Annotated in this window: 47 protein-coding genes and 2 pseudogenes (1 of these 49 cut by a window edge); 17 read left to right on the top strand and 32 right to left on the bottom strand. The window is 64.2% G+C overall.

Annotated features, from left to right (window positions below; genetic code table 11):
* The 8 genes and pseudogenes from addB to LWE61_RS10825 form a co-directional block, all read right to left on the bottom strand.
* A protein-coding gene (gene addB, locus LWE61_RS10790) for a double-strand break repair protein AddB (RefSeq protein WP_234150068.1) crosses the window boundary here: on the bottom strand, positions 1-977 show its start. Its footprint begins 2,047 nt before the window's first position; the window shows 977 of its 3,024 coding nt (coding positions 1-977); its start codon is at positions 975-977; its stop codon lies beyond the left edge, outside the window.
* Positions 970-1,695: a nucleotidyltransferase family protein gene (locus tag LWE61_RS10795; RefSeq protein ID WP_234150069.1), complete on the bottom strand. Its 726-nt coding sequence runs from the start codon at positions 1,693-1,695 to the stop codon at positions 970-972. Before LWE61_RS10795 ends, addB begins: the two co-directional genes overlap by 8 nt.
* Positions 1,692-2,717 (bottom strand): aminoglycoside phosphotransferase family protein, encoded by a 1,026-nt coding sequence (locus LWE61_RS10800; protein WP_234150070.1) that lies wholly within the window; start codon positions 2,715-2,717, stop codon positions 1,692-1,694. The genes LWE61_RS10795 and LWE61_RS10800 overlap by 4 nt, the downstream gene beginning before the upstream one ends.
* The gene (gene tsaE, locus LWE61_RS10805; RefSeq protein WP_234150071.1) at positions 2,714-3,157 is read right to left on the bottom strand and encodes a tRNA (adenosine(37)-N6)-threonylcarbamoyltransferase complex ATPase subunit type 1 TsaE; all 444 of its coding nucleotides are present in this window, start codon (positions 3,155-3,157) and stop codon (positions 2,714-2,716) included. Before tsaE ends, LWE61_RS10800 begins: the two co-directional genes overlap by 4 nt.
* A 10-nt stretch (positions 3,158-3,167) precedes the next feature.
* Positions 3,168-5,516, bottom strand: coding sequence for a sensor histidine kinase (locus tag LWE61_RS10810; protein ID WP_234150072.1), 2,349 nt, complete (start codon positions 5,514-5,516; stop codon positions 3,168-3,170).
* Positions 5,517-5,694: 178 nt separating this feature from the next.
* Positions 5,695-6,117 (bottom strand): annotated as a pseudogene (locus LWE61_RS10815) (TlpA disulfide reductase family protein); the annotation flags it as partial.
* Between the two features lie 193 nt (positions 6,118-6,310).
* Positions 6,311-7,762 carry an adenosylhomocysteinase gene (ahcY, locus tag LWE61_RS10820; RefSeq protein ID WP_267961681.1) on the bottom strand — a complete coding sequence of 484 codons (1,452 nt, stop codon included), beginning with the start codon at positions 7,760-7,762 and terminating at the stop codon, positions 6,311-6,313.
* A gap of 257 nt (positions 7,763-8,019) precedes the next feature.
* Entirely contained in the window at positions 8,020-8,601 is a 582-nt protein-coding gene (locus LWE61_RS10825) for a YqgE/AlgH family protein (protein WP_234150074.1), read from the bottom strand.
* Between the two features lie 160 nt (positions 8,602-8,761).
* On the opposite strand from LWE61_RS10825, the gene LWE61_RS10830 reads away from it, so the two are divergent.
* The gene (locus LWE61_RS10830) at positions 8,762-9,244 is read left to right on the top strand and encodes a peroxiredoxin (RefSeq protein WP_234150075.1); all 483 of its coding nucleotides are present in this window, start codon (positions 8,762-8,764) and stop codon (positions 9,242-9,244) included.
* A 104-nt stretch (positions 9,245-9,348) separates the two neighbouring features.
* Here LWE61_RS10830 and LWE61_RS10835 read toward each other — a convergent pair whose 3' ends face one another.
* The 7 genes and pseudogenes from LWE61_RS10835 to LWE61_RS10865 all read right to left on the bottom strand — a co-directional run bounded on the left by LWE61_RS10835 (position 9,349) and on the right by LWE61_RS10865 (position 15,583).
* Positions 9,349-11,181, bottom strand: a complete 1,833-nt coding sequence (locus tag LWE61_RS10835; protein WP_234150076.1) for a M2 family metallopeptidase — start codon at positions 11,179-11,181, stop codon at positions 9,349-9,351.
* Positions 11,182-11,563: 382 nt separating this feature from the next.
* Positions 11,564-12,349, bottom strand: coding sequence for an alpha/beta fold hydrolase (locus tag LWE61_RS10840; RefSeq protein WP_234150174.1), 786 nt, complete (start codon positions 12,347-12,349; stop codon positions 11,564-11,566).
* Positions 12,350-12,364: 15 nt separating this feature from the next.
* Positions 12,365-12,979: pseudogene (locus LWE61_RS10845) on the bottom strand (DUF2238 domain-containing protein); the annotation flags it as partial.
* Entirely contained in the window at positions 12,979-14,004 is a 1,026-nt protein-coding gene (locus LWE61_RS10850) for an aspartate-semialdehyde dehydrogenase (protein WP_234150077.1), read from the bottom strand. The gene LWE61_RS10850 and the pseudogene LWE61_RS10845, both read right to left, overlap by 1 nt.
* A gap of 135 nt (positions 14,005-14,139) precedes the next feature.
* A complete protein-coding gene (gene rplS, locus LWE61_RS10855; protein WP_234150078.1) occupies positions 14,140-14,514 on the bottom strand; it encodes a 50S ribosomal protein L19 in 375 nt (124 codons plus the stop codon).
* Positions 14,511-15,257, bottom strand: a complete 747-nt coding sequence (gene trmD, locus LWE61_RS10860) for a tRNA (guanosine(37)-N1)-methyltransferase TrmD (protein WP_234150079.1) — start codon at positions 15,255-15,257, stop codon at positions 14,511-14,513. Before trmD ends, rplS begins: the two co-directional genes overlap by 4 nt.
* Complete coding sequence (locus LWE61_RS10865) at positions 15,254-15,583, bottom strand: hypothetical protein (protein WP_234150080.1); 330 nt, start codon at positions 15,581-15,583, stop codon at positions 15,254-15,256. The genes trmD and LWE61_RS10865 overlap by 4 nt, the downstream gene beginning before the upstream one ends.
* A gap of 241 nt (positions 15,584-15,824) precedes the next feature.
* On the opposite strand from LWE61_RS10865, the gene LWE61_RS10870 reads away from it, so the two are divergent.
* Positions 15,825-16,505, top strand: coding sequence for a peptidylprolyl isomerase (locus LWE61_RS10870; protein WP_234150081.1), 681 nt, complete (start codon positions 15,825-15,827; stop codon positions 16,503-16,505).
* A 151-nt stretch (positions 16,506-16,656) separates the two neighbouring features.
* Here LWE61_RS10870 and rimM read toward each other — a convergent pair whose 3' ends face one another.
* The 5 genes from rimM to LWE61_RS10895 form a co-directional block, all read right to left on the bottom strand.
* On the bottom strand, positions 16,657-17,136 hold the full coding sequence (gene rimM / locus LWE61_RS10875; RefSeq protein ID WP_234150082.1) for a ribosome maturation factor RimM: 480 nt from the start codon (positions 17,134-17,136) through the stop codon (positions 16,657-16,659).
* A gap of 2 nt (positions 17,137-17,138) precedes the next feature.
* Positions 17,139-17,594: a 30S ribosomal protein S16 gene (gene rpsP, locus LWE61_RS10880; protein WP_234150083.1), complete on the bottom strand. Its 456-nt coding sequence runs from the start codon at positions 17,592-17,594 to the stop codon at positions 17,139-17,141.
* Positions 17,595-17,638: 44 nt separating this feature from the next.
* Entirely contained in the window at positions 17,639-19,150 is a 1,512-nt protein-coding gene (gene ffh, locus LWE61_RS10885) for a signal recognition particle protein (protein WP_234150084.1), read from the bottom strand.
* A 355-nt stretch (positions 19,151-19,505) separates the two neighbouring features.
* Positions 19,506-20,732 carry a cytochrome P450 gene (locus LWE61_RS10890; protein WP_234150085.1) on the bottom strand — a complete coding sequence of 409 codons (1,227 nt, stop codon included), beginning with the start codon at positions 20,730-20,732 and terminating at the stop codon, positions 19,506-19,508.
* A gap of 31 nt (positions 20,733-20,763) precedes the next feature.
* Positions 20,764-21,087, bottom strand: a complete 324-nt coding sequence (locus LWE61_RS10895; RefSeq protein WP_234150086.1) for a 2Fe-2S iron-sulfur cluster-binding protein — start codon at positions 21,085-21,087, stop codon at positions 20,764-20,766.
* A 115-nt stretch (positions 21,088-21,202) separates the two neighbouring features.
* On the opposite strand from LWE61_RS10895, the gene LWE61_RS10900 reads away from it, so the two are divergent.
* Positions 21,203-21,913: a TetR/AcrR family transcriptional regulator gene (locus LWE61_RS10900; RefSeq protein ID WP_234150087.1), complete on the top strand. Its 711-nt coding sequence runs from the start codon at positions 21,203-21,205 to the stop codon at positions 21,911-21,913.
* Positions 21,914-21,944: 31 nt separating this feature from the next.
* Here LWE61_RS10900 and LWE61_RS10905 read toward each other — a convergent pair whose 3' ends face one another.
* The 5 genes from LWE61_RS10905 to LWE61_RS10925 form a co-directional block, all read right to left on the bottom strand.
* Positions 21,945-22,289: a DUF1153 domain-containing protein gene (locus LWE61_RS10905; RefSeq protein WP_234150088.1), complete on the bottom strand. Its 345-nt coding sequence runs from the start codon at positions 22,287-22,289 to the stop codon at positions 21,945-21,947.
* A 139-nt stretch (positions 22,290-22,428) separates the two neighbouring features.
* Positions 22,429-24,924: a glycoside hydrolase family 2 protein gene (locus LWE61_RS10910; RefSeq protein ID WP_234150089.1), complete on the bottom strand. Its 2,496-nt coding sequence runs from the start codon at positions 24,922-24,924 to the stop codon at positions 22,429-22,431.
* The gene (locus LWE61_RS10915; protein WP_234150090.1) at positions 24,921-25,256 is read right to left on the bottom strand and encodes a hypothetical protein; all 336 of its coding nucleotides are present in this window, start codon (positions 25,254-25,256) and stop codon (positions 24,921-24,923) included. Before LWE61_RS10915 ends, LWE61_RS10910 begins: the two co-directional genes overlap by 4 nt.
* Positions 25,256-26,212 (bottom strand): alpha/beta hydrolase, encoded by a 957-nt coding sequence (locus tag LWE61_RS10920; protein ID WP_234150091.1) that lies wholly within the window; start codon positions 26,210-26,212, stop codon positions 25,256-25,258. Before LWE61_RS10920 ends, LWE61_RS10915 begins: the two co-directional genes overlap by 1 nt.
* Positions 26,213-26,249: 37 nt before the next feature.
* Complete coding sequence (locus tag LWE61_RS10925; RefSeq protein WP_234150092.1) at positions 26,250-28,085, bottom strand: tannase/feruloyl esterase family alpha/beta hydrolase; 1,836 nt, start codon at positions 28,083-28,085, stop codon at positions 26,250-26,252.
* Positions 28,086-28,286: 201 nt separating this feature from the next.
* Here LWE61_RS10925 and LWE61_RS10930 point away from each other — a divergent pair, with 201 nt between their 5' ends.
* From LWE61_RS10930 to LWE61_RS10945, 4 genes are all read left to right on the top strand, one after another.
* A complete protein-coding gene (locus LWE61_RS10930) occupies positions 28,287-29,030 on the top strand; it encodes an SDR family NAD(P)-dependent oxidoreductase (RefSeq protein ID WP_234150093.1) in 744 nt (247 codons plus the stop codon).
* A 17-nt stretch (positions 29,031-29,047) separates the two neighbouring features.
* Positions 29,048-29,926 (top strand): fumarylacetoacetate hydrolase family protein, encoded by an 879-nt coding sequence (locus LWE61_RS10935; RefSeq protein WP_234150094.1) that lies wholly within the window; start codon positions 29,048-29,050, stop codon positions 29,924-29,926.
* Positions 29,904-31,682 carry a D-lactate dehydrogenase gene (dld, locus tag LWE61_RS10940; RefSeq protein ID WP_234150095.1) on the top strand — a complete coding sequence of 593 codons (1,779 nt, stop codon included), beginning with the start codon at positions 29,904-29,906 and terminating at the stop codon, positions 31,680-31,682. Before LWE61_RS10935 ends, dld begins: the two co-directional genes overlap by 23 nt.
* A gap of 145 nt (positions 31,683-31,827) precedes the next feature.
* The gene (locus LWE61_RS10945; RefSeq protein WP_234150096.1) at positions 31,828-32,571 is read left to right on the top strand and encodes a FadR/GntR family transcriptional regulator; all 744 of its coding nucleotides are present in this window, start codon (positions 31,828-31,830) and stop codon (positions 32,569-32,571) included.
* Here the strand turns inward: LWE61_RS10945 and LWE61_RS10950 are convergent.
* The 3 genes from LWE61_RS10950 to LWE61_RS10960 all read right to left on the bottom strand — a co-directional run bounded on the left by LWE61_RS10950 (position 32,568) and on the right by LWE61_RS10960 (position 37,124).
* The gene (locus tag LWE61_RS10950; protein ID WP_234150175.1) at positions 32,568-34,190 is read right to left on the bottom strand and encodes a GH35 family beta-galactosidase; all 1,623 of its coding nucleotides are present in this window, start codon (positions 34,188-34,190) and stop codon (positions 32,568-32,570) included. The genes LWE61_RS10945 and LWE61_RS10950 overlap by 4 nt on opposite strands.
* 166 nt (positions 34,191-34,356) lie before the next feature.
* Complete coding sequence (locus LWE61_RS10955) at positions 34,357-36,669, bottom strand: xanthine dehydrogenase family protein molybdopterin-binding subunit (protein WP_234150097.1); 2,313 nt, start codon at positions 36,667-36,669, stop codon at positions 34,357-34,359.
* Positions 36,666-37,124, bottom strand: a complete 459-nt coding sequence (locus LWE61_RS10960) for a (2Fe-2S)-binding protein (protein ID WP_234150098.1) — start codon at positions 37,122-37,124, stop codon at positions 36,666-36,668. The genes LWE61_RS10955 and LWE61_RS10960 overlap by 4 nt, the downstream gene beginning before the upstream one ends.
* Positions 37,125-37,403: 279 nt before the next feature.
* Here LWE61_RS10960 and LWE61_RS10965 point away from each other — a divergent pair, with 279 nt between their 5' ends.
* Complete coding sequence (locus LWE61_RS10965) at positions 37,404-38,090, top strand: GntR family transcriptional regulator (protein ID WP_234150099.1); 687 nt, start codon at positions 37,404-37,406, stop codon at positions 38,088-38,090.
* A gap of 73 nt (positions 38,091-38,163) precedes the next feature.
* Here LWE61_RS10965 and LWE61_RS10970 read toward each other — a convergent pair whose 3' ends face one another.
* Entirely contained in the window at positions 38,164-39,372 is a 1,209-nt protein-coding gene (locus LWE61_RS10970; protein WP_234150100.1) for an MFS transporter, read from the bottom strand.
* Between the two features lie 505 nt (positions 39,373-39,877).
* Here LWE61_RS10970 and LWE61_RS10975 point away from each other — a divergent pair.
* From LWE61_RS10975 to LWE61_RS10990, 4 genes are all read left to right on the top strand, one after another.
* Complete coding sequence (locus LWE61_RS10975) at positions 39,878-40,741, top strand: SDR family NAD(P)-dependent oxidoreductase (protein ID WP_234150101.1); 864 nt, start codon at positions 39,878-39,880, stop codon at positions 40,739-40,741.
* A gap of 8 nt (positions 40,742-40,749) precedes the next feature.
* A complete protein-coding gene (locus tag LWE61_RS10980) occupies positions 40,750-41,412 on the top strand; it encodes a carboxymuconolactone decarboxylase family protein (protein WP_234150102.1) in 663 nt (220 codons plus the stop codon).
* A 15-nt stretch (positions 41,413-41,427) separates the two neighbouring features.
* A complete protein-coding gene (locus LWE61_RS10985; protein ID WP_234150103.1) occupies positions 41,428-43,599 on the top strand; it encodes an alpha/beta hydrolase domain-containing protein in 2,172 nt (723 codons plus the stop codon).
* Between the two features lie 172 nt (positions 43,600-43,771).
* Entirely contained in the window at positions 43,772-45,616 is a 1,845-nt protein-coding gene (locus LWE61_RS10990; protein ID WP_234150104.1) for a tannase/feruloyl esterase family alpha/beta hydrolase, read from the top strand.
* A gap of 49 nt (positions 45,617-45,665) precedes the next feature.
* On the opposite strand, the gene LWE61_RS10995 is transcribed toward LWE61_RS10990, so the two are convergent.
* Positions 45,666-47,081, bottom strand: coding sequence for an LVIVD repeat-containing protein (locus LWE61_RS10995; protein ID WP_234150105.1), 1,416 nt, complete (start codon positions 47,079-47,081; stop codon positions 45,666-45,668).
* Between the two features lie 392 nt (positions 47,082-47,473).
* On the opposite strand from LWE61_RS10995, the gene LWE61_RS11000 reads away from it, so the two are divergent.
* Both LWE61_RS11000 and LWE61_RS11005 read left to right on the top strand, forming a co-directional pair.
* A complete protein-coding gene (locus tag LWE61_RS11000) occupies positions 47,474-50,884 on the top strand; it encodes a glycosyl hydrolase (protein ID WP_234150106.1) in 3,411 nt (1,136 codons plus the stop codon).
* Positions 50,885-50,970: 86 nt separating this feature from the next.
* A complete protein-coding gene (locus LWE61_RS11005; protein ID WP_234150107.1) occupies positions 50,971-52,347 on the top strand; it encodes a glycoside hydrolase family 1 protein in 1,377 nt (458 codons plus the stop codon).
* Between the two features lie 162 nt (positions 52,348-52,509).
* Here LWE61_RS11005 and LWE61_RS11010 read toward each other — a convergent pair whose 3' ends face one another.
* Positions 52,510-54,444, bottom strand: a complete 1,935-nt coding sequence (locus LWE61_RS11010) for a TonB-dependent receptor (RefSeq protein WP_234150108.1) — start codon at positions 54,442-54,444, stop codon at positions 52,510-52,512.
* A 191-nt stretch (positions 54,445-54,635) separates the two neighbouring features.
* On the opposite strand from LWE61_RS11010, the gene LWE61_RS11015 reads away from it, so the two are divergent.
* The 3 genes from LWE61_RS11015 to LWE61_RS11025 all read left to right on the top strand — a co-directional run bounded on the left by LWE61_RS11015 (position 54,636) and on the right by LWE61_RS11025 (position 56,721).
* The gene (locus LWE61_RS11015; protein WP_234150109.1) at positions 54,636-55,145 is read left to right on the top strand and encodes a hypothetical protein; all 510 of its coding nucleotides are present in this window, start codon (positions 54,636-54,638) and stop codon (positions 55,143-55,145) included.
* 210 nt (positions 55,146-55,355) lie between these two features.
* Positions 55,356-55,763 (top strand): hypothetical protein, encoded by a 408-nt coding sequence (locus tag LWE61_RS11020; RefSeq protein ID WP_234150110.1) that lies wholly within the window; start codon positions 55,356-55,358, stop codon positions 55,761-55,763.
* Between the two features lie 334 nt (positions 55,764-56,097).
* Positions 56,098-56,721, top strand: a complete 624-nt coding sequence (locus LWE61_RS11025) for a recombinase family protein (protein WP_234150111.1) — start codon at positions 56,098-56,100, stop codon at positions 56,719-56,721.
* 92 nt (positions 56,722-56,813) lie between these two features.
* Here the strand turns inward: LWE61_RS11025 and LWE61_RS11030 are convergent, their stop codons facing one another.
* Positions 56,814-57,221 (bottom strand): hypothetical protein, encoded by a 408-nt coding sequence (locus tag LWE61_RS11030; RefSeq protein WP_234150112.1) that lies wholly within the window; start codon positions 57,219-57,221, stop codon positions 56,814-56,816.
* Positions 57,222-57,671: the final 450 nt, after the last annotated feature.

Below are 57,671 nucleotides of genomic sequence, written 5' to 3' on the forward strand. Positions count from 1 at the left end.
CCCCGCGCCGCCCGCGCATCATGCGCGCTGCCCCATCGCCACAGCGCGACCTCGTCCCGATGCACGCCCATCCGGTCGAGCAGCAGTTTCAGCGCGAATTGCGGATGGCTCTCGGCGGCGCGTTCGCGCGGGCCGCCCCCCTGAACCGACTGTCCCGCCTGCACCGGCTCCAGCGGCGCGATGGCGTCCCATTGTTCCTCGGTCAGGTTGAGGTCGAGGTCGGGAAACACCACCTGCCCGCTCGGCAATTGCGACACCACGCGCAGCAGCGCGGCAATGGCGGGCGCGCTTGTCGTGATGCCCGCCGCGATCAGATAGCCGGGCGGCGGCGCGATGCGCCAGCGCCGGGCCAGCGCATCGAACAGCCGGTTGCGCCGGTCCGCGCTGTCGATGCAGCCACGGGCCGCCAATTCGCGCGGCCATGCCTCCAGCAACAGGTTCAGCGTCGCGAGCGCGGTCTGCCAATGCCCCTGCAACGCCTCCGCGACCGGCAGACTCGCGACGTCATGCGGCGTCTTGCGCTCCACCAGCAACTGATCGAGCGTGGTGCCCAGCGCCAGCCCCAGCCGCATCGCCTCGCCGGTGTCCACCGGCTTGCCCTCCGCCGCGCGCGCAGTCTGCACCAGCCGGGCGAGGATCATCGTGCGCCGCATCGGATCGATGGCGGGCGGAATCTCCGCCCCCTCCGCCCCAAAATTCTCCTCCATCGCGTCGAGCGCCAGCCCGACCCGCTCGGACAGGTCCGCATCGCCGATGGGCACCAGCCGGGGCAGCAGCAGACCGCCGCCCGACGCACGGACGAAGGCGTCGCGCACCGCCCGCACAGCGCGATTGTTGGGCAGCAGGATCAGGCCCTGCGCGATGGCGTCGGGTCGCCCCGCCTTGCCATGGCTCGCCAGCACCCCCGCGACCAGCGCGTCGGCAAAGGCCCGGTGCGCCGGTATGGTGAAGATGGCGGGACGCCCGGCATCAGCCACCGGCGATCACCGCCTCCGTTACCGGGATCGCCTCCGGGGTTCCGACATCGAACCACAGGCCGGGATGGGCGAGGCCATAGGCGCGACCCGCCGCAATCGCCCGGTCCCAGAAAATATTGGTGGAAAACACCTCGCCCGGCGGATCGACCAGCAGGCGCGGCGAGAGGATCTGCACCCCCGTATAGACGAAGGGCGCGACCCGCCCCGGCGTGCGCCGCGACAACAGGCCGTTGGCGTCCATATGGAAATCGCCCGGCCCGCCATGGCAATGGGCGCGCGCATGGCTGACCAGCAGCAGCAGCGCATCCATCCGCTCATCGTCCCAGCGGTCGGCCAGCAGGCGGATGCTGTCCATCGGCCCGTCCACCCAGATATTGTCGCTGTTCGCGCACAGGAACGGCCGCTGGCCCAGCAGCGGCGCGGCCTTGATGAGGCCCCCGCCCGTCTCCAGCAACAAGGCCCGCTCGTCCGATGTCACATAGTCGGCACCGGTCTTCTCCGCACGGGCGGCCAGATGCGCCTCCACCGTATCCGCCAGATAATGGACGTTGACGACGGTGCGCCGGATGCCCGCCGCCTCGATCCGGTCCAGCGCATGGTCGATCAGCGGCTGGCCCGCCACCTTGACCAGCGGCTTGGGCCGGGTCGCGGTCAGCGGGCGCATCCGCTTGCCCAGCCCCGCCGCCATCAGCATGGCGGTGTCCAGCGTCGTGCTCATGCGCCCGTCCCCTCCGACGCCTCATGCGCCAGCGCGTGATGGCGGCGGTCGGCGGGGATATGGGCGTCGAACCATGCCTTCACCGGGGCCAGCGCGGGATGGGCCAGGTCACGCTCCAGCAAACCCCACATGCGCGGCAGGAGGGAGAGGTAGCGCGGCTTGCCGTCCCGCTTCCACAGCCGGGTGAAGATGCCGATAATCTTGGCGTTACGCTGCGCGCCCAGTATCGCATAGGCCGCGTCGAAATCCGCCGAGACGGGAGCGGATGCGCGATAGCGGGCCAGCATCGCATGCTCCAGCGCCGGGTCCACGTCGCGCCGCGCATCCTGCAACAGCGATACGAGGTCATAGGCCGGATGCCCCGCCAGCGCGTCCTGAAAGTCCAGCAGGCCAAGGCCGAAGGTCCGATCCCCGCCGGCACCGCCACCCTCACCGGCATCCGGCAGGATCATGATATTCTCGGCATGATAATCGCGCAGGACCGTGACCGGCGGGGTCGCATCCGCCTCCACCAGGGGCAGCACCGCATCCCACGCCGCCGCATAGCCGGCCTCATCCGCGTCCAGCCCGATGGCCGGGCAATACCATTCGGTCAGCAGCGCCGCCTCGCGCTGATACACCGCCCGGTCATAGGCGGGCACGTCGGCGGCGGGCAGGCGGTGCAGCGCGGCCAGCAGGTCGATGGCGCGGGCATAAATGCCCTCCTCCGCCGCCGGATCGACCTCCACCCGCTCGCGCACCAGCGCGTCGCCGAAATCCTCCAGCAGCAACAGGCCCTGCTCCACGTCCCGGCCCCAAATGGCGGGCGCGGCAAAGCCATGGCCGCACAGCCACTCGGCTACCGCGATAAAGGGCAGAACATCCTCCTGCGGCGGCGGTGCATCCATCAGCACCGCCCGGCGCGCACCGTCCAGCACGCGGAAATAGCGGCGGAAGGACGCATCCCCCGCCAGCGGCTCGATCCGCGCGCCGCCCCAGCCACAGCTTTCCAGAAAGGCGGGGGCGGAGGCGGGTGGTATCATTGAAACGGCCATCTTTTCCCCCAAGCGTCCGGCACCGTCACTGTCAAGACGCGCGCGCCATCATCCCCCACCGTAATATCGACGGCCAGCGCATGGGCCAGCATCGCCGCACCCAGCCGCGCGGGCCATTCGACCACCAGCGCGCCATCGTGCAGCCACTCGTCCAGCCCCAGCTCCGCGACCTCCGCATCATCCTCCAGCCGATAGAGATCGACATGGGCGAGCGGCAGGCGGACCGCAGGGGGTTCATAGGGCTGAACGATGGCAAAGCTGGGACTCGGCACCTCGCCCGCATGGCCCAGCCCGCGCAGCAGGCCGCGCGCCAGCGTCGTCTTGCCCGCGCCCAGATCGCCGGTCAGCGCCACGATGTCGCCCGCGCGCAACCGCTCGCCCAGCGTCAGGCCAAACGCCTCCATCGCCTCCGCGCTGCTCAACCGCATGTTGCGCCCTTCACGAACGGGGCATGTCCAGCGTGACGATGGTGCCCTGCCCCGGTTCGGACAGCAGCGACACCGTGCCGCCATGCGACTCGACCAGCCGCTTGACCAGCAACAGGCCCACACCGTCCGTCTCCACCTGCCGGTCCTGGCTGAACCGGGCGAAGACGTCGAACAGGCGGCCTTGCGTCTTCTCGTCCATGCCCGGCCCGTCGTCCGACACGATGATCCGCACGCCCTGCTCGTCACCATCGGCATGGAGCAGGATGCGCCCGCCGGTGCCCGTATAGCGCACCGCATTGTCGAGCAGATGGTCGATGGCCTGGCAGATGCGGCGGCTGTCCGCCTCCATCACGCCCGCGCCGGGCCGGATGTCATAGACCAGGGTGATGCTGGCGCTGCGCGCCGCCTCCTCATGATGCCCGCCCGCCTCGCGCGCGATCTCCTCGACATTCATCGATTTGCGCTCGATGGGCAGCGCGCCCGCCGCGCCCTGCGTCAGGTCCAGCACATTGTCGATCAGATGGGTCAGCCGCTCCGTGCTGGCCATGATCGCCTCGATATATTCGCGCGACATGTCGCTCAGCGTCCCCGCATAGCCCGCGATCATCATCTCGGAGAAACCGGCGATGCTGGTCAGCGGGGTGCGCAGTTCATAGCTCATGTTGGAGACAAAGGCGGTCTTGACCCGGTCGGCCTCCTCCAGCGCCTCGTTCCGGTCGCGCAGGGCGCGCTCGATGCGGCGGCTGTCGGTGATGTCCAGCATCGCGAACAGCGCATTGCCGTCGGGCAGCGGGATGGCGGCAAACTCGAAATAGCGCCCGTCGGCAAAGGCGATGCGCCCCACCCGCTGGCGCCGCTCGTTCGTCGCCGCACGGATGAGCTGGCGGACAAGGCTCGCCTGCTGCGGCTTGGCCAACCGGTCGGCCACCGTCGCCATCAGCTCGTCAATGCGCGGATGTTCGGCGAGGGTCTTTTCCTCCACCCCCCACAGGCTGCGGAAGCGGCTGTTCCACAGGTGCAGGCGGCCGTCCGCCGCGAACACGCCGATCGCCTCGAACAGATTGTCGAACGTCGCGGTGCGGACGCGCAGCAACGTGTCGCGCGCGCTGGACAGCTGCACCTGCTCCGTCCGGTCCTCGAACACCAGCAACAGGCCGCCGTCCGGCAGCGGCTGCGCCACGACGCGAATATGGATGCCGTCGCGCAGCAGCCAGTTATCCTCCTGCGGCGTCTGGCTCTGGAACCATTGGCGCCGTTCGGAACGCCATGCCGGGAAGTCGCGCATTTCGGGCAAATTGCCACTGTCGCGCATCGCGTCCAGCACCCGGTCGAAATCGCTGTCATGCGCCACCTGGTCGGGCGTCAGGGCAAAGATGCTGGTGAAGGGCTGGTTGCAGAATTTCAACCGCTGGTCGGACCCGAACTGCGCCATGCCCGCCGACATGCGGTCGAACATGTCGCGCTGCGCCTGCGCCAGGTGCCGCAGCTCCAGCCGCGCATCCTCCAACTCATGCATGTCGAGCGCATAGGTGGCCACGCCCTGCGCGCCCAGCGGCACGTCGACCACGCGCATCATCCGTCGGCTGGTGCCGATGGTGACGGGCAGCATCCGCTCCACCGCCTTGCCATGGATCGCCGCCGCCGCCGCCGCATCCGCCGCCGACTGGCCATCGAACGGTTCGACCAGTTCGATATTCTGGCCGATCACCTGCTCCGCCCCGTCCGCGTTGACCGCGCGGACATAATGGGTGTTGACCAGTTGCAGGCGGCGGTCGAGGCCCCGGAACCAGATCGGCATCGGCGCCGCCTCGATCACGCCGGACAAGGCCTCCAGCGCGTCGCGATAGCGACCCACTTCCCCGCGCAGCGAGTCGATCTGCGACTGGCTCTCCGTCGCGTCGAATATCCACAACACCGTCGCGCCCGGCGCGCTGTTGCCCGGCGCAAACGGCACCGCGCGGACCAGCAGCGACCGGTCCGACCCCAGCGCCTTGACCGGCAGCGCGAACGACCGGCTGCCTTTCTGCGACGCGGCCAGTTCCTCGCCCAGCAGCGCGGCATGTTCCGGCTCCAGCCCGCCGTCCGCCGCCGTCAGTTCGGAGATGAAGGCGGGCACGCTGTCCCGGCCCAGCCAGGCCGCCAGCCGGTCCGGCGCCTCGATCCGGCCATCGGCGCGGACGATCACGGCGATGGCGGGGGCGGACTGCAACAGGTCGGCCATCGCCTCCACCTGTTTGTCGGTGGAGCGGGCCTGCATCCGCATGACCAGCCCGGACCGCACGGCCCACACCGACACGATAAGCCACAGGGCAAGCAGCGCACCGGCGAGGGCCAGCGCGATGGGCGTCAGGACGATCATCACGCCGTCCTAGGGGGCGCTTGGCGATGAAACAAGCGGCAGTAACGCCTGACGCGGCTCTATCCGCAAAATCGGGCCGACCTGCGGGGCATTCCGCCGCCGATTCCCGCAGCAACGGAACCAGCAGGCCGTTCAGCGCGTCGAGGTCGAACACCGCCGCCTTCGCGTATCGGACCACACCCCTCCGGTCGACGACATAGTTGGTCGGCACCGCGCCCAGCGCCTTGTACGGCCCGCTGATCCGCCGCGCCGACGGCATGGCGAACGGCGCCAATATGGGCTTGAGCTTGTACAGCGGCACCGATCCCTCGCCCTGATTCTCCGCCGCGAACACCCGCAGGCCGCCCCGTTTTCGCGCGCGATAACCGGCGTCGAGCCGCTGCATCTCCTGTCGGCAGGGCGCGCACCATGTCGCCCAGACATTCAGGACCACCACCTGCCCCTTCAGGTCGGCCAGGGACACCGTGCTCCCGTCGGTCAGCGTCAGGGTGAAATCGGGCGCAATCGCCCCGACCGGTGGAGTGCGCGCCTGTGCGATCGGGATGGTGAGGAGGCCGACCGCGGCCCATGTGCCCCAGATAAGCCCTCGCATCCCGTCCATTTCGCCTCTGGAGCATGTTCGAAGCAGAGGGCATCATCGGCCAGCTCGGAAAATGCTCTGACACCGCCTCTTCCTTGCCCCGGATCGCCGCCAAAGGCCATTCCCTCCCCGCCGGGCAAAGAAAAAGGCGCCCGATTCCGAAGAAACGGGCGCCCTTGTTCTCAACAGCCTGCGCCATCAGGCGCGGCGGCGATCAATAGCGATAATGATCCGGCTTGAACGGGCCTTCGGTGGAAACACCGATATAGGCGGCCTGCTTCTCGCTCAGCTTCGACAGCTTCACGCCCAGCTTTTCGAGGTGCAGCGCGGCAACCTTCTCGTCCAGATGCTTGGGGAGAACATAGACCTTGTTCTCATACTTCTCCGGGTTGGTGAACAGTTCGATCTGCGCCAGCGTCTGGTTGGTGAAGCTGGCGGACATCACGAAGCTGGGGTGGCCCGTCGCGCAGCCCAGGTTCACCAGACGGCCCTTGGCCAGCACGATGATCTGCTTGCCATCGGGGAAGGTTACCAGGTCGGTGCCCGGCTTCACTTCGTCCCAGCCATAGTTGGACAGGGCGGCGATCTGGATCTCGCTGTCGAAATGGCCGATGTTGCAGACGATCGACATGGGCTTCATCGCCTTCATATGATCGGCGGTGATGACGTCGGCGTTGCCGGTCGCGGTCACGAAGATGTCGGCGCGCTTGACCGCCTCGTCCATCGTCACGACCTCAAAACCCTCCATCGCGGCCTGCAGCGCGCAGATCGGATCGATCTCCGTCACCAGGACGCGCGCGCCGCCGTTGCGGAGCGACTGGGCGCTGCCCTTGCCCACGTCACCGAAACCGGCGACCGCGGCGACCTTGCCGGCCAGCATCACGTCGGTGGCGCGGCGGATGGCGTCGACCAGCGACTCCTTGCAGCCATAGAGGTTGTCGAACTTCGACTTGGTGACGCTGTCGTTCACGTTGATCGCGGGGAAAGGCAGCTCGCCCTTCTTGGCGATCTCGTACAGGCGGTGGACGCCGGTCGTCGTCTCTTCGGAAACGCCCTTCAAATTCTTGACCGTCTCGGTCAGATAGCCGGGGTACTTGGCAACGAACGCCTTGAGAGCGCGCTGGAACTCGACTTCCTCGTCATTCTCCGGCTCGCCCAGCGTCGCGCCCGCTTCCAGCTTGGCACCCCACAGCGCGAACATGGTGGCGTCGCCGCCATCGTCCAGGATGATGTTGGCGGTGGTGGCGCCCCCATTCTCCTTGGCGTTGTCGGCACCCCAGTTGAAGATGTCGCCGACATAATCCCAATAGTCGGCCAGGCTCTCGCCCTTCACCGCGAACACGGGCACGCCCGACGCGGCGATGGCTGCGGCGGCATGGTCCTGCGTGGAGAAGATGTTGCACGTCGCCCAGCGCACGTCCGCACCCAGGGCCGTCAGCGTCTCGATCAGCACGGCAGTCTGGATCGTCATGTGCAGCGACCCGGTGATGCGCGCGCCCTTCAGCGGCTGGCTCGCGCCGAATTCGGCGCGCAGCGCCATCAGGCCGGGCATTTCGGTTTCCGCGATCGCGATTTCCTTGCGACCGAAATCGGCGAGGGAAATGTCGGCAATCACATAGTCGGTCTTCGCGACGGCAGGTGCGGTGGCCACGGGGATGCACTCCATAGGTACGCGCCATCAGGCGCGGGACAAGCGGCACGGGAGGCCGCGAATGACCCCGCCTTTAGCAATCCCGCCTTTCGGAAGCAAATATAAAGATTTCTTTATATCATTGCTGCGATAGCGGATGCGGAGCCTTATGCGCCCGGCCGAGCGCCTGCCCTCATACCGGGCCGCTCGACCGAGCCGAGCTAGGCCGCACGCCCGCCCCCCCCCAAGCCCAACCCCGTATAGAGCCGCGCGCGGGGTCGCACACCCTCTGGTCAGGCATGGCCGCTCTGCGCGATGATATGGTGCGGGTCGACGCCGTTGAACGCAAAACCCCGCGCCCAGCGATCCTCCGGCTCCGTCGCGAACAATATATCCTCGTCCATCGCGCCAACGAACCATCCGGGCCGCGCCAGTTCGCCGTCCAGCTGCCCCGCGCCCCAGCCCGCATAGCCCAGCGCCGCGACATAGCGGCTGGGGCCGCGACCCCGTGCAATATCCTTCAATATCTCCAGCGATCCCGAAATGCCCCAGCGGTCGCCGATCGGCATCATATGCTCGTTGCGCCAGTCCAGGCTGTGCAGGATGAAGCCGCGCTGCGGCTCCACCGGCCCGCCGCGCATCACCGGCGCATCGGGGATGCCGCTGGCGTCGATGTCGAAACTGGCCATCAGCCCGCGCAGCCCCAGCCCCTCCACCACGGAGCCGAGGTCGATGCCCATCGCCCCTTCCCCGTCATGGACGCACAGGGCGATGGCGCTGTGGTGGAAGCTGCGATCCGGCATGTCCGGCATCGCCAGCAGCAACTGCCCGGCGTAGGAGCGGAATCCGTTTTCTGCCTCTGCGGATATGACCATGGCGCCAGCCTAGCCCCTTGCCCCCCGCTCCGCAATGCGGCCCGCGCTCCCTTCGCCCCTTGACAGCCGCGGCCCGACCTACGACCTCCTGCCCGCCCGCAGGGGCGCCGGTCGCCGGGGTGGCGGCAAGACGGATTCTTACCGGAACAGGAGTATCGACATGGCGATCAGCATTGGTGACAGGCTGCCCTCCACCACCTTCATGATCCTGGGCGAAAACGGCCCGGAGGCGATCGAGAGCGACGGCTATTTCGCCGGACGCCGCATCGCCCTCTTCTCCGTACCCGGCGCCTTCACGCCGACCTGCTCCGCCAAGCACCTGCCCGGCTTCATCGACAAGGCGGCGGAGATAAAGGCGAAGGGCGTGGACGAGATCGCCTGCACCGCGGTCAACGACCCGTTCGTCATGGGCGCATGGGGCCGCTCCGCCGACGCCATCGGCACGGTCACGATGCTGGCCGACGGCAATGGCGATTTCGTCAGGGCGATCGGGCTGGAGATGGACGGCAGCAAGTTCAACCTGGGCACGCGCGGCCAGCGTTTTTCCATGCTGGTCAGGGACGGCGTGGTGGAGCAACTGAACGTGGAGGCCCCCGGCGACTTCAAACTGTCATCCGCCGATCATATGCTGGCGACGCTCTGATAGGGCACCCTGCACGACTGAAATGGGGGATCGGCGAAGGCTGGTCCCCCTTTTTTGTGGGCGACATGCTGGAGGTGAGCCGGAACGCCCGCCGTCCAGCCCCTTCACCAGCCGCAAACCTTCCCCTTATTCTCCGTGTCCAGCCATGCCTTCAACGGCGCGAAATAGCGGATCAGCGCCTTCCCCGACATCGCCCGGCTGCCGGTGAACTGCTCCAGCGCATCCGGCCAGGGCTTCGACGCACCCAGCATCAGCATCGCGTTCAGCTTCGCGCCCACCGCCTTGTTGCCATAAAAGGAACAGCGGTGCAGCGGCCCCTTCCACCCGGACAATTTGCACGCCGCCTCATAGAATTGGAACTGCAACACCCGCGCCAGGAAGTACCGCATATAGGGCACATTGCCGGGGATATGATATTTCGCGCCGGGGTCGAACGCCTCTGCGCCCCGTTCCACCGGCGGCACGATCCCCTGATAGTCGCGGCGCATCTTCGTCCACGCCGTCGTATAATCGGCGGGTTTGATCGACCCGTCGAACACGCCCCAGCGCCAGCGGTCGATCAGCAGGCCGAACGGCAGGAACGCCACCTTGTCCATCGCCTGTCGCAGCAACAGGCCCATGTCCTTGTCCGCGCTCGGCACCCGCCCCTTGTCCAGCAGGCCGATGTCGACCAGATATTGCGGCGTGATCGACAGGGCGACGAAGTCCCCGATCGCCTCGTGGAAACCGTCATTGGCCCCGTTCAGGTGCAGCGGCGACTGGCCCTGATAGGCGCGCTGGTAATAATTATGGCCCAGCTCATGATGGATGGTGACGAAATCGTCGCCATTGACCTTGGTGCACATCTTGATGCGCACATCGTCCTTATTGTCCACGTCCCAGGCGGAGGCGTGGCAGATCACCTCCCGGTCGGCGGGCTTCACGAACATCGACCGTTCCCAGAATGTCTGCGGCAACGGCGCGAGGCCGAGCGAACTGTAAAAGCCCTCCCCCGCCTTCACCATCTTCACCGGGTCATACCCCTTCGCCGTCAGCAGCGCGGTCAGGTCATACCCCACGTCGCCCGCCCCCCTGGGCGCGACCACGTCATAGATATTGCCCCATTCCTGCGCCCACATATTGCCCAGCAGGTCGGCCCGGATCGGACCCTTCGCGGGCTGCACCGCCTCGCCATATTTCTGGTTCAGCTTGCCACGGGTATAGCAATGCAGGCTGTCGTAGAGCGGCTTGACCTCCTGCCAGATTGTCTCGGTCAGGGCCGCGAACTGGTCCGACGGCATGTCATAGGCCGACCGCCACATCGCGCCGACATCGGCAAAGCCCAGTTCCTTCGCCCCCTCATTGGCGATGGCGACCTCGCGTACATAGTCCGCCTTCATCGGCGCGCCGACCCGGTCGTGCCAGCTTGCCCACATCTCCTGATATTCGGCCGGAGTATGGGGCTTGCCCATCTCCTCCTCTATATCGCTGCCGTTGATCGCCTTGCCGCCCAACGTCCCCCGGCCCTTGCCATAGGCGGACTGGAGCCGGGTCGCGATGGCGTTCAGTTCCGTCGCCGCGCCCGCCGTGGTGGGCGCGGGCAGCGTGATGCCGGTGCGCAATATGGTCAGCTTGCGGCTGACCTCCGGGGACAGGCCCGGCACCGCCTGATATTTCGCCGCCTCCAGCGCCAGCCGGACGGACAATTGCGTGCCCTTCGCGCCCGATTGTGCGGCCAGCGCGTCGGTATCCTCGGTGATATAGGTCGCGTTGACCCACTGCGCCCGGCTCGCCTCGACGCTATAGTCGAACAATTCCGTCTCGGCATCGGCCACGAACCGCGCAACGTCCGCCGCGGTCGCCGCTTTGCCTGTCGCCGGTGCGCTGGCTGCTGCGCCTGTTTGGACCGCTGCCTGTGCCCCGGTTCCTGTACCGGTCTGCGGGCTCGTCCGGGCCATGCCTGCCTCCGGTGCGAACGCTATCGTCCAGGCCGCTCCGATCATCAGCGACAAATGCCTTTTCTTCACACGCGGTTCCCATGGCCGTTGGACAGGACGCCAAGGGTGACGCCCGCCCGCCGCGGCGTCAAGCGGCGAGCCGTCCGGCAAGAGAGGCAGATGGAGACCTTCCGCTTGGCCGGGCCTTCAGAAGGCAATGGCGTTAGAGCGCCCCACCTCGTCCTTGCAAGCGCAGCGAAGCAGGGACGATATAAGGAAAAGTCATCATGCTCCAGACGGGAGCCGTCAGGCATCAGGCGACCATCAAACGCCAAGGATCAAGCGCCAAATGTAACGCTCAGGCTCAGGCTCTGGCTCTGGCTCTGGCATCACCTGCCCACCGTCAGCCCATGATCGCCGCCTCCTGAGCGGACCCCAGATACGCCAGTATCGCCCGGCCGAAATCGGGCTTGGTGACGCAACTCATATGATTGCCCGGTATCTCCCCCACGCTGCCCTGCGGCAGGGCGGCGGCCAGCGTGTCGGGCGCGCCATTGTCCCGGTCCTCCGTGCCGGTCAGGACCAGCGTCGGCATGGCGATCGCCGCCAGCCGCGCGGGGTCGAGGTCGCCGAAACTCTCCACCACATGCCGCGCCGCTGCGCGGTTGATGCCGGTCGTCCGCATGAACTGCGCCGCCATATAGCCGGGGTCGCCGCGCTTCAGCGTATCGGCATTATCTATTACGCCTGTGAAATAATCGCGCCGCCGGCCCCAGTCGACCAGCCCGTCCAGCCCCATGCCGGACAGGATCAGGCGGCGCGGGGCCGCCCCGTCGAGGACCAGCTTGACCGACGTCCGCGCTCCCAGCGAAAAACCGCACAGATCATAGTCGCTCAGGCCCAGCGTGGCGATGATCCCGGCATTGTCGCGCACCAATATGTCGGCGGGATAGGATGCGGCGTCCTCCGGCGCGGCGCTGTCGCCATGCCCGCGCAGGTCGGGCATGATGCACCGATAGCCGGCGTCCGCCAGCCGCTGTGCGGTGCCATATTTGATCCAGTTCACCTGCGCGCTGGACATCAGCCCATGGATCAGGACCAGCGGCCGCCCGTCCTGCGCCCCGATCTCATGCACCGCGATCCGCGCCCCATCGGCGGCGGCGACATTATAGTCTCTTTGGTTGGTCATGTTGAAAAATCCTGCCCACACTACCGCCGCCGCGCTCCCCGCCTGCGCCAGCGCCATGTCCTTCTGCGCGTCCCACAGGTCACCCTGCTGGCCATTATAATAATCCGCCGTATCGCCCGCTGCGAGGATGGTCAGCAGCCATTCGAAACATTCGTACAGCGCACTGCACAGCCCGACGACCGCAAAGGCGATGAACAGGCCGAGCCCACCGCCGACACCATGCCGCCGCACCAGCCCCTGCCGAATCGGCAAGGTCCACAGCAAGCCGAACGCGAAATGGATCAACCGGTCATAATGGTTGCGCGACCAGCCCAGCGCCTCCGACACCGTGCCCCCGGTCAACGCCCGCGCCCATTCGTCATAGGGCACATAGCTGTAGATATAGCGCCCGCCCAATGTGTGCAGCAGCCAGAAGATCCAGAGCGCCGCGACATTCGCAGTCGACAGCGGCCAGCGCCGAAGCAGCAAGGGCGCAGCCAGCACCAGCAGGACCGTGGGAATATGCTGGAGCGGCGCCAGATCCGGATAGGGCTGCGCGATATTCGCGCACCCGACCGCCAGCAGCAACACTGCCAGCATCATCCGCTGGCCCGGGGGCAGCGCGTTAACGCTGCCCGCATAGTACATCATCAGCCCTTCTTGAGGTGACGGCGACCCAGCAACTCCGCGATCTGCACCGCGTTCAGCGCCGCGCCCTTGCGCAGGTTGTCGGAGACGCACCACAGCACCAGGCCATTGTCGACGGTCGGGTCTTCGCGGACACGGCTAACATAGGTCGCACTGTCGCCCACGCACTCGATGGGCGTGACGTATCCGCCGTCCTCACGCTTATCGACCAGCATTATGCCCGGCGCCTCGCGCAATATATCCTGCGCTTCCTTGGCCGAAATCTCATTCTCGAACTCGATGTTGATCGCTTCCGAATGGCCCACGAACACCGGCACCCGCACGCAGGTCGCCGTGACCTTGATCTTGGGATCGAGGATCTTCTTGGTCTCCACGACCATCTTCCACTCTTCCTTGGTGTAGCCATCGTCCAGGAAGACGTCGATGTGAGGGATCACGTTGAAGGCGATCTGCTTGGTGAACTTCTTCGCCTCGGCGCTGTCACCCACGAAGATGTTACGCGACTGCTCAAACAGTTCGTCCATGCCGACCTTGCCCGCGCCGGACACCGATTGATAGGTGGACACGACGACGCGCGTGATCTTGGCCGCGTCATGCAAAGGCTTCAGCACCACCACCATCTGCGCCGTGGAGCAATTGGGGTTCGCGATGATATTGCGCTTCTTGTATCCGTCGATGGCCTCCGGGTTCACTTCTGGCACGATCAGCGGAATGTCCGGGTCCATGCGATAGAGCGACGAGTTGTCGATCACCACACAGCCTGCAGCGGCCGCCTTGGGGGCATAGACCTTCGTCGGCTCGGAACCGACCGCGAACAGGGCGATGTCCCATCCGGTGAAGTCAAAATGCTCCAGCGCCTTGACCTTCAGCATCCTGCCTGTTTCGCCAAACTCGACCTCGGTGCCATTCGAACGACCGCTGGCCACCGCCGCAATCTCGTCGATGGGGAATTCACGCTCGGCAAGGATGTTGAGCATTTCCCGGCCCACATTGCCGGTGGCTCCTACGACGACGACCCGATAACCCATGATGCTAAACTCCGTGCGCTCGATCGTCGGGATGATGACGAAAGACGATCTGACCCAAAGACGACGGGATGAACCCCAAAGAAAAAAGGGCGCCGGTCAAACCGACGCCCTTCCCTGTTCCTCGAAACCCTTAGCTTATGCCTCGGTGTTCGGGCGCGGGTCGCGACGTTCCGCGATGCGCGCGCGCTTGCCAGTACGGCCACGCAGATAATAGAGCTTCGCACGACGCACGACGCCGCGGCGAACCACGGTGATGCTGTCGAGGTTCGGCGAGTACAGCGGGAATACGCGCTCCACGCCTTCGCCAAAGCTGATTTTGCGAACGGTGAAGTTGGAACCCATGCCCTTGTTCGAACGCGCGATGCACACGCCTTCATAGTTCTGGACACGGCTACGCTCGCCTTCGACGACCTTCACGCCGACGCGCAGTGTGTCGCCGGGGCGGAAGTCGGGCAGTTCCTTAGCGAGAGCGGCAATGTTTTCCGCCTCGATCTGTTGCAGCAGGTTCATGACCTGTTACCTTTCGTTTCGCGTCGCGCGCCAGAGGGCGACTGGTCCCGAACGCCGATATGACGTTCCCAAAGGTCCGGCCGCCGTAACCGTGTATCATCCTCCGCCCTTTGTTTCCGCCAGGCGGCGATCTTCGCATGATCCCCCGATCGCAACACTTCGGGGATCACACGACCCTCCCATTCCACCGGGCGGGTATAATGCGGATATTCGAGGAGGCCGCTTTCGAAGCTTTCCTCGACTCCGCTGGAAGCCGCGCCCATTACACCGGGAAGCAGCCGAACGCAAGCATCCAGCAGGGTCAGCGCGGCCATCTCTCCACCCGACAGAATGATGTCCCCCATGGAGATTTCCTCGACGGGCCGACCCTCGAAAATGCGCTCGTCGAACCCCTCGAACCGGCCACATAGCAGCGTAACCCCGGGGCCACCTGCAATCTCCCGCACCCGCGCCTGAGTGACGGGCGTACCGCGCGGCGTCATCGCGATGACCGGCAGGCCGGGCCGACGCTCCAGCGCATGATCGACGGCAGCGGCGACGATGTCCGCGCGCAGCACCATCCCCGCGCCCCCACCCGCCGGCGTATCGTCCACAGTACGATGTTTATCAGTCGCGAAGTCCCGGATCTGGATGGGGTCGCAGGACCAGCGGCCTTCACCCAGCGCCCGCCCCGCCAGACTATGGCTCAACGGTCCCGGAAACATGTCCGGGTACAGTGTCAGGATTTGCGCGGCAAAGCTCATGCGTCGTCCTGCCCTGCCCGGCGCTTGCGTACCACCAGCACCGCCGTCCCCAGCCCGATGCCATAGCCGATCACCGCCCAGAACAGGCCAATCACCGCGAAATCCATTGCCATGCCGCACATATTCGCACCGCACCTCTCCGGCGGAGCCAGATAGGCACGCCCGAACACGAACAGGCATAGCACGGTGAAGACCACCGGCACCGGCAACGCCGCCAGCAGCGCAGTCTTGCGCGTAGGCCACAGACGTTTGCCGCCACCCAGCAACGATGCGCCAACGGCAGCCATGATACCGCACAGCGCCAGAAAACCCAGTATCTCGTTCATGCCTGCTTCCGTCCCGATATAACCAACGTCCTACCCCGCCCCTTCCCTGTGCTCTGTCGACGGGCGATGCAAGGGGACGAGTGGCAAACACCCGCACCGCCCATACCGGCACCCTCACCTTCACCCCTGTTTTTTCTACAGCATTCTTAACGGGCCGTTTGGCGGACAAAGGCTCGGAAAATGCACAGTCCAACGACAAGACTGTTTCCGCTCCATCGAGAAACACTCTAGGCGGAGCGACATGAAGTCGCTCCTTCCCGCTTTGTTCACTCTTCTCGCCACGACCAGCGCTCCCGCGCAGCCTTCCACCAGAACCGCTGTCGAGCCTCCCGTCGTGCGGGTCCACCTCGAAACTAGCGCTGGCTCCGTCACCCTCGCGCTCGACTACCGGCGAGCGCCGCAAACCGTGGCCGCCTTCCTGCGTTATGTCGATGACGGGCGCCTCGACGGCACCGAATTCTATCGCGCTTCCCGCAGCAAGCTCAACACCGATCAAGGCTTCATCCAGGGTGGCATTGGCACGAACCCCCGGCGCAAACTGCCCGCTACCCCCTTCGAGGGCACGGACCGTACGGGTCTCACCCATGTCCATGGGGCCGTGTCGATGGCGCGCGGCGACAGCGTGGACATCGCAACCTGCAATTTCACCCTGCTGGTCGGACCTCTACCCTGGCTTGATGCGCGACCCGGCAGTCCGGGCTATGCGGTGTTCGGGAAAGTCGCGGATGGCATGCCCGTCGTGAAGCGCATCCTCGCCCAGCCCACTGGTGGCGGGGTCGGCGCGATGCGCGGGCAGATGTTGTACCAGCCGGTCAAGATCATCCGCGCTGTCCGGTTAAACGGCACCGCGAAGCCGACAGGGCGGCCCAAGGCATGGCTGATCGCACTGCCGCAGAGAAAAGTGCTACCATTACAGCGGTAAAGGCTCAGAGATGACATCAGCCAAAATCTGTCTGTTCCTTCGGGCGAACATTACTTTCCTTGAGACGGTGTCAGGAAGACGGCAACGGACCCACGACAGGGTCAGGACGAACGGATTTATATGTCCGTAATCATAGGCGAAAATCGCCTGATTATTCCACGAAATCCGTATCAATCATCGCCCGATCCTCGCCGATCTCCGCAGCATGGATGGGCACCATGAAACGCTTGCCGTCAGGCTTCAGGATTTCCAATATATCACCTGCGCCGAAATTCTCGACGGCCACGACGACACCCAGTTGCGACCCATCGGCAGATATGCAGGGCAAGTCCATTAAATCACAGTGATAAAACTCGCCATCCTCCAAGGGAGGAAGCGAAGAGCGTGGCACGGTGAGCGGAACTCCGCGCAGAGCTTCCGCCCCGTTGCGGTCGACGATCTCCACGAAACGCGCTACTGCGCCGTTCGGACCCGGACGGATCGTCTTCAGGGTCAACGATCGACCTTTGGCGTCAAAACTCTTGAAACGACGAAAGCTGTCCGGCCCTTCGCCGAACAGCTTCAATCGAACCTCGCCCGTCACGCCATGAGCGCCAATGATAGCCGCAAGCGTGACGGTACGGTCGGTCAAGATCAGCCCTCAGCCTGCTCTTCGGTCGCTTCGGCGGCGGGCGCTTCTTCAGCGGCCACTTCCTCGACGGGAGCAGGAGCCTTGGCGGCTTCTTCAGCTGCCTTGCGGGCTTCCTCGGCCTCCTCGATCTTCTTGGCGCGGTCTTCCGCACGATCCTTGGCCTTCTGACCCGGCTCAGCCTTGTTCGGGTTGCTGCGCGCGGGGCGCTCCTTCACGCCTGCAACGTCCAAGAAGCGGGCGACACGGTCGGTCGGCTGCGCGCCCACCGAAACCCAGTGCTTTGCACGCTCGACATCGATCACGACGCGCTTCTCGTCACCCTTAGCGAGCAGCGGGTTGTAGCTGCCGATACGCTCAATGAAGCGGCCGTCGCGGGGCGAGCGGCTGTCGGTCACGACGATCTTGTAATAGGGACGCTTCTTGGAGCCGCCACGCGACAGACGAATGCTGGTTGCCATGTTCAATTCACCTTTCTTAAATATAGAAAATCAAAGAGTTGCTATTATTTCTTGAGGAAATTCTGAAAACCGGGGGGCAGTTTCGGCGCATCGCCTCCCGGCATGCCGGGCAATCCGCCGCCACCCGCACCACCCAGTAGACCGCCAAGGTCGGCGCCACCGGTTAGGCCGCCCGCTCCGCCTGCGCCAAGCAGGCCACCTAGCCCGCCACCACCGCCGCCTGCGAACATTTTGGCCAACCCCTTCAGGCCACCCATTTTTTTGATCTTTTTCATTGCTATCGACATTTCCTGATGCATCTTCAGGAGCTTGTTGACCTCTTGAACTGTCCGTCCCGCACCCTTGGCGACACGGATTTTACGCTTGGCGTTCAGCAGTTCAGGCCGCGCGCGTTCCTTGAGCGTCATCGAACCGATCAGCGCGTCGAGATGGACCAGAGTCTTGTCGTCAACACCGCTCTGCGCCATCGCAGCCTGCGCCTTCTTCATGCCGGGTATCATGCCTGCCAGCATACCAAGGCCACCCATGCGCTGCATCTGCTGAAGCTGCGAGCGCAAGTCGTTCATGTCGAACTTACCCTCCGCCATGCGCTTGGCCAATTTGTCGGCATCCTCCGCCTGGATGCTTTCCGCCGCCCGCTCGACCAGCGAGACAACGTCGCCCATGCCAAGGATACGGCCCGCGACACGGCCGGGGTGGAAGGGTTCGATGGCGTCCAGCTTTTCGCCGGTGCCCGCAAACTTGATCGGACGGCCCGTGACCGCGCGCATCGACAGCGCCGCACCACCGCGCGCATCGCCGTCCATACGGGTCAGCACCACGCCGGTCAGGGGCACCTGCTCGGTAAAGCTGCGCGCCACATTGACTGCGTCCTGACCCGTCAGCGAGTCAACGACGAGCAAAATCTCAGCTGGACTGGAGACTTCTGCGACAGACTTCATCTCGTCCATCAAGGCCTGATCGACGTGCAGTCGACCGGCGGTATCCAGCATCAGCACGTCAAAGCCCTGCAACTTCGCTGCCTGCATCGCCCGCTGGGCGATCTCCACCGGCTGCTGGCCCGCCACGATGGGCAGGGTCGCCACGTCGATCTGCGTGCCCAGCACAGCAAGCTGTTCCTGCGCCGCTGGGCGATTGACGTCGAGCGACGCCATCAGCACCTTCTTGCGCTCTTTTTCCTTCAGCCGCTTGGCCAGCTTGGCCGTGGTGGTCGTCTTACCCGACCCCTGTAAACCGACCATCATCACGATCGCGGGCGGCACCACGTCAAGGATCAGTTCGGCCGTCTCCGCCCCCAGCATGCGCGTCAGGCCGTCATTGACGATCTTGACGACCTGCTGCCCCGGCGTGACCGAACGCAGGACGTTATGGCCCACCGCTTCTTCGGTGATACCATCGATGAAATCGCGCACGACCGGCAGGGCGACATCGGCTTCGAGCAGCGCGATTCGCACCTCGCGCATCGCTGCGCGGACGTCTGCCTCCGTCAGGGCGCCACGACCGCGTAGACGGTCGAACACACCGCCCAGACGATCGCTCAGAGACTCGAACATCATCACCTCATCTGGGGCACAAAACCCCTGAAAACCAATACCTTCGGCGGCACATAGCATGCACGCCACCCGGCACAACGCAAAAGCGCCGGTGGGCGAAACCTCGCCGACCAGCGGTGATCCATGGACCATAGGGGCACCATTGGATTTTGCAGTTCCCAACACGGACAAGCCGCAAAAGGAAGCTACCCTCTAAGGAAATCCAGCGAAAAAGGCAAGACCAGCAGATTCGCATAAAGGCTCATGGTACGCGGAACAAAATGAAACACAGACTCTCCAAGAGACACCGCTAGCACCTTGCACGAAAAAGGGGAGAGCAATCGCCCTCCCCTCCGCATCCGCTACAAACCACCGGACCTTACCAGCTCAGCGGCACACTCTTCGGACCAACGACGCCGCCCGGATAATATTCAATCTTCGTTCCCGGCGTCAGCGTGAAGTCGGGAATGCGCTTCAGCCATTCCTGAAGGCAGATTTTGATCTCCAACCGGGCCAGATGCGCACCCATGCAGCTATGCACGCCACCCGCGAACGCCAGAATCGGCTTGCGCGGACGGTTGAAGTTCACTTCCCGCGCATTGGGGAAGATTTCCTCGTCATAGTTACAGGCCGGCAGCACACTCGTGACCTTGTCGCCCTTCTTCATCTGCACGCCGCGGATCTCGCAATCCTGGGTCAACGTGCGGCCGGAGAAGGTCACTGTGAAGACGCGCAACAATTCCTCGACGACATTGTTGATATTGTCGGGATTGTCGATGATCTCCTGCCGCCGGTCGGGATTTTCCGCCAGCCAGACCCACATGTTGTTCAGCGTCGCAAACACCGTGTCGAGGCCCGCGATAAACACGAAGAAGACGAAGCCGAACGTCTCCCGATCGCTCATCGGTTCGCCGCCCGGCTTACCATTAACGATCGCGCTGACTAGAAACTCGTCAGGATTTGCCCGCTTTTCAGCGATCACCTTGTTCAGATAGACCGTCACCTCGCCCATCACCTGAATGGCAATCTGCTTGTCCTGCGCATGCAGCAGGCCCATCGCCCAGCGGACGAACTCGTCCATCATGTTGCGGGGCAGGCCCATCAGGTCCAGGAACACGCCGACCGGCAACTGCCGACCGAAATCCTTGGCGAACTCGCACTCCCCCTTGTCGACGATATTGTCGAGTAGGTCGTTGGCTAGTACCCGAATGCGGCCTTCCATCGCCATAATCGCCTTGGGCGTCACCAGCGGATCGACCAGCGCGCGATATTTGCGATGGTCTGGCGGATCGACTTCGAGCGGCAGGATGCGCCAATAGTCGTTGGGATCGCGTGGGAACGGGCCGGTGCCGAACGTCGTAAAATATTCCGGGCGGCGCAACGCAAAATAAGCGTCTTCATATTTCAACAACTGCCAAGCGCCGGGGCGATGTTCACTGCCCGGGTCATAATATATGGGCGGCGCCTTATCGTGCAGTTCCGCCATATATTTGTGGGGTGCGAGCAGAAACTCTGCACCATCGGTGACCTGTGCGTCATAGACTAGCTCTGGCGGGACATGGTCGGGGATGGGCTTGCGTTCCGTGGCGGTCTGTGGGCCTGCCATATCGTCTCTCCTGTTGGATTCCGCTCAGGGTTTAATATTGCGATTCCGGCAGCCGCACGACCAGTCCGTCCAGCGCGTCGCTGACAAACAACTGGCAGCTCAGGCGGCTGTTCGCCTTGATCTCGGCGGACGCGGCTTCCAGCATCTCGGTCTCTTCCTGCGATGGCGTGCCGGTCCGGTCGATCCACGACTCATCGACATAACAATGACAGGTCGCACAGGCGAGGCCGCCGCCACATTCGCCGACGATGCCCTCTACACCATTGTTCAATGCGCCCTGCATGACGGAGTCGCCATCGGCCACGTCCACCTTATGCTCCGCGCCATCATGCTCGATATAGGTCACCACGGCCATCTCAGTCTCCCGGACTCTCTCATCCATTTTTGTTGAGAACATCGTTCTCTAATATGCATATAGCATCTGCGGCGTTACGGAGGAAGACCTTAGTTCCCATCTGGTTGACAATCTCTTGAACGCACCGGCTCGCCCCCCTGTTGCCTCCCTCTCCGATACGGGCACGCGCAAGCGTGGCCGACCGGCCACCATGCTCGATGCGGCGGCAGACTTGGCTGGGGATCGCAGCCTGCGTATGATCGACGCGGCTTATGACCTGCTGGAGGAAGCGGGGCTGGAAGGGTTGACCATCCGCGCGGTACTGACCCGTACGGGCCTGTCCCGCCGCGCCTTTTATGAGCGGTTCGTGGGGAAGGACGATCTGGTCCTCGCCGTATTCGAACATACGATCCGCATGGCTGCTGCCCATTATGCGGCGCAACTGACCAGCGTGGCCGACCCGTTCGAGCGACTACAGCTGGTCGTCCACTCCATCGCTCTCGCACGTGGGTCGGTCCATGGAAGCGAAGCCCCGGATGGCAGCCATCCGCGCGGCGCGGCGCTCAGCCGTGAACATATCCGTCTCGCCGAATCGCGACCGCAGGAACTACAGGCCGCGCTTCAACCACTCCTATCCCTCCTTACCCAATTGCTGGAGGATGGGATGGCCAGTGGCCAGATTCGCCGTTCCCGCCCCGATCGGCTGGCGACACTGATCTACAATCTTGTCGCGACGACGGTCCATGCCCAATTGCTGGCTGAAGAGACGGATGGCCCAGACAAGGCGATGCGGGAGGATCTGGCTGCGGACATATGGGAATTTTGCCGCCGGGCCGTTGCGGCCTGATCCGAAGTCGATCCGGCAGATGCGGAAAGGTTCAGGCTTCGCCTAGAGGCTGGGTCCATTGCGTGGCGCGGGTGATCCGCTTCCGATAGTGGACGGCGTGAGTTGCACGCAGGCCCTTGACCCCGAAATGCTGGGCGCACCGCAGCCAGCCGGAAAACTCCTCAATGGTCAAATTGTATCTAGCGAGTGCATCGGATTGGGTGAGCAAATTGCCCTCCACCGCCGCTACGACCTGCGCCTTGCGAAACGCGTTCCATCGTTCGCCCGGTGCGGGCAAATCCTCCAGAATGAGACGCTCCCCCTTGGGTCCGACAGCCCAAGGCAAGATTCGACGATCAGCGTCAGCGACGCCGGCAACTGCGACCTTTTTTTGCATGACCAGAGGATTAGCAGAACAAGGTTAATAAGCTTTCTTTGCAATAAGTTATGTGCGTAACAAAGCCTCACCGTCTATCGTCGAAATAGCTCGCTTCATCGGAGAACTTCTCCTCCTTGGCTCGAAGGAAATGGACCGACTATGCCTTTAACGCATTGAGTCGCATCGTACCGGCTATCACCCCCTTGCCGCCCACTCGGATCGACGCACTCCCCGTCTGCTGATCCAATCGAACCACCGCCAAAGCGCGCCCATGCCAGGCCTGCGCCTTGCCCGACTGATAGCTGCCAATAGCAAGCGGATTGGCGCTGCCCAACGCTATCAGCCTTCCCGCTCCCGCGACCGACACTTCCACTTGTTGCGCCCAGTCCGGGACGAGGCGACCCTTGGCATCCACCGCCTCGATGGACAGGAAACGCAAGTCGCGCCGCGCTCCGCTCTCCCCGGTCAAATCCTCTCTCACACGCAAAGCCAGCGCGGGTCCCACAGTCTCCAACGCCCGACGGCCGATCTCCCGCCCTTGACGATAAGCGACGCTTTCAAGATTGCCCGGAGCGTAAGCGACCTTGAACTCGATGGTCTTGCCGTCTTCCGGGTGCACGGTCTTCTGGTCGATCAACTGACCTTTCAGGCGCAGTTCGACACGATCCCCGGCCGTGTAGACACGCACAGTGAGCGGTTTGCCCTCCGCGCCCGGCCAGCTCCAGCTTTGCAGTTCGTCCGACCATCCCCAGAAACGCAACAACTCCACCTTGCCCTCATCGAGCGGGCGTTGCACCGCCATCTCCAGCGGGCTGACGCCCCACGCCACATCACGCGCGAGCGACGCGGGCCGCTGTTGCCCGATCAGGTCGATATCGCCACAATAGGCATTGATCCACGGCCATGCCGGGGAGTCCGCCCGCGCATTCGGGTCCGAGGCGGCTGCCAACGAACTGCCGCCGATTCCGGCCTCACCCAGATAGTCCATGGCGGTCCAGACAAAATCCCCGATCAGCCAGGGCGACCGTTCCGTAAGATCCCAGATTTTGAACACATCCTTGGGAAAGCTCTCCGAACCCAGAAAGACGCGGTCGGGAAACCGCCGATGATCCGCCTCATAGTCCGCCAACTTATAGTTGTAGCCGACCACATCAAGGAACGCGGTGCCCGCCCGATCCTTGACCATTTCCACCCCCGGCCGCAGGCTCCCGGCGGCGGGCTTCACCTCATGACCCGCGAAGCCGTTGATGGCGGCCGTAACCGGGCGCGTCGGGTCCAGACGATGCACTTCGTTCGAGAGTTGCCACTGAAGCTCGATACCCCGCGCGCTGTTACGGGCAGGTATCTCGTTGCCGATGCTCCACAGGACGATACTTGGATGATTGCGCGCGCTGAGCACGACCGACGCGAGGTCGGTTTTCCAGCCAGATTCAAAGATGGTCGAGGAATCGAGATCGGAAAATTTCTTATCATGCCAGACGTCGAACGCTTCGCAGATCACCATCATCCCCTGACGATCGCACGCACGCAAAAAGCCCGGCGAGAAGAGATTATGCGAACCGCGCACGGCGTTGAAACCGCGCGCCCGGAGGAGGCCTATCTTGCGATCCTCGGCATCTTCGAACGCTGCGGCACCCAATATGCCATGGTCATGATGGACGCAGCCACCGCGCAGCTTTGTGGCGACGCCATTAACCCGCATACCCTGCTGCGCATCGAAACTGATGATGCGAACGCCGAATGGCGTCTCCAGCCGATCCAGCAATTTCGTGCCGCGGCGCAGTTCCGTAACCAAGCTGTACAGATAGGGGCTATCGGTCGACCAAAGCCGGGGGTTGGGAAGCGAACAGAACAAATGGCCTGTCGCTTGGGCTTGTTCAGTTCCTTCCCACACAGTCTTGCCGGCAGCATCCAGAATGCGCCGGACTAGCGCCAATTCACTGGCTAACCCCTCTACCTGCGTGCTGATCTCCAGTTCTGCGGCACCGTCCGACAGTTTTCGCGTGATCACGCCTATGCCCCAACGCGCAATGCGGGCGGGGTCCGGCAGAACATCCAGCCAGACATGGCGATATAGCCCCGCGCCCGAATACCAACGAGCGTTGAAGCCCTCGCTGCGCACACGGACGGCCAGCACATTATGGCCGTCCGCGGCCAGATAGGGCGTCAGGTCAAAGGCAAAGGGTGTATAGCCATTGGCATGCGATCCCAATGCATGGCCATTGAGCCAGACATCGCTGTGCAGATAGGCTCCGTCGAAATAGATTTCGACATGGCCGGGTCGGGGGTTGGCGAGACGAAAAGACTTGCGATACCAGCCTTCGCCGCCAGCCGCGAAGCCGGACATGGTGCCACCCGGCGCATTCTTGTTGAACGGTCCGATGCTGTCCGGTGACGGGGGCAGATCCTCGATATTCCAGTCATGGGGAAGGTCGAGCGCACGCCAGCCACTATCATCGAACGATGGGACCTCGAAACCCGCGCCCGATCCGCGATGGAATTTCCAGCCCTGCGACAGAGGCTGTGCACGGCCATTGCTCATGTTCGGCGCAGCGTCGGCCGCAAGCGCACCGGATGCCATCATCAGGGTTGCCGCCCCGGCGGACGTGACGAGCAGTTGGCGACGATCCATCTGGAAATCGAAATCGTTCATCGTGCACGCCCTTTATTGGGGAAAAGACGGGCAAGGTCGTCGTCGATAGCGTCAAGCGTGGCACTATTGTCCTGCGCGCTGAACACGGCAAGATCGGCGAGGGTCATATTATCGAGCTGCTTCTCAAAACCAGGCGCCTGCACGATATACTGAACCGCCGGCATATGCTTCAGAACGATCGGCCACGCCGCCGCAAGGCCCTTCAACTCGCCAATGGTGCAGGTGCGCGTGCCGATTTGATAGGGCAAAATGGTGGGCACCGCATAGGCTGCGGCGGGGTGATATAGGGGTGCGTCCATAGCGTCTTCCTTCCCTGCGAGGGCAGCGATCATTATTTTTGCGTCGATTGTCCCGCCGACTGCGCCGCCGTCTTTGCCGCGCCCAGCCAACCACCGGCCTTCAGCCAAGCCTCAAAAGCGACGGACCATCCATCGACCGGCAATTTATGAGGCACCATGCCGAAACCGTGCCCGCCCTGTTGATAAACATGGAGTTCCGCGGGGAGGTTGGCAGCCGTCCAGCGCGAATAGATATTGACGCTCTCCGCAGCCGGGACGGCATTGTCATCCTGCGTCGCCGCGATAAACAGCGGCGGCCCACCCACCGGAGGCTCCTTCCCCTCCAGCGCGCCATAGATAGGCACGGCAAAGTTCGGACGATCCACCGCCGGCGCATTGGTCGTGACATCCATCGTCAGGATCGCGCCCGCCGAAAAGCCAATCATCCCCACCCGGTTGGGCACGATTCCATAGCGGTCGGCATTGGCACGGATGAAACGCATCGCCTGCAAGCCGTCGGCCAAGGCGATCGGTCGGTTCGGTTCCGTGCTGCGGAGCAGTTCGGCGAACCGTTCGGGATGGCGACGAATGTCGGCGGGCACGCGGAACAAGCCGGTCTTGCGGACGCGATATTTCAGGACGAACGCGGTGATGCCACGCTCTGCCAGCCATTTAGCGACGAGTTCCCCCTCATGCGTCACGGCGAGATCCTGGAAACCGCCGCCGGGGCAGACCAGCATCGCCGTTCTATTGGCCGTGCCCGGCGCGGGACGAACCACCGTCAGGGTTGGCGTCGTGACATTGCTCACCATATGATAGATGGGCAGGCCCGGCAGTTGCAGCGGCGTATCCGTTTCCGGGCCCGTCCAGTCCTCGGTGCCCGGCGCCGCTCCCGGCCATATCCGCACGATTTCGGCTTGTCGCTCGGCGACCTTGGCAAAAGCAGGCCCGACAAAAAGGCCGATGTGCACGATGGCGGAGCAGAACAGGATCGACGGTTTCAGCTTCATATATGGCCCCAGAGATTCAATGGAAATTGCCGCGCGCCTATTGGCTGCGGGACGGCCTTGCCTGCGCTGGCTGGCAATCATAGCTCGTCGCCTTGTCCGGGTCGGCTCCGGCACGCAGCACCTCTTTGGCAGGATAGGCGCATAGACGGCGCTGCTGTTCCGGCTTGGAAATCGGCATGCCCATCACGCCGCCGAAGCCGCGGCGGGCCACCAGCGTTTCCGGTGCGGGGCCGCCCTCGACCCATGACTGGAGCGCCGCGACCATGCTGTTCTCGGCATTCTCGCCATTTTGCGGAGCATTTAGTTGCCCGAAAGACGCGGGACCAGTGCCACCCATGCAATGTTGCACACCGGAGACCATGAACAAACGGGACGATTTCTTTGCCTGCGCACCGCCATTCCGTTTCAAGGCTTCGAAATAGTCGATGGTCGCCTCAGGTGGGATCGCTGCATCGGCCCAGCCGTGCCATAGGATCAGCTTACCGCCTCGCTTGAAAAATCGACCGAGATCGGGTTGCGCATCCAGATCCTGTGCGAGTGCCCCTTTCAGTTGAGCGGGATGCTTGGAAAAATCAAAGCTGGCGGTCGTTGCAAACGGCTCCTGCACCAGATCACCGAGCAGTCCTCCCGCCAGGCTTTCATTCCGCGGCTCACGTCCCGGCGGGGTGAGGAGATAACCTTCCCAACCCAGTTGGGGCGTGGGGCTGCCCACCTCCGAGCCGGATGGCAGGAAACCGCGCGCTACGACATGACCCGATGCATCTCTGGGTCCGGCATAGATACGCTTCAGCGCTGAAAGCTGAACCGGACTGAAACATTGGTCGGATTTGGACGTGCCGCACGCCAACTTTGACGTGTCGAAGTGGCAGAGGCGAGGATCGGCGACCAGTCCATCAGCCTGACCGTCGATTGTATCGCACTGGCGGACGACTTCGTCCTGAAGCAAGCGCGCCTGGCTCGTCCGAATGGCTGCGCCGGCGGGCAATTGCGCCTGGATGGCATTGGTCATGGACATGGCCAGATTGGTGAAGTTCGCTGCGGGCGCACCCGCCAATATGCCGTCATAGTCGTCGGGGAAGCGCGACGCCTCCATCAGGCCCTGCCGTCCACCACCGGAACAGCCGACAAAATAGGAATGGCTAGGGCCACGGGCATAATAGGCCGCGACCAGCTTCTTCGCGGCAACCGTGGTCAGGTGGACCGCCCGCCAGCCATAGTCACGCACACGCTCCGGATGGCCTTTCGCCCATGCGCTATCCATCGGACTGCCTCGATGCCCCGTGTCCGTCGCCGCACTCGCCTGCCCAGCCTTCAGCGCCAGACCGAGCGTGATATAATCAATGGAGCCTGCAAAACCGCCAAGGCCAACGCCATAGAAGCGACCATCCCACTTGTCCGCCGGTAACCAAACCTCAAACCCTATATCCGATCCGAATTCCGGCGCGATGCTGCCTACGACGCGGCAAAAGGCTGGCAGCCCCGCCACAGGTGCGCCAGACCCGACACTTCCATTCGGATTAGGGAGCCGAGCGCCCTCGAGGCGAGCACCTGCCATCTGGTGAGTTGCACTGACGATATGGACCGCCTCGATCCTCATGCGCGACAGGGCCGAACAAGCGTCAACGGGTTGACCAGCAAGCGTGGCGGGGGGACCAGGCTGGGCCAGCGCAGACCCGTATCCGTCCACAAGTGCCATGCTGAAAACGGCGCTTCCCAACAGGGCTGTGAGATTCCAGCCAGACCATGACCTTTGAAACAATCTCCGCGCCACCGCACCCTCTCCCTTATCGCTATAGGCCGCCATCGACGTGCCCAACACATCTGACACATTCGTCGGCCAGTAAGGCACACCCAAATGGGGGGTAAATGCCATAACCTTGCCTTATATCAGGCACCGCCGCCATCCGCGAATTTAAATCATACAATATCGTTTTCCAATTCATTTTATATCTTGATTTCTTCCAAAATACCGAATGATTCCTGATATATTATAAGCAAATCGACATATCGTGAATATGTATTATAATACAAATAGAATCACTACCTTCCCGGAGTGAAGTCTCTAGGAGACGATATGTTCGAAGGACGCTTTCGCGGCAGGACCGCCGTGATAACCGGCGGCGCGTCCGGCGCAGGACTCGCCATCGCACGCAGGCTGATTGACGAGGGTGCACAGGTAGCGCTGTGGGACATGGATTCTCTGGCCCTTCAGCAGGCCGAACAGGCCACGGGTGCGGCTCTGACCATAGAGGTGGACGTGACCCAGCCGCAGGCGGTATTGGATGCCGCTACCCAGACATATGCCGCGCTTGGTCGCATCGACCTGCTGTTAAATTCCGCCGGTATGACCGGACCAACCCTCCCCGCCTTGGAATATCCGCAGGATGCGTGGCGAAAAGTGGTCGACATCCATCTCAACGGCACATTCTACTGCTGCCAGGCGGTCGTCCCTCATATGCTGGTCAACAATTATGGTCGCATCGTCAACATGGCATCCGTGGCAGGCAAGGAGGGCAATCCCAACCTGTCCGCCTATTCTGCGGCAAAGGCCGGAGTCATCGGCTTCACCAAGTCCTTCGGCAAGGAACTGGCGACGACTGGCGTGCTGGTGAACGCGGTTACGCCCGCCGTTTTCCGAACCCCCATGCTGGACCAGATGCCCCAGAGCCAGATCGACTATATGGTCGGCAAGATCCCGATGGGACGGCTGGGCGAGGTGGAAGACGTGACGGCTTTGGTCTGCTGGCTGCTGAGCGAGGAATGCAGTTTCTCCACGGCGGCGACATTCGATATTTCCGGTGGTCGCACCACCTACTGAGCAAGGAGTTTTCCCCTATGAAATTGGTTCGCTTCGGCTCCGTGGGCGCCGAAAAGCCCGGCCTGATCGACGGTGACGGCCATATCCGCGACCTGAGCGCGGTGGTGCCTGATATTACCGGCGCGCACATTGGCCCGGAGAGCCTTGCGCGGCTCGCCGCCCTCGATCCCACCACGCTGCCGCTGGTCGAAAGCCCGGTGCGCTTTGGTCCGGCCGTGGCAGGGACTAGGCATTTTATCGCGGTGGGGCTCAACTATTCCGATCATGCGGCGGAATCGAACCTGCCCGTCCCTGCGGAACCGATCCTCTTCACCAAGGCGGTATCCTGCATCCAGGGGCCGAATGACATCGTCCGCAAGCCGCGCGAGTCCATCAAGATGGACTGGGAAGTCGAATTGGGCATCGTGATCGGCAAGCGGCTGCGCTATGTCGACAAGGCGGACGCGCTCGACCATGTAGCGGGCTATATCGTTTGCGACGATCTGTCCGAACGCCATTTCCAGAATGAGCGCAGCGGCACATGGGACAAGGGCAAGGGGTGCGAGACCTTCGGCCCGGTCGGCCCCTGGCTGGTGACGAAGGATGAGGTCGGCGATGTCCAGTCGCTCGACATGTGGCTGTCGGTCAATGGCGAGCGGATGCAGACGGGCAACACCCGCACCATGATCTTCGATTGCGCGACGCTGGTCAGCTATATCAGCCAGTTCATGGTGCTGGAGCCGGGCGACATCATCACCACGGGCACGCCGCCCGGCGTGGGCATGGGGATGAACCCGCCGCGTTTTCTGAATGTCGGCGATGTCATCGAATTGGGCATTGAAAAGCTGGGGAGCCAGCGTCATTCGGTTGTGGCATGGGATGCGCCGTTACAAGATGACCAACCAAACATGTGTTGAGGACGGGGCGTCGCCGTTGCTGTTGGATCGGCTGCGCGCCGTCGTCGGGCGGCGGCATGTGTTGACGGCACGCGCGGACACCGCCGTCTATATCACCGGATACAGGGGCGGTCCGGGCGTCGCGGTGGCGGTCGTCCGGCCCGGCACGCTGGTCGAGCAATGGCGGGTATTCAAGGCCTGCGTGGCGGCGGACCATGTGGTCATCGTGCAGGCCGCCAACACCGGCCTGACCGGCGGATCGACGCCGCATGGCGACTATGACCGGCCCGTGGTGGTCATCAACACGCTGCGGATCAGGGGCATCTTTCCGGTGCGCAACGGCGCGCAGGTCATCTGCCTCGCCGGGGCCACCCTGCATGACCTGGAGGGCAGCCTCGCCCCGCTCGACCGCGAGCCGCACAGCGTCATCGGATCGTCCTGCCTCGGCGCGTCGGTGGTCGGCGGGATATGCAATAATTCCGGCGGCGCGCTGATTTCACGCGGACCGGCCTTCACCCATTATGCCCTGTTCGCGCGGGTGGACGAGGCGGGCGAGGTGCGGCTGCACAATCATCTGGGCCTCGACCTCGGCGGCGGTTCTGACGGCGGCCTCGCCCTCGGCCTCGACCCCGAAAACGACCCCGACGGCAGCCCCCACGACGACCCCGAAACCCTGCTGGCGGCGCTGGAGGCAGGCCGCTTTCGCGACGACCGGCCGCTGCCCGACGACCGGCTGGCCTCCGCGCAGGACTATGACGCGATCGTCCGCGCGGTCGATGCCCCCTCACCCGCCCGCTACAACAATGATCCCGCCCGCCTTCACGAGGCATCGGGCAGCGCGGGCAAGCTGATGGTCTTTGCCGTGCGGCTGGACAGTTTCCCGCGGCAGGCGCGCACCACCACCTTCTACATCGGCACGAACGACACCGCCGAACTGACGGCGTTGCGCCGAACGATGCTGACCGGGTGCGAGACCCTGCCCATCTCCGCCGAATATATCCACCGCGACGCCTTCGACATCACCGCCACCTATGGCAAGGACAGCGTGCTGCTGATCCACGGGTTCGGCACTCAGCGCCTGCCGCGCCTGTTTGCGCTGAAGGCACGGATGGAGGCGATCGCGCGCCGCATCCCCTTCCTGCCCCCCGCCGTCATCGACCGCCTGCTGCAAGCCGGATCGCGCCTGTTCCCGCAGCATCTGCCCCCACGGATGCGCGATTTTCGCGATCGGTACGAGCATCACCTGATCCTGAAAGTCGCGCAACCCGGCGTGGCGGAGGCGCGCGCCATGCTGGCCAGCCTGTGGCCATCGCCCAGCGGCGCGATGTTCGAATGCGACGATCATGAGGCGAAACGGGCCTTCCTCCACCGCTTCGCCGTCGCGGGCGCCGCCGTGCGATACCGGGCGATCCATGGCGACCGCGTGGAGGATATGGTGGCGCTCGACATCGCGCTGCGCCGCAACGACGACGAATGGTTCGAGACGCTGCCACCCGAAATCGACAGGCAGGTCGCCGCCAGGCTCTATTATGGCCATTTCTTCTGCCATGTGCTGCATCAGGATTATCTGCTGCACAAAGGGACCGATCCCGCCCTGTTCAAGGCGCAGATGCTGGCCCTGCTGGACCGGCGCGGCGCGGAATATCCGGCGGAGCATAATGTCGGCCATCTCTATGCCGCCCGGCCCGCGCTGGCCGCCCATTATCGGGCGCTCGACCCGTGCAACCAGATGAACCCCGGCATCGGCAAGACCAGTCGCAAACGGCATTGGCATTGAAAGACTGGGGCATTGAAAGGCTGGGGCATTGAAAGGCTGGCTTTGACGAAATGGCGCGATGGCGGGATTTCCGGCAAAATCCGGTGGCATGGCGCCCGCCCCCCTGATAGCCGCGCAATTTGACAGACAAGGGGTGAGACAGGCCATGGTTCCTCCGCCAAAGGCAAAGGCAGGCGACGGATTGCGATCCGGCAAGCTGCACGACCGCGTGGCCACGTCCATCGGCGTGGAGATTGCGACGGGCGTGATCCCGGCCGGCAGCCTGTTGCCGACGGAGATGGAGGCGGCAGAACGCTTCAAGGTATCGCGCACCGCCTATCGCGAGGCGATCCGCGCGCTGGCGGGCAAGGGGCTTGTCTCCAGCCGGCCCAAGACCGGGACGCGGGTGAATCCACGCCGCGACTGGGCCTTGCTCGACCCCGAACTGCTGGGATGGATGTTCGCCAAAACGCCCACCCCTGCGTCGATCCGCAGCCTGTTCGAACTGCGCCGGATCGTCGAGCCGTCGGCCGCCGCGCTGGCGGCGGAGAAGCGCACCGCCGAACAGCTTTCCGCCATGGGTCATGCGCTGGAGGAAATGGCGGAGCATGGGCTGGACAAGGCGGAGGGCCAGCAGGCCGATGGCCGGTTCCACGCCCTGATACTGGAGGCGACCGGCAATGAGTTCCTGCTGGCGCTGACCGATTCCATCTCGACCGCGATCCGGTGGACCACCATCCTGAAGTTCGCGGCGTCGAAAGCGCCGCGTAACCCGATGATGCTCCACCGCGACCTATTCTCCGCCATCGCGGACCGCGACCCGGACCGCGCCCGTACCGTCACGCTGACCCTGCTGGCGCAGGCGCAGGAGGATACGGAAACGTCGATACAGCCTGACGGCGAGGCCTAGCGTTTGAGGAGGGTCAGGCGGATGATGCGCAGATCGTCCTTGGGAAAGAGGAAGAAGCGTTCGTCGCCATTCATGGTGCGGCCCGGCACCCACTGATCCTTGCGGAACAGGCCCTCCTGCGCGCTGTCGACCTCCACCTTCACGCCCGGCGCGGCAAAGGTGGCGCTGATACCGCGACCCACGATCAGGAACTGGTCCGGCGCGCTGTTGATGACGAGGCCATAGCCCTCCGTCTTGCCCTTCTCCTCCGTGCCCGTGCCCGCACCGAAGGCGCCCAGCGTGGACATCGGCCCCGTCAGGTTGATGTCATAGCCGCCAAGCTGGATCTGCTGCTGCTTGCCGCCCGCGATCTTGAAACCGCCGATCCGGCCTTCGGCCTGAGCGGAGGCGATGGTGCCGGTCATCTCGTTGAGCAGGCCATAGGCGCGGTAGAGGTCGCCGCCCTCCGGCACGTCCTCGATCCCGAAGGGGGAGAAGGCGATGGCGTCATAGCTGCCCAGCGCGACGAACAGATTGCCGGTGTCGGGCTTTGCCTCCGGGATGAAGATGGGATTGTCGGGCCGCTTGAATTCGGCCAGCGTGCCCGCGAAATCATTGATATAGATGTCGGGCGCCAGCAGGGCGAGGGAGGGAGCCGCCGCCTTCCACACATCCATCATGCGCGCCACCGGGCCACCACTGGGATAGTCGCCCGGCTCCGGCGAACCGGGCTGCGGGCCGAGCCAGGCGTTGGTGAACATGGGCAGCGCATGTTTCGCCGCGCCCGCCTTCGTCACGCGGTCGACATAGGTGCCAAAGCCCCAGGCCATGAAGATTTCATTGGCGATATTGTCCGTGCCGAACACCTCCGCCCATGTGCCGCTGTCCCGATAGCCGTTGCGGCCCCATGCCTGCTCGACCGCGGGGCGCAACGTGGCGCGATGGCCGCGCAGATAGGCGATCAGCGCGGACGGCACCGGCTGGCCCCATGCGGCGGCGGCGGGAGCAGACCGGTCGCGGCTGTCGCCGATCAGGCCGACCTCATTCTCCACCTGCATCATGATGACGGTCTGGTTGCGATCGACCTGGCGGATATGGTCCATGAGCGCGGCAAAGGCGCGCGCGTCGGCCTGAACCAGCGCCTCACTGAACACGCTGAGCGTGGGGTTGTGGCCCAGATAGGCCCCGATGCCGCGCGGCTTTGCCGCCGGGTCGAAGGCGACGCGGGGGAAGCGGGCCTCGTCACGGCGGACCCAGGACGGCGCATAGGTGGACTGGGCGTTCTTGTACGCGCCGAACCAGATGAGGACGAGGCGGATGCCCTTGGCCCGCGCCTGCCGGATCTGGTCGTCCACGGCGGTGAAGTCGAAACGCCCCTCCTGCGGCTCGACCAGTTCCCAGCTGGCCGCGCCGATGACGGTGCGGACATTGTTGCGCGCCAGCCTGTCCCAGATGGGCGCCATATAGGCGGGGCTGGACGGGCTGCTGTTATGCAGTTCGCCGCCCAGCACCAGATAGGGCGCGCCATCCACGATCAACTGGGTGGCCCGGCCGTTCTGCTGCAAATGCGGGAGCGGGCCGGCCAGCAGCGCCGTATGGCCCAGCAGGGTTCCCGCCAGCAATCCGGCAAGCCTTGGCATCAGTCCCACGTCATTCTCCTACAAAGATGAATTGTATGAGTAATGCCATAAGACATTGGGATCGAAATGCAACGCTATCGGCGCGCCGCCGCCCCCATGGCGACAACAGCGCGCGCAGGGACCGCAGGCGCGGCGACGGGAGAGAGGAGCGCAGGAAACCTCCCCATCATGACCAGCTGAGATCCTGCGTGCGGAACGGGGTGCGGCGCAGGCGCTTGCCCGTCGCGGCAAAGATGGCGTTGCCCACCGCAGGCTGGATCGGGCCGGTGGGCGCCTCCCCGATGATCGCCATGCGTTCATGGCCGGACAGCGCCTCGAAATGGACGTTCAGGACGGGCGCGTCGGCCATGTGCATCATGGGATATTCGTCGAAATTCCCCTCCACCATCGCGCCATCCTTCACGGTCATTTCCTCGTTCAGGCAGGCGTTGAGACCGTACATGGTGCCACCCTCCACCTGCGCGCGGACGGCATCCGCGTTGGCGACGCTGCCGCAGTCGAAGGCGACGTCGACCTGCCTGACGCGCAATTCGCCCTGCTGGCTGACGGATACGCGCGCGACGGTGGCGATCACCGATCCATTATTGTGCATGTTGGCGACCGGCCAGCAGGAGATGGCGATGCCCAGCCCCTCCCCCTTCGGCAGCTTTGCGCCCCAGCCCGCCTTTTCGGCGGCGACGCGCAGCGTGTCGCTCCACGCCTTGTCCCATTTGGCCAGCAGCTTCAGCCGATAGTCCAGCGGGTCGATCCCCGCCGCCACCGCGCATTCGTCGATGAAGGTTTCCAGGTTGAAGGCATGGCTGTTGTAGCAGGGCGCGCGCCATGCGCCGTTGAGGATGGTGATGGGCAGGTTGGCGCTGGTCAGCCGGACGTTGGGGATGATGCCGCTGTTGAAATAGGGCTGGTCCGAAAAACCGAGCGGCAGCATGAAGGACGGCCGCGTGCCGACATAGGCGACATCGCCCATGATCATCTGCGGCAGGCCGGTGGCGTCGTCCAGCACCGCCTTATATTGGGTGGTGATGGGCGTGCGATAACGCCCCTGCCGGAATGTCTCCTCCCGCGTCCAGATGGTCTTGACCGGCTTGCCGGGAAATTCCTTGGCGATCGCGACGGCCATGCGCACATCGTCCGCCTGCGTCCGCCGCCCGAAACCGCCACCGACGAAGGTCTGGTGCACCTTCACCTTTTCCGGCGACAGACCGGTCTCGTCAATGACGGTCCAGTAAGCCTGCTGCTGGTCCTGCGTCGGCACCCATGCCTCCGCCCCGTCCGCCGTGACGAGGACAGTGGCGTTGAGCGGCTCCATCATCGCATTTTCGCAATAGGGCGTGCCATAGTCGCCTTCCACCACGCGCTTGCCGGTCGCGGTCGCCACATCGCCCGCCTTCTTGACGGTGCGCGCGCCATCCTTGCCGCGCAGCTCGCTGGCGGCGGCATAGATTTTCGCGGAATCGGTCCATTGCGCACCACTGCCCGCATCCCATTCGACCGGCAACGCCTCCAGCGCGGTGCGCGCCTGCCAATAATGGTCGGCGATGACCGCGACGGCGCTCTGCACCTGGCAATCGCCAAAGCCGAAGGTGGCGGCCTGTTTGGTCCCGGCGGGCACGCCGCGCGTCTTGGCCGGGTCGAGGACGATGACGGCGCGAACGCCCGGCATCTTCAGCACCGCCTCCGGCTTGTGACTTTTGAGTTTGCCGCCCTGCACCGGGCTTTGCATCAGCGCGGCATGGACCATGCCCGGAAGCTTCACGTCGATGCCATAGGTCGCGCGGCCATGGGCGATGTCCGGAATGTTGAGCTTGGACGGGGATGACTTGCCGATCAGCCGCCATTCGCTGCGCGGCTTGCGGGCCGGTTCGGCGGGCAGCACGATCCTGGCCGCCTCCGTCGCGACCTCGCCATAGCGCAGGGTGCGGCCGGAGCCGGCATGGGTCAGGACGCTGTTCTTCACGCTGATGTCCGCGACCGGCACGGACCAGCGCGCCGCCGCCGCCGCCTTCAGCCGCTCACGCGCGCTCGCGCCCAGTTGCAGCACATGCGCCATCCGGTCCGGCTCGGTGCTGTGGCCGCCGAAAAAGCCCTGAAAACCGACGTTATAAACGCCCTTTTCGATATGGTTGCGCTGGATGGAGGCAAAGGCGACGCGCACCTTGGCCCAATCACATTCCAGTTCCTCGGTCACGGTCATCGCGGCCTGCGTCATCGCGCCGTTGCCAATTTCCGGCTGGGGCACGCGGATGGTCACGATGTCGTCAGGGGCGATCTCGATCCAGGGCGAAAATTCGCTGCCCTGCGCCGCGTCCGGTCCCCATGGACCGGTGACGGGCTTGCCCCCCGCGCCGGTCGCCGCCCCGCCCCGGCCGATGCCCAGCGCCATGCCGCCGCCGACCACCGCCGCGGAAACGAGGAAACGGCGACGGTCCAGCGGCAGGTCGCCGGCGGCACCGTCCTGCTGCATCAGAAGCCCCTTCATGCCGCCTTCTCCGCCGCGCGGTGAATGGCGGCGCGGACGCGCGGATAGGTGCCGCAGCGGCAAATGTTGGTCATCGCCCCGTCAATATCCTCGTCGGTCGGCTTGGGCGTCTTTTTGAGGAGATCGGCGGCGGCCATCAACATGCCTGCCTGGCAATAGCCGCATTGCGGCACGTTCAATTCCGCCCAGAGCTGCTGGAGATGCGCGCCGCCATTAGTGGCCAGCGCCTCGATCGTCGTCACGCTGGCGTCCGCGATACTCTCGAGCGGAACCTGGCAGGACCGCACCGCATCGCCATTCAGATGCACCGTGCAGGCCCCGCACTGGGCGATGCCGCAACCGAATTTCGTACCGGTCATGCCCAGATGATCGCGCAACACCCACAGCAGGGGCGTCGACGGGTCGGCATCCACCGACAGAGGTTTGCCGTTCACGCGAAAGCGCACGGGTGCCATCGTCCATCTCTCCATCATCTTATCGCCATGTCCGGCCCGCCGGTTGGCGGCGCACCGAAATCCCGTTCACCCTGCCCTGTTGACGGCAGGCTGCATGGACGCAGAACTACCCTGAACATGTGTAAAGTTCAATGACGATGTATATTTTATACTCGCCATCGGGCTGGGTCAGATACATATATCTCATGATTTACGGCTATAGTCACGCCATGGACGTCCCGATTTTTTCGATGGGGTCGCGCCATTTGGTACACAAAACAATGTCTTCAGGGCGACAGGATGAAACAAGGCGAACAATCGGGCGTGGTCAGCGAGCGGGTGGCGGACCTGCTGGCGGAACGGATATTGTCCGGCGCGCTGAAACCGGGCACGCGGATCAAGCAGGATGAACTGGCCGCCGAACTGAACATCAGCCGCATCCCGGTCCGCGACGCCCTGCGCATCCTCGACACGCGCGGCCTCATCACCCTGCGCGCGAAGTTCGGCGCGCGGGTCAGCGCGGTCACGGTGCGCGACATGGAAATGTCCTATCGCATCCGCGAGCAACTGGAACCGATGCTGCTGGCGGAGAGCATCCCCAACCTCACCGACACCGACATAGAGGAAATGCGCGAGATGCTGAACGCGCTGGCGGAAGTGACCGATGTGGAGGCGTTCCTGCCGCTGGACCGGCAATTCCACTGGATCGCCTATCGCCGGCACGAGGTGCCGCAACTCGCCCAGATCGTGGAGCGACTGTGGGACACCACCCAAAGCTATCGCCGCGCCTATGCCAAATTGTCGCTCAAGAATGGCGGCAAGGTGATGCGGGCGGAGCAGGCCATGATCTTCAGCGCCGTCGAGCGGCGGGAGGTCGAGATGGCGCAGGCCGCGCTGGTCCTGCATATCCGCCGCACCCGCGTGGGCCTCGCCAACTATGGCTATCTGATCGGGGCCGACCCGGTGATACGGACCAGCGAATTCTGAATAAGGGCGGCGGCGGAGAGAGGATGCGCGCACCTTCCCCTCCCCGCCCCATCGCCGGGACAGCCCTGCCGGATCAGGCCGCCGCCGGAACCAGCGGCGTGCGCCTGCGGACCAGCAGGAACAACAGGCTGCCCAGCAGGACGCCGACACCCCCGACCAGCAGGAAGGCATTATAATCGCCGGTGAGGCGCAGGCTCTGGCTCAGCGCGACCGCGCCAAAGGTCGCCGCCCCACCGATCGCCGCAAAGGTCAGGCCGATCACCGTGCCATAGATGCGGACCCCGAAATGCTTGACGATGATATAGGCGATCACGTCCCCCTCCGCCCCGAAGGCCAGTCCGATCAGCAGCACCGCCAGACCCAGCGCCATCGGCTGGTCCAGCGAGGAGGCGATGAGGAACATGCCGAAGCCCGGTAGGCTGAGACCGATCAGGCCGACGATTTCCGCCTCATACCGGTCCAGCGCCAGCCCGGCGGCGATGCGCCCGACGACGACGCCCATCGCGAACAGCGCGACCATGCGGCCCGCGCCCTCCGCACTCGCACCCTTGTCCATGAGGACGAGCGCGAGCTGCGAATTGGTCAATATCTGCGGGAGGCTGACGAGGAAGGCGGCCAGAAAGATATACCAGAAGGTCGGGTTGCGGAGAATCTCGCCATAATCCCCTGTCGGGCGATCCCGCGCCGGTTCGCGCCCGGCCGCCGGGCCGTCCCGCGGGATGAGGGCGAGGGCCAGCACGCCCGCCGCCGCCGACCAGCCCGCGATGACGAGGAAACCCGCGCGCCAGCCATGATCCTGATTAACCATGGCGATCAGCGGACTGCCCAGCGCGCCGACGATGGCGGGCGCGGACACCGTCACCGCCAGCGCGCCACCACGGGACCGCTCGAAATATTGCACGATGAGGCGGGTATAGACCGTGGCGGTGCTGGTCGCGCAGAGCGTCATCTGGACGGCCAATATGGCAAGATACTGGTAGATCGACCCGGATTGCAGGCTGAGCGCGACATAGGTGAGCGGCGTCACCGCCACGCCGACGGCCGCGACCTTCCAGACGCCGAACAGGTCCGTCATCCGCCCGACCAGCGGGATGGAGAAGAGCACCAGCACGGACGCCACACCGACCATGGCGAAATCCGCCTTCGGCCAGCCGAACTCCGCCAGCAGATGCGGCGCGAACACGGGCAGGATGAACGATGTCATCGCCATGCCCGACCCCAGCCCCAGCGCCGCGCCCAGCAAGGGTCGCCAATTCTGCCGGAAGTCCTCCAGATAATGCACGAACACCTCTCCCTTCGATGATTTAATCGTTAGACATCTGCGTATACATTAATGACAGGGCGGGCAAGCGACAGCCCCATGACGGCAATGCCCGGAAGGACCGGGCCTGACGAGACTTCCAGATTGCGGGGCGCAAGGGGATGGGGTGATAGGCGCAACGGTTTCGACAGGGATTCCCGATGCGTCGGGCGGGGCGCCTTTCCTATCGAAGACTGCGCGATTTGCACTTGTCATCCGCCTGATGCGAAACAGCCCATGGACGCTCCGCCGCCTGAACCGATGAGGCGGACGGCAGGGCTGGACAGACCCGGCAGGGCGGTGCGCCGAACAGCGTGGGCAGGGCGTCACAGAAACCCATTGCCAAGCCAATAATGTATATCTTATACGTATTCAAAGGACGTATCTATTCGAGAAGAAAGGCGTTTGGGACAGCGGGTCGACGCAATCAGCGATACCGCGATGGTCGCACGACGGGCCCGGACGCCAGTATCAGAGAGGGTGAGGAATGACTGAGAAGGGCTGTATCGCCGTCGTGACAGGGGCCAGCCGGGGCGCGGGCCGGGGCATCGCCATCGGCCTCGGCGCGCATGGCTGCACCGTCTATGTGACGGGCCGGTCGGAGAAGACCGGCGACGCCTCCATGCCCGGCACCATCTATGAGACCGCAGACGCCATCACCGCGGCGGGCGGCAAGGGCATTGCGGTGCGCGTGGACCATGGCGACGACGCGCAGGTGAAAGCCTTCTTCGAACAGGTCGAGCGCGAGCAGGGCCGCATCGACATCCTCGTCAACAATGCGGCCGCCGTGCATGACGAACTGACCACCCCCGGCAATTTCTGGGAAAAGCCGCTGAAGCTGGCCGACATGATCGATGTCGGCATCCGCAGCGGCTATGTCGCCAGCTATTATGCCGCGCCGATGATGGTGAAGGCCAAGCACGGGCTGATGATCTTCACATCTGGTTCCGGCGGGGTGCATTATGTGTTCGGCCCCGCCTATGGCGCGCACAAGGCGGGCGTGGACAAGCTGGCCGCCGACATGGGGGTGGATTTCACCGGCCTGGGCGTCACGGCGCTGTCGATCTGGATGGGGGCGCTGCTGACCGACCGGCTCAAGCATGTCATCGCCACCGAACCGGAGAAATACGCCTATCTGGCCGATGTGGTGGAGACGCCGGAGTTCACCGGCCATGTCATCTGGGCGCTCTACAACGACCCGGACCTGATCGCCATGAACGGCCAGACCGTGATCGGCGCGGAAATGGCGGTCAAATATGGTCTGACCGACGAGGGCGGACGCCAGCCCCCCTCCTATCGCGACACGCACAAGATCGAACCGCGCGTCCAATATCCCAACATCATCCGCTGAGACGAACCATGCCACAACAAGATGCAGGCGCGGCCATCGCGCCGGACGTGCTCGACCGGATCAACGCGCGTGAAGCCGATGTGCTGGGGCATCCCCCGCGCCTCCCCCCGCTCGACCGGGCGTCGGTGGCGGAGGCAGTGCAGGCCGCGACCGCCCGGCTGCGCGGCGGCGTGGTGGGCGACACCGCGCCCCTGCCGCTCGACGTGATCCCGGAGATCATGTTCACCCTGTGCCGCTATCCCGACCTGTGGGACAGGATCATGGACCTGTCGCTCCAGATACAGGGGCCGTCCGCCACCCTGCCCGCGCGTTTCCGGCAACTCGCCATCCTGCGCACCGCCTGGCTGCTCCAGGCGCCGTATGAGTGGGGTGAGCATGTCAAGCACAGCAAGCGGGTCGGGCTGACCGACGAGGATGTGGAATGGGCGACCATCGGCTCCTCCGCCCCCGGCTGGACGCCGCAGGACCGCGCCATCCTGCGCGTGGCGGAGGAACTGCGCGAGGCGGCGATGGTCAGCGATGCGACATGGGAGGAGATTTGCACCTTCCTCGACGACCAGCATCGGTTCGAACTGCTGGTCCTGATCGGCCAGTTCACCAATGTCGCCTATTTCCAGAACAGCCTGCGCCTGCGGCTGGAGCCGTCCAATCCCGGTTTGAAAGCGCGATAATCAACAGTTGGGGGGATGCATTCGTCCCCCCCCAAAAAAAAATCATACGACGGGAGAGATACGCGGGAGGCGCGTCCGAACAGGGCCGGATGGAACCGCCTGCGCGCCGCCGCGCTGAGCGGGGTGGCGCTGGCCGCGACGGGACTGGTGGGCAGCGGCCCGGCTGAGGCGCGGCTGACGCGGCTGGAGATACAGAGCCGCGAACCCTATGCGGGCGGGCATGGCTTTGGCGATGCGGGATCGTTCGAACGGATCGTCGCCACCGCCCGTTTCGAGGTAGACCCTGCAGACCCACGTAACAGGGTCATCGTCAATCTCGACAAGGCCCCGCGCAACGCGGCGGGCAAGGTCGAGTTCAGCGCGCCCGTCTTCCTCATCAAGCCGGTCGACATGGCGCGCGGCAATGGCAAGCTGTTCTACGACATCAACAATCGTGGCAATACGGATCTGGGCGCGGTCGCCGATCCGGCCAAGGTCAACGGTCAGGTCGCGCAGCAACTGCGGATGGGCTTCACCCTCGTCGATGCCGGATGGCATGGCGACGGCAAGCCCAACGCGCGTCAGCTCTTTCCCCAGTTCCCCGTCGCCACACAGGCCGACGGCTCCCCGATCATCGGCAAGAAGCGGCTGGAATTCTCTGTGTCGTCCAGGGGGTACAGCCAGCCGCTGGCGCAATTCTGGAAAGCTTATGAACCGGCGGACAGCGCCACCTCCGCCTCCACGCTGGTCGTGCGCCGCCGCGCCGGGGGTGCCGCCACGCCGGTCCCGGCGGACGCATGGGGATTTGGCACATGCCCGACCGGGCGGGACAGCTTCAAGCCGGGCACGGGCGACATCGGTCTGTTCAACGGTTTCAGCCCGGACCGGCTCTATGAACTGACCTACCCGGCGAAGAACCCCATCGTGATGGGCCTCGCCTATGCGGTCACGCGCGATCTGGCCGCCTATCTGCGCTCCGGCGCAAAGGATGACGCGGGCGTGGCCAACCCGTTGGCGGTGGCGGGCGGCGCACCCACGATCCGGCGGACTTATGCCTATGGCGCCTCGTCCACCGGCATGTACTTGCGCGAATATCTCTATCTCGGCTTCAACGAGACGGAGGATGGCCACAAGCTGTTCGACGGCGTGTTCATCAACACAGGCGGCGCCAGCCGCCTCTTCGCCAATGTCGAATTCGCCCACCCCACCTTCTGTTCGGCGCAGGACGGGCATAAGGATTTCGTGTCGAACGCCATCGGTCCAGCCAGCTTCGGCGTCTCCCGCGACCCGCTGACCGGGCGCACGGACGGTATTTTGAAGCGGCCCAGGACCGACCCCCTCCTCATGGAGGCGGTGGACGAGAATAGTTTCTGGACCTGGAAAAACTCGCTTCAGGTCGTCGATGGCCGGGGCAAGGCGATTGCGATCCCGGACAATGTCCGCCTCTATTTCAAGGGCGGATCGGGGCATCTGGGCATCTACGGCCTGATGAGTCCGCCGGTGACGCCGCACGGCTTCATGGGGGAATGCGCCAATCCCGCACAGGCGCTCAACGCGCCGGGCTTCAATCCGCAGGCGGTCGAGCGGTCGCTGCCCGGCATCGGCGGCGCGCTGGTCGCCATTCTGGATGACTGGGTCGAGGGGAAGGCCCCGCCACCGCCCAGCAATTTCCCGACGCTGGACAATGGCGGGCTGGTGACGCTGGCCCAATATCGCGCGCTGTTCCCGAAGGTGAAGGACTTTGCCCCGCCCGAGGTCATGGCGCAACTCGACGTGCTGGATTTCGGGCCGGGCTTCGGCCCCACCGGCGGCCGCATGACCGCCCTGCCGCCCAGACATGGCAAGGCCTATCAGCTCTATGTGCCGCGCCCGGACAGGGACGGCCTCGCCACCGGCACCCACCGCCCAATCGAAATCAGCGTTCCGCTGGGCACCAATGTCGGCTGGAACATCCGGCGCGAGGGCAATCGTGCGGGCGACCTGTGCGGGCTGGAAGGATCGTTCATTCCCTTTGCCCGGACGAAGGCGGAGCGGCTGGCGGCCGGCGACCCGCGCCTCTCGCTGGAGGAACGCTTTGGCAACCATGCGGGCTTTGTCGCGCAGGTTCGCAAGGAAGCGGCGGCGCTGGTGCAATCGCGCTTCATGCTTCAGGCGGATGCAAACGCCTGGGTGGATATTGCGGAGAAGAGCGACGTGCTGCGGCCCTGAAACTCTTTTCAGTGACATGGGCTTGCGGGGGCGTTTCCATCATCGGGAACGCCCCTTTTTGCGCTCCCTTGCGATGACCCCCAAGTGGGGATGATAATTGACCGGACCGCGTGGCAATCCCATCCCACACGGCCAATCAGGGCCATTTCAATCATCCTTTTGGGGAAGAACGATGCGCGTTTCGCAAGCCAGCCGTCTGGCCACCATGACAGTACCGGTCGCCGCCCTGACGCTGGCCGCCGCCATCGGCACGCCCGCGCTGGCGGCTCCGCCAAAGCGGCTCGGCTGCGATGCGTCGATCCAGAAAGCGTTCAAGCCCGACGCCCTGACGAGGGTAATCGCGGTGAAGACGTTCAGGAAGGGCGACGACCTGGTCATCAAGGAAGCCGTCACGCCGATGCTGACCGGCAAGGCGGCGAGCGACCTGTGCCTCGTCAAGCTGATCGTCGGGCCGGGCACGCCGGGGCCAAAGGACGCGCCCTCCACCTCCAAGGGCATCGGCATTGAGATATGGTTGCCCACCCCCGCCAACTGGAACGGCCGCCTGCACAATATCGGCGGGCGCGGCGGCTATGACGGCGGCGCGCACACCAACCCGGACGAGATCGGCTGGGCCTATGCCGCCGCGACGGCGGGGACGGAGGGCGCCATCTCCGCCAGCACGGATTCCGGCCATGCGCTGTCCGATGGAAGCTGGGCCATGCTGCCCGACGGCACGCCCAACCGGCAGGGCTGGACCGACTTCGCGCACCGCGCGCAGCATGAGGTGGCGGTGAAGACCAAGGCGCTGGCGCTCGCCTATTATGGCCGCCTGCCGAAATTCGCCTATTATGAGGGCGCGTCCACCGGCGGCCGCCATGGCTATGCCCTCGCGCAGAACCACCCCGACGATTATGACGGCATCATCGCCACCCTGCCGACCCTCTATTTCCAGCGGTGGGCGCTCAACAATTTCTACCATGCGCTGGTGATCGAGCGGGATCTGGCGGGCGCACCACTGAGCGAGGACCAGCAGGATCTGGTGTCCAACGCCGCGATCCGGGCCTGCGATGTCGTGGGCGGCGAGCATCTGGGCTATATCATGGACAATGCGGCCTGCCATTATGACCCGGCGAAGGACCGCAAGGTGCTGTGCTCGTCGGATGGTGGCGATGCCGCCGCCGGCCTGTGCGTCACGCGCCGGCAGGCGCAGGTCGTCAACAAATGGTGGTATGGCATCACCGCCGATGGGTCCGCCCCCGACCCGGCGCAGGACAATGGCGTCGGCGTGAAGCTGGACAGCGGGCATCGCTGGTATGGCTTTGCGCGCGGCACATCGCTCTACCTCGCCTATTTCACCAAGCTGAACGCGCAGATGATAAAGCTGCTGAGCAGCGGGCCGGGGCGCGCCGGGTCCGCCAGCGGCAAGTCCGCCGCCGCCAGCGCCAATGCGGACATGGCCGCGTTGGCCCTGCAAAATCCGACGCTCGCGGGGGAGAGCTTCCGCAACGCATCGGGCAACGGGCAGGATCTGTGGAAGGGCCTGTCCTATGCGCAGATGGCCAATGCGTTCGACCGGGCGACGGCGCTGGACCCGGTGTTCGGCGGCGTCGCGACCGACAAGGCCGACCTGTCCGCCTTCAAGGCCAGCGGCGGCAAATTCCTGAGCTGGCACGGCTGGAACGATGAATCCATCCCGGTCCAGCACAGTATGCGTTATTATGACGAGGTCGCGGCGAAGATGGGCGGCTATGCGGCGGTGCAGGACTTCTACAAACTCTATCTGGTGCCGGGCGGCGGCCACACCTCCCCCCATGGCACGGCCAACCCGGACGCCAATCCCCCGGCGGTGGCGGGCGGCCAGATGTACAAGCTGATGACGGACTGGGTGGAAAAAGGCATCGCGCCCGACCGTGTGGAGATACAGTCGCCCAAGGCGACCCCGGTGACGATCCACCAGCCGCTGTGCCAATATCCGCTGAAGGCGACCTATGTCAGCGGCGATCCCAAAGTATCGGCCAGCTTCATCTGTTCCTGACCGTCGGCCGATGGGGGACTGTGACGACAGTCCCCCATCCCCATCGCCATCAGCGGCGGCGCGCGGTCGGCGCAGGCAGGCCGAGCGACGCGCGCAGGGCGGGTTTCAGATCCACGGCCCAGAAGCCGCTGTCCATGCAGGCGAACCAGATTTGCCCGGTTTCGGGACGATAGCGGACATGGGACATGCAGGCGTCCCCCGGCTTGAAATAGGCAACCTCCACCGGCTTCGCCGGATTGCGCAGGTCCGCGATGCGCAGGCCCGCATACATGAACGGGAAGAGGCCGAGGCGGGTATCGGTCGCGCTGTCCACATCGTTGAAATGGGTGCTCGCGACCCCGGCCCGACCGACGACGCCGCCGGTTGCAGCCTCCATGGTGGTGCGCGGCGGGCAGTTTTCGGGGCGGTTCATCGCCAGCCGGAATTCGCCGACAATGCGCGGGTTCTTCTCATCCGCGATGCGGCTGATCCGGGGCCATGAGCCGGGGCACGCGCCCAGTTCGCCCGCGCCGACCAGATAGGGCACGCCGTTGACGCGCGCCTGCACCGCCGAATGCCAGCCGCCATGCGGAACCGTGCCGACCAGCCGCATCTTCGGATCGGCCCGGCCCTCCACGATGTCGCTATTGTCGAGAATATAGATGCCGCCCGCATCCGGTCCCAGCCCTTGCGCGCTGGGCGGGAACAGCGTGACGCCGGGGTTGAGGTCGCCGCCCTTCGACGCGATCACACCCGCATAGATGCGGCGCTCGTCGGGGCTGATCGACACTTCATGGGTCGCAAAGGCGAAGCTGGTTCCGTCAGGGCGGGTCACGGAAAACTTGCCAACGAAGCGCGGCCGGGACAGGTCCGAAATGTCCATGACCTGAAGGCCGCCCTCCCCGGTGAAGGGGCTGATGACCGTGCCATAGATGCGCTTGCCATTGGGGGAGACGGTCAGCGTATGGACCGGCTCCGGCCATTGGATTTCCGCCGTCAACCGGGGCTTCGCGCAGGTCGACACATCATAGAGAGCGAGCCAGCCCTCCTTTGGCCCGTTGACGCCCGCGACCCCGCCATAGGTGCTGGCGGCCAGCACGGAGCGGCCCGGCGCTGTGACGGCGTGCAGGGTTTCCCCCGCATCCAGTGCGCCCTTTTCCTGAAGATAGCGCACCACTTTCGGCGCGGCAGGGCTGCGCGCGTCGATCACGGCGACGCCGGATGTGGGACCGAACGGCTGCTTGCCGATATTGCCGTCGGCGGACATTTTGAGGCCGCCCGCCACATAGGCGCAGTCGCCCGCCCATGCCATGATGACATTGCCGCCACGCTTGTCTATTTCGGTATGACCAATGATCCGCACACCTTTGGAGTAGGGCTGAGCGAGCAGGCCCGCCTCTCCCTCCAGTGTCTCACCCTGCTTGCCGGTTTCGAGCCGATCAGGCGCATCGGCGGCCAGAGCGGCGGGCGACAGGAGCGACGCCATCAGCGCCGACCAAAGGGGCGCATAGAAAGCGCGGCGGGTTGGGATTTTCAGTGTGGCAGAAGGCTGACGGCGCACGATCTCGGACCTTTCCTCAACGCAAACATCACCGCTATGCCAGTCATCTGCGGGACAGAACCCCCGTATGGGGGTTGGTCGCCATCGTCCTTTGCGTTAGGCTGAAGACGCGGTGGTCTCATTCGCCCGACGCCGCATCAAAACCATCCGCCGGGGCATTGCGGATCGTCCCTCTGCCCTCTAGGGTTCTCTCATATTGGTCTGTCCAAAAACCCGGAAATTGGTCGCCAAACGCGACAGGCTCATGGTAGGACACCGCCCACAGGCTCCGCGCCAGGGGTGGGCGCCCTTCAAACCAGCCCTGGGAGGGGTGCCGCATGACTGCCGAAGACGGGTTCGCCACATTGCCCAACACCGCCCGGCAGGGCCGACGGCATCCTCGCCTTTCCCGGCTGGCGCGTCTGCTGTGGACCACCGGCCTGATGACGCTGCCGCTCTCGGCAACGGCCAACCCCACGCTGGGCGAACAGTTCCGCAACCCGCCGCAGAGCGCCCGTCCGCGGGTCTGGTGGCACTGGCTCAACGGCAATATCACGAGGGACGGGATCACCAAGGATCTGGCGTGGATGAAGCGCACCGGCATCGGCGGCGTGCAGACCTTCGACATTAATTTCAGCACGCCGACCGTCGTGAAGGACCGCCTGCTCTACATGACGCCACCCTGGAAGGAGGCGTTCCGCTTCGCCGCGCAGGAGGCCGACCGGCTGGGGCTGGAAATGACCATCGCCGCGTCGCCGGGATGGTCCGAAACGGGCGGGCCATGGGTCAGGCCCACCGACGGCATGAAGAAGCTGGTGTGGAGCAGCACCGATGTGTCGGCCGCCCACCACTTCGACGGCAGGCTGGCCGCGCCTCCCGCCATAACAGGCCCCTATCAGGATTTGCCGCTCGTCCCCGAACCGGGCGCAAAGGCGGAGGCCCCGCCCCACTATTATGCCGATGTCGCCGTCCTTGCCTATCCGGTCGCGACGGCGCGCGCCCTGCCCGTGCCGCGCATCACGGCCACGGACGGGACGGCGCTGGACGCCGGCACGCTGACGGATGGCCAGTTCACGGCAGCCATCACCCTGCCGAAAGGCGCGGAGCCGACCGTGCTGATATCCTATGACAAGCCGCAGACGGTGCGCGCCCTGACCCTGTTCGGCAATGGCAACAGCGACCTGTTCAACGGCGCATCGGTCACGGCGACGCTGGAAGCCCGCAACGGCGGCGCTGACTGGCGACCGATCGCGACGTTCCTGCCCAGCCTTGTGCCCACCACGGTCAGCTTTGCGCCCGTCACGGCGCGCGACTATCGCCTGCGCCTCACCCCGCGCACCAACCAGTCGCCCATCGACCGGGCGTCGGCGCCGGGCTATGCCGGGGTCAATTACGCCGCGCTCCTCGGAAATCGTCCCACCCAGTTCGCCGAACTGCGCCTGCTGGGCGAGGCGCGGGTCAACCAGTTCGAGGAGAAGGCCGGCTTTGCCGTCGCGCGGGATTATGATGCGCTGGATGGCTCGGCTGGGCTGACCGACGCGGGAGTCATGCCATCCAAGGTGATCGACCTGACCGGCAGGCTGCGCGCCGACGGAACGCTGGACTGGAAAGTGCCGAGCGGCACCTGGCGGATCGTCCGGTTCGGCTATTCCCTGATCGGCAAGACCAATCATCCCGCGCCACAAGAAGCCACCGGCCTGGAAGTCGACAAGATGGATGGCGCGGCGGTGCGCGCCTATATGACCCATTATCTGGCCACCTATCGCGACACGGTGGGACCGGAATTGCTGGGCGCGCGCGGGATCAACGCGGTCCTGACCGACAGCACGGAGGTCGGATCGTTCAACTGGACGCCCAAGATGATGGAGCAGTTCCACAGGCTGCGCGGATATGACCCCCTGCCCTGGCTGCCTGCCCTGACCGGCGAGATCATCGGGTCGCGGGACCAGAGCGACCGGTTCCTCTACGACTTTCGCCGCACGGTCGCGGACCTCCACGCCAGCGAACATTATGGCACGGTCGCGGCGGTCGCGCATGAAAATGGCCTGAAAGTCTATGGCGAGGCGTTGGAGGGCTGGCGGGTGTCGCTGGGCGACGACATGGACATGCGCCGCCATACCGATGTGCCCATGGCCGCGATGTGGACCTTTCCGCGCGAAACGGGGCCGCGCCCGCTGCTGATCGCGGACCTGCGCACCGCCGCCGCGACCGCGCACCTGCTGGGCAAGCCCTTTGTCGCGGCGGAATCCATGACATCCAGCCGCTATCCCTGGGCGCACGGCCCCGCCGACCTGCGGCGGATCGTCGATACCGAATTCGTGCATGGCGTGAACCGGATCGTCATCCACACCTCCCCCCACCAGCCGGTCGACGACAAGCAGCCCGGCCTGTCGCTGCGCCACATCGGCCAGTTCTTCACCCGGCATGAAAGCTGGGCGGACATGGCCGCGCCGTGGATTGACTATATCGCGCGCAGCAGCCTGATGCTGCAACAGGGGCGCAATGTCGCGGATGTCGCCTATTTCCTGGGCGAGGAAGCCCCCGCCGGGGCGCAGGCGATGGACGGCTATTTCCCCGATGTGCCGGTGCACAATGGCTATGACCTCATCAATGCCAGCGCCGTCACCGACCTGCTCCGCGTGGACAAGGGCGACCTGATTTCATCCGGCGGCGCGCGTTACCGCCTGTTGTACCTGTCCGGCACCAGCGCCCGCATGACCCTGCCCGTCCTGACGAAGATCGCGCAACTGGCCGAACAGGGCGCGACCATCGTCGGCAACGCCCCGTCATCCTCGCCCAGCCTCGCCGACGATCCGAAGCTGTTCGATGCGCTGGTGCGGCGTCTGTGGAGCGGGCAGCCGGTGACGCAGATTGGCACGGGCCGGGTGATCGCGGGCAAGGATCTGCCCTCCGCGCTGCGCCAGATCGGCGTCGCGCCGGATTTCGTCGCGACTGCCGCTGCGGGCGCGGACGGGTCCAGCGCCGCCGCCGTCGATTTCGTGCATCGCGGCCTCGACGATGGCGACATCTATTTCCTGCGGAATCCCGCTTCCTCCCCGACCTCTGTGGAAGCGCGCTTCCGGGTCAGTGGCAGGGTGCCCGAACTGTGGAAAGCGGACACGGGGGAAAGCCGCCCGCTCAGCTACCGCATCGAAGGGGGACAGACCATCGTCCCGATCAACTTCGACGCGGAAGACTCCGCTTTCGTCGTGTTTCGGACGAAGGCGGAGAAGCCGTCCCATGTCGTGCCTGAGAGACACCTCGCCCCCGCCGCGTCTCTGGACGGGCCATGGACAGTCGCGTTCCAGCCGGGGCGCGGCGCACCGGCGACGCTGACCCTGCCTGCGCTCGCCCCGCTCAACGACAATGTACTGCCGGGCGTGCGCTATTTCTCCGGCGTCGCGACCTACCGGACCAGCTTTGCCGCGCCCAAGCGGAAAGCCGCGGGCAGTTCCCTGATCCTCGATCTCGGCCAGGTGGGCGATCTGGCGGAGGTGTCGATCAACGGCCACCCGGTCGGCACGGTCTGGCATGCGCCCTATCGCATCGACATCGGCGGCCATGTGAAACCGGGCACGAACAAGGTGGAGGTCCGGGTCGCGAACCTGTGGGTCAACCGCCTGATCGGGGACGCCCACCCCGGCGCGGACAAGATCGGCTGGACCGCCGGCCCCATGTACAGGGCGGATGCGCCGCTCAGACCCTCCGGCCTGATCGGGCCTGTCCGCCTGATGCAGGACGCAAAGTAGCGAAATCGGCCCCACCCCAGCAAGCGCGTGACCGTCATGCGCTCGCCAGAACCCCCTCCCCCATTGCGATTCAGGAGAAAGAACGAATGTCTGTAGAAACCCCCAGCCTCAACCGCCGGACCCTCCTGACCGGGGCCGCGACCGCCGCCGCCGGGGCCGCCACCGCCATCGGCATGGCCAGTCCGCTGGCCGCTGCCGCGACAGCGGCCTCCGCCCGCCGCTTTCCCAAGGGCTTCCTGTGGGGCGCATCCACGGCGGGCCACCAGATTGAGGGCAACAACGTCAATTCCGACCTGTGGCTGATGGAGAATATACAGCCCGCCACCTTCAAGGAGCGGTCGGGCGACGCATGCGACAGCTATCATCGCATGGACGAGGACATCGCCCTGCTCAAGGCGATGGGCCTCAACGCCTATCGCTTCTCCATCGAATGGGCGCGGATAGAGCCGTCGCGCGGCCATTTCTCGCAGGCCGAACTGGACCATTACAAGCGTTTCATCGCCGCGCTGCGCAGGGCGGGGATCGCGCCGGTCGTGACCTTCTACCATGTCTCCGCACCGCGCTGGTTCGCGGAGGCCGGGGGCTGGCTGAACCCGGAATCGCCCGACCTGTTCGCCCGTTATTGCGACAGGGCCGCGCGGGAACTGGCGGCGGGCATGGCCTATGCCTGCACCATCAATGAACCGCAGGTGGGCCTGACCTATCGCTCGTTCGCGCAGAGCGGCGACTACTTCAAGAAGGGCGACGAGTTGCAGGAGCGCGCCCATGCCGCCGCGGCCAAGGCGACCAATGTCGAACGCTTCGTGACCATGAACCATCCCGCGATCAAGGAGATGACGCCGCAACTGATGCAGGCGCATGAGAAGGGCTATGCCGCGATCAAGGCGGTGCGGCCCGACCTGCCGGTCGGCGTCACGCTGAACCTCGTCGATTTCCAGCCGGGCAACGAGGGCAGCAAATATAAGGAATTGCGCGAGGTAGCCTATGGTCCCTGGCTGGCCTGCGCCAAGCGGGCGGGCGACTTCATCGGCGTGCAGACTTATCGCCAGATCCGTATTCCGGGCAGCGGCGCGCCCCTGCCGCCCCCGCCCGAAGTGCCCTATGTCGACCAGAAGGATATGGTGGAGACGATCAAGCAGCCGACCGCGCTGCGCAACACCGTCGAATATGTCCATGAACAGACCGGCAAGCCGATCTTCGTCACCGAAAATGGCATCGAGACGCCCGACGACCGCCGCCGCGTCTGGCACATCCCCGCCACACTGAAACATCTGCACGAGGCGATCGACAAGGGCGTGCCGGTGATCGGCTATATGCACTGGTCGCTGATCGACAATTTCGAGTGGCTGGCGGGGTTCGAGATGCAGTTCGGCCTCTCGACGCTAGACCACAAGACGTTCAAGCGGACCTTGAAGCCCAGCGCATCGGTCCTCGGCCGCATCGCCCGCGCGAACGCGGTCTAGGGGGTATCGGGGATGGTGGGGACGCGGCGTTCCGTCCCCACCGGAGCCGGGTTTTAGCGGCCGGTTGACGCGCCGATCTTAAAGACAAAGCCCCGCCGGAGAATATCCGGCGGGGCTTTTTGCGACATGAAAGCGTCGCGGTTTTTCCTGAGACAGGAAGCGTCAGAACTTGCCCGTCAGGCTGAACACGGCCGAGCGCGCCGGTCCGGGGACAGCCCAGCTCTCACCGGCCGAAGTGCGAACCGTCGTCACATATTTTTCGTTGAACAGGTTCTGCACGTTGATCTGCGCGGTAAAGCGGTCGTTGATCGGATAGGACGCCATCAGGCGCTGCGTGATGTAGCTCGGCGCCTTATAGACCGGAGCCGGCGTCAGGGGAGCCGCGACCAGCGTATATTGGCTGATCTGGAAGCTGCCCTGATAGCTGAGACCATAACCGACCTGCAGGCCGAACGGCAGGCGATAGGTGGTGAACACGCTGCCCGAATGTTCCGCCGCATTGACGTTGCGCGCGCCGGCCAGAAGATCGGGGATCAGGCCCAACTGGATGTTCGCTTCGCGGGTCGTGTCGCTGACGCTCTGGATCGTATAGGCGTCCAGATACATATAGTTGGCGGTCAGCGTCCAGGCGTCGGTGATGTTGCCCGATGCGCCGAACGAAACACCCTGCGAACGCTGCTTGCCTTCCGACACCTGATCCGGGCGGGTCGGATCGGCCGCCGGGCTGACGTTATAGTTGCGGTCGTTGCGGAACAGCGCGGCGCTGACCAGCATGCGCTTGTTGAACAGCTCCGCCTTGACGCCGATCTCGTAATTCTTCGTGACCTGCGGCGTCGAGGTGCAGGTGCCGATCACCGCCGCGACGTTCGGGGTCACCGTCGTGTTCGCCGGGACGGACTGGGTGCAGCTGTCGCTGATCGACGACTGCGACGGCAGCTTGGAATTGCCATGCGCGACGTAGAGGCTCATATTCTCCGTCGGCTTTACCACGATGCCGATGCGATAGGAGAACAGGTCGCTCGTGATGCGGTTGGGGTTGTTCGCCGCGTTCGCGGTTGCCGTCGTCACCTGCCCCAGAGGCGCCGCCACCGTGTTGCTGGTGTTGAAGCTGAACGTGAAATTCTGACCCTCGACATGATCGTAGCGGACGCCGCCGTTGATCTGCAACCAGTCGGTGATCTTCGCCGTGTCGAAGAAATAGGCCGAATAGGCGTTCTGACGGCCATTGGCCTGCGAGGCCCGGACAAGGTTGACGGGGCCAGTGTAGACATTGGTAACGACGATATAGCCAGCGACCGGCACCACCGTATCCGGGGTGGCGAAGTTGACGATCGGCAGCGCGGCGGCGGCGGTCGACGTACCATCCGCATTGCGCAGCAGGTTGCCCTGGTCCTGACGATATTTCTGCCACAGGGCCGATGCGCCCAGAACGAAGCTATGCTCGATCCCGCCGGTCTTCAGCGTGCCGATGATGTCGAACTGCTCATAGGCCGTCTCGTTGCGGATGAAACGCTGCACGCCGCGGCTGCCGGTCGGCTGATAATAGCCGACGGGGATCGCTGCCGCCGCGCCGGACACCGTGCTGGTGGTCGTGTTGCAGGACGTGACGGGATTGGGGATCGCCGCGGTCGGAACGGTGGCCGGGTTGTAGCCACCCGCCGTGCCGTTATCCAGACAGAAGGAACCACCAATGTTGCTGGTGATCGTGTCCTGGCTGATATTCTCGTAACGCACCAGATTGCGGATGCGCAACGTGTCGCTGAACTCATGGCTGAAAATGCCCTGAACCGAGTTGGTCTCGCTGTTCTGCTTGTCGAGATTTGCCGTGCCATAATAGGCGCGCAAGTTCTGCCCAGCGAGGAAACCGCCATAGCGCGGGAACCAGCGCGCGCCATATTGCGGAATCGAATGGTCGGTCAGATGGTCAAACTGGACCGTCAGGTTCGTCGGGCTGTCGATGCCGATGGTGATCGACGGCGACACGCCCCAGCGGTCGTAGAATTCACGGTCGCGGCGCGGCACGTCGTTCTGGTGATAGACGGCGTTCAGGCGGACAGCGATCAGGTCGTTCAGGCGGCGGTTGGCGTCGACCGTCACACGGTAATAATTGTCGGTGCCGATATGCCATCGGCCTGTTTCTGGTGATCGGGCTTATTATCGCAATGCCGGTGGCGCTCGCCGTCATCTTAGGAGCGGCGCTTATAGCCGTTGCGATCATCGGGAGCCGATAGCGCCGCAGGCGAGCGCGGGAACTTGCAGGGCTGCGCTTTGCCGCCCATATTTGTCTGATGGAAACCCCCCGCCGATACGTTGTTGACATCGCAAATTTGCAAACATGGTTCCCAACCCATCGGCATACCGCTGAGTTTTGGGAAGTGCTGGGCCGCGCTGTTGGTACATTCGGGTTTCTAGAAGAGACTTTGGGCAAAGCTATCTTTTCGTTCACTGCGACACGGTCCTATTCGGAAGAGGAAATCGGAACGGCCTACGAGAAGTGGCTTCCAACACTAGAGCGCGCACTCTCGGATCAGCTCGGCAGTCTGATCGATGCATACGCGAAGGCTGTGCGCGACCATGAGGCATCCACTTTGGAAAAAGGCCTCAACGGGGCGATAAGTCCGCTCTCCGGTCTGAGGGTCCGTTACGATCTCGAAGGAGTTGTCAGGGCCGCCATCCACTTTGGCGCGGGCGTCATCAGCAAGTCCAAGCGCGGTCAATATGTCGTCCTGGGCAAACCAGACGGCGCCGTTGTCGATCACGTAATGGACGGGATGGCCGTTGAACCGGAGATATTCTGACGGCTCTTCGGGGGCCGGTTGGTTGGTCATGAAATTTCATTCTGTTGGTGTTGAAGGTAGCCCGTCCTCGTCAGGGCAGGCTGGTGGACCTTGGGTTCCCGGAGATGGGACCCGTTCAGGATTTTTGCGGGCCGGGGGTCGGCTGAAAGGGGGCGGGGGTACGCAAAGCCCTTGACGACGCCAAAGGGGACCCGCGAAAAGATTGGGGCAATGGTTGTATTTGATCCGCGTTGGGAAGGGGCGTCGATCCCCGACGAGCACTGGCACTTCCACAGGCAGCTTTTGGCACGTTACGGAATCGTAATGGCGCCGGGTGAGTTTAGTGGATTGTTACACGCGATCAGGACCAAAGAGGCCCTCCTGGTGAAACGCCAACCGCGCCGCCGTGCGATCTATGCCTACAGGTTGCCTACAGCAAAGAAGATCATCTACGTCTTGGCGAGCAAGGACGTGCCGTACACAGCATGGCCGCCATCCGGCAAAATGAATGCCTTAAGAAAACTGGCTAGGGACCGGAGATTTTCTGGAGAGTGTCGATCAATAACAGAGTCCGAGTCTAGAAATATCGCATCGAGCGAAGCCGCCGATTTTGATTTCACTTTAATCAAAGCGCCGTAGGGAACCAGAAAGCGCCCGGAGGGGACCCGTAAACAATCGACATAACCTTGCGCAGGAACGCGACGGCTGCGGCTGGCGTCGATGGCGTGACGGGCTGTCCCGCTGTACCTTTCCGGCCGCGCTATGGCGGTCGGCAGCGATAGGGCACATTGGAGCGGTCGGCATTTCAGGCGCGTGTCGTCCACATTGGACATTGCCCTTCACCTGACTCGAAACTTGTAGGTTGTGAGGCAGGGTGGAAAGCCATGCCCAATCTGCCTCAAAAGATATGTTGACGAGTTGTGATGCAGGCCTCATAAGTGCGCCATATCTTCTGAGACACCGGAGCTACCTCATGAGCCGCATCTCCTATTACCGTGTGTCCACTGGCGACCAGAGCGTGGAAGCGCAGCGGCAGGCGCTTGGCGGTAACTTCGACAGGGAATTTGAGGACGTGGGCGTTAGCGGTGCCGTGAAGGCTGAGGACCGGCCCGGCTTCTCCCAGCTTCTCCGCTACGTCCGTGAAGGCGATACCATCCACGTCTATTCCATCGACCGTCTTGGCCGCGATGCGCTGGACGTGCAGGCCATGGTCCGTCGCTTACTGGACGAAGGCGTGACGCTGGACGTTCGGGGACTTGGGGTCATCGGACGGGGCGTAGGGGAACTGATCGTCGCCGTCCTAGCCCAGATGGCGGACATGGAGCGCCATCGCATCCGTGAACGGTGCGAGAGTGGACGGGCGGCGGCGCGTGTAGCCCTTGCGGAGACTGGACGCACCCATAAGGGCAAGGTGAGCATGGGTAGACCGACTGGAAGGCGAGCTGGCAAGGAGGATGTAACGCCTGCCCAGGTGGTCGCATGGCGCCGTGAGAACTCAGCGAGCATTAAGCAGACGGCGGAACACTTCGGGGTCGGTAAGGCGACTGTGACGCGGTACTGTGCCGCTGCACTGACAGATAACGCCCAAGCGGCGTAACGCCTTGGTATCTGGGCGATGATCCCCCATCGCGGGCACTTCTCGCTGCTTCTACCGGAGAGGGATCATTGACTTGGATCACATCGTTGAAATCAGGGATGAAGAAAGCGATAGGTGCGCCGCTCTGCAATCGGCTGGCCCCAAAGCGTCATCTGAGAGACAATGTTGACTGCCTTCGATGAGAACGTCCCTTCTGATTTCAGGCCGAGATTATGAATATCGCCGTCTGGGGCATCGCAAATCTGACTGAAAGAAAATGCTCCCTGAGTGATCGTTATCCGTCGTTCTCGACAAGCCCCACGTTGCCTCCCGGCAAAGGCATTTTCGAACGTCTCCCGACTTGCAGCTTCCAAGCGGATTTTGGACCGGGTGACGCCCTTGGAAGTCTGCACAGTCATCTCGTACATGCCCCGTTCTGGAAACCCATCAGCAGCGCATGCGTGCTGTGCGCTTAGGCTTGCGAGAACGATAACTCCCATGCCGTAGACAAAACGTTTCAACTTCATACTCCTGCATAGGAAAGTCATAGTGGCCCACTCACGTTAATTGTCCGTGTTTCAAATAAGTTAACTCGGGACCCACCTTCTCTTCTGGAAGGCATTTGGCTTCCGGGAGCTTGCCGACAGTATGGCCATGACCTATTTTATAGCTGATATGCGGCTACAATGGCCGTACAGCCCCGTCAGGACTCATCGCCGCATGCAGGCTACTCGGCATAGGCTGGAAGGGCGATAGGGTCCTGACGATCCTGTGGCAGGCGCTGAGGGGCCGGAACGCTCATAGCGGCCTTGGAGGGGCGCGGTAGCCTCTACCCACCAGAGAAATAATCGGGCATCTAGCGGCGCTTCTGCCCCAATGATACTTTATCACATGCAATAAGTTGCAAACAGAAACTTATAATGCACAGGAGGATCGGAGCACGATAGCCGGTAGGTTATGGCAGGCGCCTC

The sequence above is a fragment of the Sphingobium sufflavum genome, assembly GCF_021403115.1.
Classification (GTDB): domain Bacteria; phylum Pseudomonadota; class Alphaproteobacteria; order Sphingomonadales; family Sphingomonadaceae; genus Sphingobium; species Sphingobium sufflavum.

Excerpts from the sequence above, each read along its gene's own strand:
- LWE61_RS10935 (WP_234150094.1), top strand. The coding sequence starts at position 29,048 with ATGAAATTGGTTCGCTTCGGCTCCGTGGGCGCCGAAAAGCCCGGCCTG.
- LWE61_RS10915 (WP_234150090.1), bottom strand. The coding sequence starts at position 25,256 with ATGATCGCTGCCCTCGCAGGGAAGGAAGACGCTATGGACGCACCCCTA.
- LWE61_RS10925 (WP_234150092.1), bottom strand. The coding sequence starts at position 28,085 with ATGGCATTTACCCCCCATTTGGGTGTGCCTTACTGGCCGACGAATGTG.
- LWE61_RS10985 (WP_234150103.1), top strand. The coding sequence starts at position 41,428 with ATGCATTCGTCCCCCCCCAAAAAAAAATCATACGACGGGAGAGATACG.
- dld (WP_234150095.1), top strand. The coding sequence starts at position 29,904 with ATGACCAACCAAACATGTGTTGAGGACGGGGCGTCGCCGTTGCTGTTG.
- tsaE (WP_234150071.1), bottom strand. The coding sequence starts at position 3,157 with ATGCGGTTGAGCAGCGCGGAGGCGATGGAGGCGTTTGGCCTGACGCTG.
- LWE61_RS10995 (WP_234150105.1), bottom strand. The coding sequence starts at position 47,081 with ATGGCGTCGCTCCTGTCGCCCGCCGCTCTGGCCGCCGATGCGCCTGAT.
- ahcY (WP_267961681.1), bottom strand. The coding sequence starts at position 7,762 with ATGGAGTGCATCCCCGTGGCCACCGCACCTGCCGTCGCGAAGACCGAC.
- ffh (WP_234150084.1), bottom strand. The coding sequence starts at position 19,150 with ATGATGTTCGAGTCTCTGAGCGATCGTCTGGGCGGTGTGTTCGACCGT.
- LWE61_RS10980 (WP_234150102.1), top strand. The coding sequence starts at position 40,750 with ATGCCACAACAAGATGCAGGCGCGGCCATCGCGCCGGACGTGCTCGAC.
- LWE61_RS10960 (WP_234150098.1), bottom strand. The coding sequence starts at position 37,124 with ATGGCACCCGTGCGCTTTCGCGTGAACGGCAAACCTCTGTCGGTGGAT.
- LWE61_RS10955 (WP_234150097.1), bottom strand. The coding sequence starts at position 36,669 with ATGAAGGGGCTTCTGATGCAGCAGGACGGTGCCGCCGGCGACCTGCCG.
- rpsP (WP_234150083.1), bottom strand. The coding sequence starts at position 17,594 with ATGGCAACCAGCATTCGTCTGTCGCGTGGCGGCTCCAAGAAGCGTCCC.
- LWE61_RS10920 (WP_234150091.1), bottom strand. The coding sequence starts at position 26,212 with ATGAAGCTGAAACCGTCGATCCTGTTCTGCTCCGCCATCGTGCACATC.
- LWE61_RS10910 (WP_234150089.1), bottom strand. The coding sequence starts at position 24,924 with ATGAACGATTTCGATTTCCAGATGGATCGTCGCCAACTGCTCGTCACG.
- LWE61_RS10795 (WP_234150069.1), bottom strand. The coding sequence starts at position 1,695 with ATGAGCACGACGCTGGACACCGCCATGCTGATGGCGGCGGGGCTGGGC.
- LWE61_RS10930 (WP_234150093.1), top strand. The coding sequence starts at position 28,287 with ATGTTCGAAGGACGCTTTCGCGGCAGGACCGCCGTGATAACCGGCGGC.
- LWE61_RS10895 (WP_234150086.1), bottom strand. The coding sequence starts at position 21,087 with ATGGCCGTGGTGACCTATATCGAGCATGATGGCGCGGAGCATAAGGTG.
- LWE61_RS10870 (WP_234150081.1), top strand. The coding sequence starts at position 15,825 with ATGAAGTCGCTCCTTCCCGCTTTGTTCACTCTTCTCGCCACGACCAGC.
- LWE61_RS10810 (WP_234150072.1), bottom strand. The coding sequence starts at position 5,516 with ATGATCGTCCTGACGCCCATCGCGCTGGCCCTCGCCGGTGCGCTGCTT.
- LWE61_RS10945 (WP_234150096.1), top strand. The coding sequence starts at position 31,828 with ATGGTTCCTCCGCCAAAGGCAAAGGCAGGCGACGGATTGCGATCCGGC.
- LWE61_RS11005 (WP_234150107.1), top strand. The coding sequence starts at position 50,971 with ATGTCTGTAGAAACCCCCAGCCTCAACCGCCGGACCCTCCTGACCGGG.
- trmD (WP_234150079.1), bottom strand. The coding sequence starts at position 15,257 with ATGAGCTTTGCCGCGCAAATCCTGACACTGTACCCGGACATGTTTCCG.
- LWE61_RS10830 (WP_234150075.1), top strand. The coding sequence starts at position 8,762 with ATGGCGATCAGCATTGGTGACAGGCTGCCCTCCACCACCTTCATGATC.
- LWE61_RS11015 (WP_234150109.1), top strand. The coding sequence starts at position 54,636 with ATGGAAACCCCCCGCCGATACGTTGTTGACATCGCAAATTTGCAAACA.
- LWE61_RS10800 (WP_234150070.1), bottom strand. The coding sequence starts at position 2,717 with ATGATACCACCCGCCTCCGCCCCCGCCTTTCTGGAAAGCTGTGGCTGG.
- LWE61_RS11000 (WP_234150106.1), top strand. The coding sequence starts at position 47,474 with ATGACTGCCGAAGACGGGTTCGCCACATTGCCCAACACCGCCCGGCAG.
- LWE61_RS10950 (WP_234150175.1), bottom strand. The coding sequence starts at position 34,190 with ATGCCAAGGCTTGCCGGATTGCTGGCGGGAACCCTGCTGGGCCATACG.
- LWE61_RS10840 (WP_234150174.1), bottom strand. The coding sequence starts at position 12,349 with ATGACCAACCAAAGAGACTATAATGTCGCCGCCGCCGATGGGGCGCGG.
- LWE61_RS10835 (WP_234150076.1), bottom strand. The coding sequence starts at position 11,181 with ATGGCCCGGACGAGCCCGCAGACCGGTACAGGAACCGGGGCACAGGCA.
- LWE61_RS10850 (WP_234150077.1), bottom strand. The coding sequence starts at position 14,004 with ATGGGTTATCGGGTCGTCGTCGTAGGAGCCACCGGCAATGTGGGCCGG.
- LWE61_RS10865 (WP_234150080.1), bottom strand. The coding sequence starts at position 15,583 with ATGAACGAGATACTGGGTTTTCTGGCGCTGTGCGGTATCATGGCTGCC.
- LWE61_RS11020 (WP_234150110.1), top strand. The coding sequence starts at position 55,356 with ATGGTTGTATTTGATCCGCGTTGGGAAGGGGCGTCGATCCCCGACGAG.
- LWE61_RS10890 (WP_234150085.1), bottom strand. The coding sequence starts at position 20,732 with ATGGCAGGCCCACAGACCGCCACGGAACGCAAGCCCATCCCCGACCAT.
- LWE61_RS10990 (WP_234150104.1), top strand. The coding sequence starts at position 43,772 with ATGCGCGTTTCGCAAGCCAGCCGTCTGGCCACCATGACAGTACCGGTC.
- LWE61_RS11025 (WP_234150111.1), top strand. The coding sequence starts at position 56,098 with ATGAGCCGCATCTCCTATTACCGTGTGTCCACTGGCGACCAGAGCGTG.
- rplS (WP_234150078.1), bottom strand. The coding sequence starts at position 14,514 with ATGAACCTGCTGCAACAGATCGAGGCGGAAAACATTGCCGCTCTCGCT.
- LWE61_RS10965 (WP_234150099.1), top strand. The coding sequence starts at position 37,404 with ATGAAACAAGGCGAACAATCGGGCGTGGTCAGCGAGCGGGTGGCGGAC.
- LWE61_RS10905 (WP_234150088.1), bottom strand. The coding sequence starts at position 22,289 with ATGCAAAAAAAGGTCGCAGTTGCCGGCGTCGCTGACGCTGATCGTCGA.
- LWE61_RS10975 (WP_234150101.1), top strand. The coding sequence starts at position 39,878 with ATGACTGAGAAGGGCTGTATCGCCGTCGTGACAGGGGCCAGCCGGGGC.
- LWE61_RS10825 (WP_234150074.1), bottom strand. The coding sequence starts at position 8,601 with ATGGTCATATCCGCAGAGGCAGAAAACGGATTCCGCTCCTACGCCGGG.